This is a genomic window from Pseudomonas sp. Ost2 (assembly GCF_018326065.1).
Classification (GTDB): Bacteria; Pseudomonadota; Gammaproteobacteria; order Pseudomonadales; family Pseudomonadaceae; genus Aquipseudomonas; species Aquipseudomonas gingeri.
Map to the genome: position 1 here is coordinate 2,597,270 of NZ_AP021904.1, position 56,105 is coordinate 2,653,374.

At 64.2% G+C, this 56,105-nt stretch carries 54 protein-coding genes (2 of these 54 running past the window's edge); 16 read left to right on the plus strand and 38 right to left on the minus strand.

Annotation, left to right across the window (positions count from 1 at the left end; all coding sequences use genetic code 11):
* A protein-coding gene (locus KI243_RS11320; RefSeq protein ID WP_212810827.1) for an FAD-dependent oxidoreductase crosses the window boundary here: on the plus strand, positions 1–183 show its final stretch. The gene continues 1,311 nt to the left of window position 1, outside the view; only the last 183 of its 1,494 coding nucleotides appear in the window; its start codon lies off the left edge, out of view; it ends in the stop codon at positions 181–183.
* Here the strand turns inward: KI243_RS11320 and KI243_RS11325 are convergent.
* From KI243_RS11325 to KI243_RS11395, 15 genes are all read right to left on the minus strand, one after another.
* Positions 156–1,628, minus strand: a complete 1,473-nt coding sequence (locus KI243_RS11325) for an aldehyde dehydrogenase family protein (protein ID WP_177146780.1) — start codon at positions 1,626–1,628, stop codon at positions 156–158. The two genes, KI243_RS11320 and KI243_RS11325, sit on opposite strands and share 28 nt — an antisense overlap.
* The gene (locus KI243_RS11330; RefSeq protein WP_212810828.1) at positions 1,621–2,448 is read right to left on the minus strand and encodes an ABC transporter permease; all 828 of its coding nucleotides are present in this window, start codon (positions 2,446–2,448) and stop codon (positions 1,621–1,623) included. The genes KI243_RS11325 and KI243_RS11330 overlap by 8 nt, the downstream gene beginning before the upstream one ends.
* A 1-nt stretch (position 2,449) precedes the next feature.
* Positions 2,450–3,367: an ABC transporter permease gene (locus KI243_RS11335; RefSeq protein ID WP_177106933.1), complete on the minus strand. Its 918-nt coding sequence runs from the start codon at positions 3,365–3,367 to the stop codon at positions 2,450–2,452.
* Positions 3,368–3,398: 31 nt separating this feature from the next.
* The gene (locus KI243_RS11340) at positions 3,399–4,541 is read right to left on the minus strand and encodes a spermidine/putrescine ABC transporter substrate-binding protein (protein ID WP_017128281.1); all 1,143 of its coding nucleotides are present in this window, start codon (positions 4,539–4,541) and stop codon (positions 3,399–3,401) included.
* A gap of 39 nt (positions 4,542–4,580) precedes the next feature.
* Positions 4,581–5,708 carry an ABC transporter ATP-binding protein gene (locus KI243_RS11345; protein WP_244861840.1) on the minus strand — a complete coding sequence of 376 codons (1,128 nt, stop codon included), beginning with the start codon at positions 5,706–5,708 and terminating at the stop codon, positions 4,581–4,583.
* Between the two features lie 105 nt (positions 5,709–5,813).
* Positions 5,814–6,623, minus strand: coding sequence for a LuxR family transcriptional regulator (locus KI243_RS11350; protein WP_017128283.1), 810 nt, complete (start codon positions 6,621–6,623; stop codon positions 5,814–5,816).
* Positions 6,624–6,874: 251 nt separating this feature from the next.
* Positions 6,875–7,168: a type II toxin-antitoxin system RelE/ParE family toxin gene (locus KI243_RS11355; protein ID WP_017128284.1), complete on the minus strand. Its 294-nt coding sequence runs from the start codon at positions 7,166–7,168 to the stop codon at positions 6,875–6,877.
* Positions 7,161–7,406 carry a type II toxin-antitoxin system ParD family antitoxin gene (locus KI243_RS11360; protein ID WP_017128285.1) on the minus strand — a complete coding sequence of 82 codons (246 nt, stop codon included), beginning with the start codon at positions 7,404–7,406 and terminating at the stop codon, positions 7,161–7,163. The genes KI243_RS11355 and KI243_RS11360 overlap by 8 nt, the downstream gene beginning before the upstream one ends.
* Before the next feature lie 126 nt (positions 7,407–7,532).
* A complete protein-coding gene (locus KI243_RS11365; protein WP_212810829.1) occupies positions 7,533–8,504 on the minus strand; it encodes an ABC transporter ATP-binding protein in 972 nt (323 codons plus the stop codon).
* The gene (locus KI243_RS11370) at positions 8,504–9,493 is read right to left on the minus strand and encodes an ABC transporter ATP-binding protein (protein ID WP_042936357.1); all 990 of its coding nucleotides are present in this window, start codon (positions 9,491–9,493) and stop codon (positions 8,504–8,506) included. Before KI243_RS11370 ends, KI243_RS11365 begins: the two co-directional genes overlap by 1 nt.
* Positions 9,494–9,495: 2 nt before the next feature.
* A complete protein-coding gene (gene ddpC / locus KI243_RS11375; protein ID WP_177088332.1) occupies positions 9,496–10,377 on the minus strand; it encodes a D,D-dipeptide ABC transporter permease in 882 nt (293 codons plus the stop codon).
* A 1-nt stretch (position 10,378) separates the two neighbouring features.
* Positions 10,379–11,395 carry an ABC transporter permease gene (locus KI243_RS11380; RefSeq protein WP_177119468.1) on the minus strand — a complete coding sequence of 339 codons (1,017 nt, stop codon included), beginning with the start codon at positions 11,393–11,395 and terminating at the stop codon, positions 10,379–10,381.
* A 74-nt stretch (positions 11,396–11,469) separates the two neighbouring features.
* Positions 11,470–13,050: an ABC transporter substrate-binding protein gene (locus tag KI243_RS11385; protein WP_177088331.1), complete on the minus strand. Its 1,581-nt coding sequence runs from the start codon at positions 13,048–13,050 to the stop codon at positions 11,470–11,472.
* Positions 13,051–13,256: 206 nt separating this feature from the next.
* Complete coding sequence (ddpX, locus tag KI243_RS11390) at positions 13,257–13,796, minus strand: D-alanyl-D-alanine dipeptidase (protein ID WP_017128291.1); 540 nt, start codon at positions 13,794–13,796, stop codon at positions 13,257–13,259.
* A 35-nt stretch (positions 13,797–13,831) separates the two neighbouring features.
* On the minus strand, positions 13,832–14,692 hold the full coding sequence (locus KI243_RS11395; protein ID WP_017128292.1) for a MurR/RpiR family transcriptional regulator: 861 nt from the start codon (positions 14,690–14,692) through the stop codon (positions 13,832–13,834).
* A 301-nt stretch (positions 14,693–14,993) separates the two neighbouring features.
* Here KI243_RS11395 and KI243_RS11400 point away from each other — a divergent pair, with 301 nt between their 5' ends.
* Together KI243_RS11400 and KI243_RS11405 are read left to right on the plus strand one after the other, a co-directional pair.
* Complete coding sequence (locus KI243_RS11400; protein ID WP_212810830.1) at positions 14,994–15,545, plus strand: ester cyclase; 552 nt, start codon at positions 14,994–14,996, stop codon at positions 15,543–15,545.
* Positions 15,542–15,958 (plus strand): VOC family protein, encoded by a 417-nt coding sequence (locus KI243_RS11405; RefSeq protein WP_212810831.1) that lies wholly within the window; start codon positions 15,542–15,544, stop codon positions 15,956–15,958. The genes KI243_RS11400 and KI243_RS11405 overlap by 4 nt, the downstream gene beginning before the upstream one ends.
* 54 nt (positions 15,959–16,012) lie before the next feature.
* Here the strand turns inward: KI243_RS11405 and KI243_RS11410 are convergent, their stop codons facing one another.
* The 8 genes from KI243_RS11410 to KI243_RS11445 form a co-directional block, all read right to left on the minus strand.
* A complete protein-coding gene (locus tag KI243_RS11410) occupies positions 16,013–16,768 on the minus strand; it encodes an ABC transporter ATP-binding protein (RefSeq protein WP_212810832.1) in 756 nt (251 codons plus the stop codon).
* Positions 16,762–17,823: an iron ABC transporter permease gene (locus KI243_RS11415; protein WP_212810833.1), complete on the minus strand. Its 1,062-nt coding sequence runs from the start codon at positions 17,821–17,823 to the stop codon at positions 16,762–16,764. Before KI243_RS11415 ends, KI243_RS11410 begins: the two co-directional genes overlap by 7 nt.
* Positions 17,820–19,010 carry an ABC transporter substrate-binding protein gene (locus KI243_RS11420; RefSeq protein ID WP_212810834.1) on the minus strand — a complete coding sequence of 397 codons (1,191 nt, stop codon included), beginning with the start codon at positions 19,008–19,010 and terminating at the stop codon, positions 17,820–17,822. The genes KI243_RS11415 and KI243_RS11420 overlap by 4 nt, the downstream gene beginning before the upstream one ends.
* Positions 19,011–19,074: 64 nt before the next feature.
* Entirely contained in the window at positions 19,075–21,507 is a 2,433-nt protein-coding gene (locus KI243_RS11425) for a TonB-dependent receptor (protein WP_212810835.1), read from the minus strand.
* Between the two features lie 112 nt (positions 21,508–21,619).
* The gene (locus KI243_RS11430; protein WP_212810836.1) at positions 21,620–22,597 is read right to left on the minus strand and encodes a FecR domain-containing protein; all 978 of its coding nucleotides are present in this window, start codon (positions 22,595–22,597) and stop codon (positions 21,620–21,622) included.
* A complete protein-coding gene (locus KI243_RS11435) occupies positions 22,598–23,113 on the minus strand; it encodes a sigma-70 family RNA polymerase sigma factor (protein WP_212810837.1) in 516 nt (171 codons plus the stop codon).
* 110 nt (positions 23,114–23,223) lie between these two features.
* The gene (locus tag KI243_RS11440; protein WP_212810838.1) at positions 23,224–24,444 is read right to left on the minus strand and encodes an MFS transporter; all 1,221 of its coding nucleotides are present in this window, start codon (positions 24,442–24,444) and stop codon (positions 23,224–23,226) included.
* 37 nt (positions 24,445–24,481) lie between these two features.
* On the minus strand, positions 24,482–24,976 hold the full coding sequence (locus tag KI243_RS11445; RefSeq protein ID WP_177119479.1) for a helix-turn-helix domain-containing protein: 495 nt from the start codon (positions 24,974–24,976) through the stop codon (positions 24,482–24,484).
* A gap of 113 nt (positions 24,977–25,089) precedes the next feature.
* Here KI243_RS11445 and fabF point away from each other — a divergent pair, with 113 nt between their 5' ends.
* Complete coding sequence (gene fabF / locus KI243_RS11450) at positions 25,090–26,358, plus strand: beta-ketoacyl-ACP synthase II (RefSeq protein ID WP_177106939.1); 1,269 nt, start codon at positions 25,090–25,092, stop codon at positions 26,356–26,358.
* A 157-nt stretch (positions 26,359–26,515) separates the two neighbouring features.
* Positions 26,516–27,499, plus strand: a complete 984-nt coding sequence (locus KI243_RS11455) for a sugar-binding transcriptional regulator (protein ID WP_017128297.1) — start codon at positions 26,516–26,518, stop codon at positions 27,497–27,499.
* A 62-nt stretch (positions 27,500–27,561) separates the two neighbouring features.
* Here the strand turns inward: KI243_RS11455 and dhaL are convergent, their stop codons facing one another.
* From dhaL to KI243_RS11480, 5 genes are all read right to left on the minus strand, one after another.
* On the minus strand, positions 27,562–28,209 hold the full coding sequence (gene dhaL, locus KI243_RS11460; protein WP_017128298.1) for a dihydroxyacetone kinase subunit DhaL: 648 nt from the start codon (positions 28,207–28,209) through the stop codon (positions 27,562–27,564).
* 3 nt (positions 28,210–28,212) lie between these two features.
* Positions 28,213–29,214 (minus strand): dihydroxyacetone kinase subunit DhaK, encoded by a 1,002-nt coding sequence (locus KI243_RS11465; RefSeq protein WP_017128299.1) that lies wholly within the window; start codon positions 29,212–29,214, stop codon positions 28,213–28,215.
* Positions 29,215–29,249: 35 nt separating this feature from the next.
* Entirely contained in the window at positions 29,250–30,008 is a 759-nt protein-coding gene (locus tag KI243_RS11470; RefSeq protein ID WP_017128300.1) for an SDR family oxidoreductase, read from the minus strand.
* Positions 30,009–30,112: 104 nt separating this feature from the next.
* A complete protein-coding gene (locus tag KI243_RS11475; protein ID WP_017128301.1) occupies positions 30,113–31,108 on the minus strand; it encodes an ABC transporter permease in 996 nt (331 codons plus the stop codon).
* Entirely contained in the window at positions 31,105–32,592 is a 1,488-nt protein-coding gene (locus KI243_RS11480) for a sugar ABC transporter ATP-binding protein (protein WP_042936358.1), read from the minus strand. Before KI243_RS11480 ends, KI243_RS11475 begins: the two co-directional genes overlap by 4 nt.
* Positions 32,593–32,861: 269 nt before the next feature.
* Here KI243_RS11480 and rpiB point away from each other — a divergent pair, with 269 nt between their 5' ends.
* Both rpiB and tkt read left to right on the plus strand, forming a co-directional pair.
* On the plus strand, positions 32,862–33,341 hold the full coding sequence (rpiB, locus tag KI243_RS11485; RefSeq protein WP_177088317.1) for a ribose 5-phosphate isomerase B: 480 nt from the start codon (positions 32,862–32,864) through the stop codon (positions 33,339–33,341).
* 81 nt (positions 33,342–33,422) lie between these two features.
* Complete coding sequence (tkt, locus tag KI243_RS11490) at positions 33,423–35,444, plus strand: transketolase (RefSeq protein ID WP_017128304.1); 2,022 nt, start codon at positions 33,423–33,425, stop codon at positions 35,442–35,444.
* A 509-nt stretch (positions 35,445–35,953) separates the two neighbouring features.
* Here tkt and KI243_RS11495 read toward each other — a convergent pair.
* From KI243_RS11495 to KI243_RS11530, 8 genes are all read right to left on the minus strand, one after another.
* On the minus strand, positions 35,954–37,183 hold the full coding sequence (locus KI243_RS11495; RefSeq protein ID WP_212810839.1) for an MSMEG_0569 family flavin-dependent oxidoreductase: 1,230 nt from the start codon (positions 37,181–37,183) through the stop codon (positions 35,954–35,956).
* Between the two features lie 32 nt (positions 37,184–37,215).
* Positions 37,216–37,542 (minus strand): MSMEG_0570 family nitrogen starvation response protein, encoded by a 327-nt coding sequence (locus KI243_RS11500; RefSeq protein WP_177109714.1) that lies wholly within the window; start codon positions 37,540–37,542, stop codon positions 37,216–37,218.
* Between the two features lies 1 nt (position 37,543).
* The gene (locus tag KI243_RS11505) at positions 37,544–38,572 is read right to left on the minus strand and encodes a sll0787 family AIR synthase-like protein (RefSeq protein WP_212810840.1); all 1,029 of its coding nucleotides are present in this window, start codon (positions 38,570–38,572) and stop codon (positions 37,544–37,546) included.
* The gene (locus KI243_RS11510; protein ID WP_177109265.1) at positions 38,565–39,125 is read right to left on the minus strand and encodes an MSMEG_0567/Sll0786 family nitrogen starvation N-acetyltransferase; all 561 of its coding nucleotides are present in this window, start codon (positions 39,123–39,125) and stop codon (positions 38,565–38,567) included. Before KI243_RS11510 ends, KI243_RS11505 begins: the two co-directional genes overlap by 8 nt.
* A 15-nt stretch (positions 39,126–39,140) precedes the next feature.
* Positions 39,141–40,241 carry an MSMEG_0568 family radical SAM protein gene (locus KI243_RS11515; RefSeq protein WP_177109264.1) on the minus strand — a complete coding sequence of 367 codons (1,101 nt, stop codon included), beginning with the start codon at positions 40,239–40,241 and terminating at the stop codon, positions 39,141–39,143.
* A complete protein-coding gene (locus KI243_RS11520; protein ID WP_017128787.1) occupies positions 40,234–41,190 on the minus strand; it encodes a Nit6803 family nitrilase in 957 nt (318 codons plus the stop codon). The genes KI243_RS11515 and KI243_RS11520 overlap by 8 nt, the downstream gene beginning before the upstream one ends.
* 108 nt (positions 41,191–41,298) lie before the next feature.
* The gene (locus KI243_RS11525; protein ID WP_017128788.1) at positions 41,299–41,781 is read right to left on the minus strand and encodes an MSMEG_0572/Sll0783 family nitrogen starvation response protein; all 483 of its coding nucleotides are present in this window, start codon (positions 41,779–41,781) and stop codon (positions 41,299–41,301) included.
* 272 nt (positions 41,782–42,053) lie between these two features.
* Complete coding sequence (locus KI243_RS11530; protein WP_103032873.1) at positions 42,054–42,899, minus strand: helix-turn-helix domain-containing protein; 846 nt, start codon at positions 42,897–42,899, stop codon at positions 42,054–42,056.
* A 169-nt stretch (positions 42,900–43,068) separates the two neighbouring features.
* Between KI243_RS11530 and KI243_RS11535 the strand changes: the two genes are divergently transcribed.
* From KI243_RS11535 to KI243_RS11550, 4 genes are all read left to right on the plus strand, one after another.
* Positions 43,069–44,628 (plus strand): sugar ABC transporter ATP-binding protein, encoded by a 1,560-nt coding sequence (locus KI243_RS11535; RefSeq protein WP_212810841.1) that lies wholly within the window; start codon positions 43,069–43,071, stop codon positions 44,626–44,628.
* A gap of 9 nt (positions 44,629–44,637) precedes the next feature.
* The gene (locus tag KI243_RS11540) at positions 44,638–45,717 is read left to right on the plus strand and encodes an ABC transporter permease (RefSeq protein WP_017128791.1); all 1,080 of its coding nucleotides are present in this window, start codon (positions 44,638–44,640) and stop codon (positions 45,715–45,717) included.
* A gap of 51 nt (positions 45,718–45,768) precedes the next feature.
* Entirely contained in the window at positions 45,769–46,887 is a 1,119-nt protein-coding gene (locus KI243_RS11545) for a substrate-binding domain-containing protein (RefSeq protein ID WP_017128792.1), read from the plus strand.
* An 80-nt stretch (positions 46,888–46,967) separates the two neighbouring features.
* Positions 46,968–47,861, plus strand: a complete 894-nt coding sequence (locus KI243_RS11550) for a polysaccharide deacetylase family protein (protein WP_017128793.1) — start codon at positions 46,968–46,970, stop codon at positions 47,859–47,861.
* A gap of 33 nt (positions 47,862–47,894) precedes the next feature.
* Here the strand turns inward: KI243_RS11550 and KI243_RS11555 are convergent, their stop codons facing one another.
* On the minus strand, positions 47,895–48,527 hold the full coding sequence (locus tag KI243_RS11555) for an NAD-dependent epimerase/dehydratase family protein (protein WP_017128794.1): 633 nt from the start codon (positions 48,525–48,527) through the stop codon (positions 47,895–47,897).
* A gap of 17 nt (positions 48,528–48,544) precedes the next feature.
* Complete coding sequence (locus KI243_RS11560) at positions 48,545–48,994, minus strand: hypothetical protein (protein ID WP_017128795.1); 450 nt, start codon at positions 48,992–48,994, stop codon at positions 48,545–48,547.
* 375 nt (positions 48,995–49,369) lie between these two features.
* Here KI243_RS11560 and KI243_RS11565 point away from each other — a divergent pair, with 375 nt between their 5' ends.
* The 5 genes from KI243_RS11565 to pdxA all read left to right on the plus strand — a co-directional run.
* Positions 49,370–51,262: a sigma 54-interacting transcriptional regulator gene (locus KI243_RS11565; protein ID WP_103032872.1), complete on the plus strand. Its 1,893-nt coding sequence runs from the start codon at positions 49,370–49,372 to the stop codon at positions 51,260–51,262.
* Positions 51,263–51,397: 135 nt separating this feature from the next.
* Entirely contained in the window at positions 51,398–53,026 is a 1,629-nt protein-coding gene (locus KI243_RS11570) for an NAD(P)/FAD-dependent oxidoreductase (protein WP_212810842.1), read from the plus strand.
* A gap of 183 nt (positions 53,027–53,209) precedes the next feature.
* Positions 53,210–54,217 (plus strand): 2-keto-3-deoxygluconate permease, encoded by a 1,008-nt coding sequence (locus KI243_RS11575; RefSeq protein ID WP_017128798.1) that lies wholly within the window; start codon positions 53,210–53,212, stop codon positions 54,215–54,217.
* Entirely contained in the window at positions 54,214–55,494 is a 1,281-nt protein-coding gene (locus tag KI243_RS11580; RefSeq protein WP_212810843.1) for a four-carbon acid sugar kinase family protein, read from the plus strand. Before KI243_RS11575 ends, KI243_RS11580 begins: the two co-directional genes overlap by 4 nt.
* Positions 55,491–56,105, plus strand: partial view of a 4-hydroxythreonine-4-phosphate dehydrogenase PdxA gene (gene pdxA, locus KI243_RS11585; RefSeq protein ID WP_017128800.1) — the 5' portion only. The gene runs 384 nt beyond the window's last position; 615 of the gene's 999 nt are visible here — the first part of the coding sequence; its start codon is at positions 55,491–55,493; the stop codon falls past the right edge of the window. The genes KI243_RS11580 and pdxA overlap by 4 nt, the downstream gene beginning before the upstream one ends.

Here is a 56,105-nt window from a genome sequence, read left to right on the forward strand (position 1 = left end):
CACATTCATGCGTTCGGTGCGCACGGCGACCTGTCCGATGCGCACGGCCACTTCCGTGACGCCTACGCGCCCGCTGACGGCGACTGGATACTGGTACGCCCGGACGGCTACATCGCCGCCATTGTCGGCAGCGATGAGCTGGCGTTGCTGGAGGATTACTTCAGGTACCAGCCCCAGGGTTGATCGCTGACGTACTCGGTCACCTGCTTGACCTCCAGGTAGTTGTCCAGCCCCCATTGGCCGAGTTCCCGGCCAATGCCGCTGTGCTTCATGCCGCCCCACGGCGCCTCGACGAAGGTCGGTTGCGAGCAGTTGATCCAGATGATCCCGGCTCGCAACTGGTTGGCGACGCGGGCGGTGCGTTGCAGGTCGGCGCTCATGACCGCGGCGGCCAGGCCGAAGCGACTGGCGTTGGCCATCTGCACGGCCTGTTCCTCGGTCTTGAAGCGCTTGAGGCACAGCACCGGACCGAAGATTTCCTCGCGCCAGACAATGCTGTTGTGGTCGGGCTCGTCGAAGATCGCCGGTTCGATGAAATAGCCGTGTTCCAGATACGTCGGGCGTCGCCCGCCGGTGAGCAGGCGGGCGCCACCGGCCTGGCCCTGGTCGATGAACCCCAGGACCTTTTCGTGCTGGCCCTGGCTGACCAGCGGGCCCAGCAGGACGCCGGGTTCCAGGCCTGGCCCGATGGTGATCCTGCGGGTGGCTTCCACCAGCCGTTCGATCAGGCGCGGGGCAATCTGCTCCTGCACCAGCAGGCGCGAAGTGGCGCTGCACACCTGGCCCTGGTTCCAGAAAATCCCGAACAGGATCCACTCCACCGCGGCCTCGACATCGGCGTCGTCGAACACGATGAACGCGGACTTTCCGCCCAGCTCCAGGCTGATGTTCTTGATGTCGCGGGCGGCCGCCGACATGATCCGCGCCCCGGTCGGCACGCTGCCGGTAAAGGCCAGTTTGTCCACGCCGGGATGTTCGGTGAGCGGGCTGCCGGCATCGGCGCCCAGGCCCGTGACCACGTTCAGGACACCGGCCGGCAGGCCGATACGGTCGGCGGCGGCGGCCAGTTCCAGCGCCGTCAGCGACGTCAGTTCGGAGGGCTTGAGCACTGACGTGGCCCCGGCGGCCAAGGCCGGCGCGACCTTCCAGGCGGCCATCAGCAATGGGTAATTCCAGGGAATGATCTGCCCGGCGACACCGATCGGTTCATGGCGGATGCGGCAGCGAAAGCGCTCGTCGGCCAGGGCCAGCGGCTGGTCCTGGCGCTGGTCGAGTTCGCGGGCCAGGCCGGCGTAGTAGCGAAAGCAGCCGATGCTATCGCCGACGTCCCACAGGGCTTCGGGCAAGGGCTTGCCGTTGTCACGCACCTCCAGTTCGGCCAGCGCCTGCTGGCTGCCCTCCAGCTCATCGGCCAGCGCCTCCAGCCACTGCGCGCGCTCGGCCCCGGTGGTCTGGCTCCAGCCACTGTCGAACGCCCGCCGGGCCGCCCGCACCGCATGATCGACATCCTCCTCGGTGCCAGCGGCGATCTGCTGGAACACCTGCCCGGTGGCCGGGTCGATGACCGGCAGGTAGCCGCCCAGGTCCGGGCCGACCCATTCGCCGTTGATGTAGTGCTGGTCACGCATGGTGAGACTCCTGGGCGCCGGTGCGGCGGTTTTGCAGGTGGCGGGAAGTAAACAGCAGGGCCAGCGACGCGCAGATGATCACCGTCGAGACCGCATTGATCTCCGGAGTCACCCCCCGGCGAATGGAGGAAAAGATATAGATCGGCAAGGTCGTTTCCGAGCCGGCGACGAAGAACGCGATGATGAAATCGTCGAAGCTGAAGGTGAACGCCAGCAGGAACCCGGCCATGATCGCCGGGCTGATCTGCGGCAGGGTGACCCGCCAGAACGTCTGCATCGGCGGCGCATAGAGATCGGCGGAGGCTTCCAGCAAGGCCTTGTCCAGGGCGTCGACGCGGCTGCGCACGATGACCATGACCAGGGCCATGGTGAACAGCGAGTGGGCGGCGATCACCGTGAAGAAACCCATGTTCAGGCGCGGGACGTCGGGTATCCAGTGCGCCAGCAGCGGGTTGATCAGGTCGAACAGGCTGATGAAGGCAATCAGCGTCGAAATGCCGATGACAATGCCGGGCACGATGATCGCGCAGTAGGTCAGTGCATCGAACAGCAGGCGAATCCTCGGTCCGCAACGCAGCAGGCCGAACACCGCCAGGGTGCCGAACAGAGTGGCGATCAGCGCCGAAGTGAAGGCGATGAAGGCGCTGTGACCCAGTGCTTCCATGATGAACGGATTGCCGAAGGCGCGGCCGAACCACTGGGTCGAGCAGCACTCGAAGGCCAGGCCACTGCGTCCGGCGTTGAAGCTGAACAATACGATCAGGGCGATGGGCGCATAGAGAAACAGGTACAGCGACGTCGAATAGCTGCGCAGCCACATATCACACACCTCCATCGGCAGGCCGGCCGCCGTAGCGCGCCACCAGTTTCAGATACAGCCCGATGATCAGCAGCATCATGGCCACCAGGCTCATCGCCAGCGCACTGCCGAAGGGCCAGTTGCGCGATTGCAGGAACAGGTCGACCAGCGCGTTGCCGACAAAGAACACCTTGCCGCCGCCGAGGATGGCCGGGATCAGGAACTCGCCCATCAGCAGGATGAACACCAGCATCACCCCGGTGATGATGCCCGGCGCCGACAGCGGCAGGGTGATCCGCCGAAAACTTTCGAAGGCACTGGCCCCCAGGTCCGCCGACGCTTCGAGCAGGCGCTTGTCGAGTTTTTCCAGGCTGACGTAGATCGGGAAAACCATCAGCGGCAGGTAGCCGTAGACGATGCCGATCAGCACCGCCCAGGGCGTGTTGATCAGACGTACGTCTTCCAGGCCGAGGCTGGCCAGCAACGCCGGGATGCCCTTGCCGCTGAGGATGAAGATCCATGCATAGGTGCGGATCAGGAAGCTGGTCCAGAACGGCACGATCACCAGCGTCAGCAGCAGCGAACGGTTCTTGCGCACCTTCACCGCCAGGAAGTACGCCAGCGGGTAAGCCGCCACCAGGCACACCAGGGTGCCCAGTGGCGCCAGCATCAGCGTGTTGCCGAACGCCGCTCCCCGGGAACCGAGGTTCAGGTAGTTGGCCAGGGTGAAGCCGCCGGCGTAACCGCCCACAGTGCTGCGTTCGCCGAAGCTGAACACCAGGATGATCACCAATGGCATCAGTAACAGCAGCAGGAACCACAGGGTCGAAGGCAAGAGCATCAGCAGGCTGATCCGCCGGCCGAGGCTGCGCCGTTGGCGAACCTCGGCCGACAGGGTATTGCCCAGCGGCACCGTTTGCGGGTGGGCGGCGGCGTTCATGGGGGACTCCTCATTGGCCATGGCGGGGCGATCAGGCGGACTTGAAGCGGGCCATCAGTTCGGCGCGGGCCGGACTGGTCAGCGTCGCGGCGGCACCGAACTCCAGCGGACTGAGGGCCTCGGCGGCCGGGTACATGATCGGATCGTCGAGCATGGCCACGGGCAGCAAGGCATCGACGCGCTTGTCGCCACTCGGGTAGCCGTGGCTGAGTACTTCGAGCTTGTTGTGCTGGGGATCGAGCAGATAGTTGATAAAGGCGTAGGCGGCGTCCTTGTGTTCCGAGCTTTTCGGGATGGCGAAGAAATCGCTCCAGAGTTCGCCGCCTTCCTTGCCCAGGGTGAAATGCATCTGCTCGTTGTCGCGGTGCAGTTGCGAGGCGTCGCCGGTCCAGGACATCGCCAGCCAGGCATCGCCGCTGCGCATCGACGGCTGGATATCGGAGTTGATGGCGAACAGGTGTGGCTTGACCGCGATCAGCAGTTTTTCGGCGTCGGCGAGTTCTTTCGCATCGAGGGAATTGAAGCTGTAGCCAAAGCTTTTCAGGGCGTTGCCGATGGCTGTCAGCTGATAGTCGTGCACCATCGTCCGGCCGCTGGCGGGCCCCTGGGCGGCGGCCCAGAACTCTTTCCAACTGGTGGGGCCGTTCTTCAGTTTGCCGGTGTCGTAGAGCATGCCGGTGGTGCCCCAGTTCTTCGGCACCGCGTAGACCTTGCCGTCCACCGTGCCCTGGGCCATGAACTTCTGCTGGAAGGCCGAAGCCTGGAAGTTGGGAATGCGCGACAGGTCCAGCGGTTCGATCAGGCCCAGACCGACGTAGGTGCTGATGGTGTAGTTGGTCGGCACCAGCACGTCCCAGCCGCTGCCGCCGGCCTGCAACTTGGCGAGCATCTCTTCGTTGGAGCCGAACACGCTCATGGAGACGCGGGCGCCGGTGGTCTTGGCGAAGTTGTCGAGGTTTTCCTGGCTGTGGTAATTCGGCCAGGTGGCCAGTGACAGCCGGTCCCCCAGTTTGCCGGCTTCGGCGGCTTCGGCGCTGGCGGTCAGCAGGCCGGGCATGTTGCTGGCGACCACCGCCGCGGCGATACCCAGGCCGGTACGGCCGAGGAAATCGCGGCGGCTGATCGAGCCGTTCTGCCAGCTGCGCAGGGTCTTGATAAAGGTCTTCTGGTCCATGTCACGCTCCCCAATCGGTTGATGAAACGAATCGATGATTTACAACGCCATGGCCAGGCCATTGGCGTGATCCCAGCCGACGCTCACTGCCGCGCCGTGTTCGAATGTGTTGGCGCCGTGGTCCTGTTGGCGCGGTACGCGCACGCAGACCACGCCGAAGGCCTGGGTGCGCACGCGGTACTCGGTGGTGTTGCCGAGGTAGATGCGGTCCTCCACGCAGCCCTGGAGTTTCACTTCACGGATCAGTTCGGCCTGGGCGCCGGCGATGCCGATCAGCTCCGGGCGCACGGCGATGCACCCGCCGGCGTTCGCGCTCAAGGCCTTGCCGGTGGGCGTCAGCGGGCTGGTCAGTTCCAGGCCCTGTTCGGTGCGCAGGACCACCGAGTTGCCGTGCAGATGGCGAACCGTGCCGTTGAACAGATTGGATTCGCCGATAAAGTCGGCCACGTAGCGACTGGCCGGTGCTTCATAGAGCTGTTCCGGGGTGGCGGTCTGGATGATCGAACCGTTGTGCATCACGCTGATGCTGTCGCTCATCGACAGGGCTTCTTCCTGGTCGTGGGTGACCAGCACGAAGGTGATGCCGACTTCGCGTTGCAGGCGCAGCAGTTCCGATTGCATCTCCTTGCGCAACTTGCGGTCCAGCGCGGCCAGCGGCTCGTCGAGCAGCAGCACCGTGGGTTTGTTGACCAGCGCCCGGGCCAGGGCCACGCGCTGCTGCTGGCCGCCGGACAGTTCACTCGGCTTGCGCTGGCCGAAGCCGCTGAGCCGGACCATCTCCAGGGCTTCGTCGGCCATGCGCAGCTGGCTTTTCTTGTCCGGGCGCGGGGTGCGATAACGCAGGCCGTAGGCGATGTTCTGCGCCACGGTCAGGTGCGGGAAGAGGGCGTAGTGCTGGAACACCATGTTCACCGGGCGTTCGAACGCCGGGACCCCGGCAACGCTTTTCCCGGCCAGGCGCACTTCGCCGCTGGTGGGCTGTTCGAAGCCGGCGATCATGCGCAGGGTGGTGGTCTTGCCGCAGCCCGAGCCGCCGAGAAAGGAGTGGAACGCGCCACGCTGCACCGCGAAGTTCAGCCCGTTGACGGCCGGTACCTCGCCATAGCGTTTGACCACGTTGCAGAATTCGATATCGCTTGGCGGGCTGTCATTCACGCTGTTGTTCACGAGGCGGGCTCCCTTGCAGTGATGGATCAGTGCGTCGGGGGCCAAACTAGCAACGAGGGTTTTACGCTGTATATATCCCTTGGGGGATAGAGTCGTTTTCAGCCATCAGGCTTCGGCGGCCTGCTGGTGGCCGGTGAGGTCGCGGATGAACAGCCCGAGCAATTCGGCCTGGCTGCCGATGCCGAGCTTGGCGTAGATGTTCTTGCGATGGATCTTTACCGTCCCCGGACTGATGCTCAGTTGTTCGGCCACCGAGGCGCTGGAGTGCCCGCGCAGCAGCAACTGGACGATTTCCTGTTCGCGGCGGGTGAGGATATGGGCGCCGAACTGGTCGAAGGCTTCGCGGATCTTGAAGTCCAGGTCTCGCGCCGGGCGCGGTTGCTGGGCCTGGTGCAGGCGCCAGGCCTGGTTGACGACCTGTTCGACCACCGCCTGCGCGCACTCGATCAACTGCATCTCGTCGCGGCCGAAGGCGCAGTTGGCGGTGGAGCGCATCAGCGACAGCACGGCCATGGCGCCGTCGCCGAGGTCGACGAAAAACGCCACTTCCTCGGCCAGGCCGGTGAGCTGGTAATAGGTCAGGTAGTACTCGCCGAGGTAGAAGTGGTCCGGGGCGAACTGGCGCAGGCGCCAGAGTCCGGGCGCCTGTCCGCGGGTACAGGCGAGGTAGAACGGATCCAGCAGATAGGGCCCGCACTGATAGTCATCGACATACACCGCGCGCTTGTCGGCGGCGAAGGTGTCGAACAGCGCCAGCGGCCGGTGATTGCCCTCGTAGACGAACAAGACGAAGTGATCGACCGGGCACACCTGCCGCAACCAGTGGCTCAGGCCCATCAGCCGCGCCTGCCCGGGAGGCAGGTCGAGCAGATGGGCGACACCGGTGGTCCAGAGTTTCAGTTCCTTGGGGCGCATGACGGCTTCAAGCGAAGTGGGAGCGCATCCAGATGCACGATTTACGCCAGGGCCGTTGCAGCCTTGCAGGGCCGCGCTGCGTCCCGGCCCTTGCGGGAAAAGACGCACCGCAACAGGGCCGGGTGTTACCGAGCACCACAGGGCCGGTCATTCTCGCGGAGGAAACCCGCCCTGGTCGCCAGGCGCCGCTCGGTGGCTGCTGTTCCAGGGCCTGGACAGTCCGCGAGATCTTCGGCACGAACACTCATCGCTTACAGCAGATAGCGCGGTGCATCCATTCGATCGTGCAGAATGCGAACGATCACGATCCCGTAAGCGGTGATACGCAGGTAGATCATGTGCCGTCCGGCGCTGCTGCGGCGATAGCCGGGCCGAATGTGATCGCATGCCTGGGCGGTCTTGGGCGTCTGCGCCAATTCTGCAAAAGCGGCAGTCATGACATCGATATAGCGATTGGCCTGATCCATGCCCCATTGCCGAACGGTATAAATCCAGATCGCTTCAAGATCGCGTTCGGCAGCGGGCGTAAGGCGATATTCAGCCATGCGTGCTTATCATTCTGCGCTTGAATTCATCGGCGTCGAATGGGCGTGGTTCCCCGCTGGCCTCACCTTCCATCAGCGCGCTGCGGATCGCTTCAAGTTCGGCACTGCGCTCCTGCTCGCGTCTGATCAGGTCACGGATATATTCGCTGTCATTGGTATAGTGACCGGCGTCGATTTGCGCTTTGATCCAGCCGTCTTGCTGAGCGGTCACGGTAATGGTTTTACGCACGGTTCCCATGATTGGGCCTCAGAGACATTTCATCGGTAGGGTAAAGCGTATCATACTATTGGTGCGGTATTGTGCGTAACGATTATCGCCCGGAGCGACGGTTGCCCGCCGCCCCGGCGTTGTCGTTCGCCGGTTTCAGGCCTGTAAGTGGCACCTGGTCTGCTGTCGTTCATCCCCCCGCAAGACCTGCGGTTTTTCACAAGCGCTGGTACACAAATCGCACCGCTCACGGAAGAAGCAGCCCTGCGGCAGGATACGGTTGCCCGGCAACTCGGTCGGTGCCGCCACCTGCTCCGCGTGCAAGGGTACGCCCAGGCGTGGCACCGCCTCGAACAGCAGGCGGGTGTAGGGATGGCGCGGCTGTTCAAGCACCTGGGCAGCGCTGCCCAGTTCGACGATCTGCCCCAGGTACATCACCGCCACCCGGTCAGCCATGTGCCGCACGATGGAAACATTGTGGGAAATCAGGATGTAGGTCAGGTTGCGTGCCCGTTGCAGTTCCGCCAGCAGGTTGAGGATCTGCGCCTGGACCGAGATGTCCAGGGCGGAAGTCGGTTCGTCCAGGACGATGATGTCCGGGTCCGACGAGAGGGCGCGGGCAATCGCGATCCTCTGGCGCTGGCCGCCGGAAAACTGATGCGCGAAGCGGTCCAGGTATTCCGGACGGATGCCGACCTGCGACGCGACCCGGGCGGCGATGTCGCGCATCTGCTGGCGGGGCGCGTGACCACGGGCGTACAACGGCTCGGTGATGATCTTCCAGATCGGCAACCGTGGATCGAGCGAGGATTGCGGGTCCTGGAAGACGATCTGCACATTGCTCCTGGCCTTGCCGTCGGGGCGAGGAGGCCAGTTCAGTTCGCCGCTGCTCGGGGCCAGCAGCCCCATCAGCAACTGGGCCAGGGTGCTTTTGCCGCAGCCCGACTCGCCGACGATGCCCAGGGTTTCACCGGCCCTGACCTGCAGGTCGATACCGTTCAGTGCATGAGCGTAGCCCCGTGGCCGGCCCAGCCAGTCGTTGCTCACCGGAAAACGCACGCGAACATCCTCCAGCCGGAGAATGTCGGGGGCCCTTTGCGTAGGGGGGGAGATGACGGCACTGTTCATCACGAAAGCTCCTTGACCGGCAGCCAGCACGCACTGCGGCGTTGCTCATTGCCGTTGACGGGGTTGAGGCGCGGGCGCTGGGCGCAGATCGGCATGCTGTGGGGGCAGCGCTCCTCGAAGGTGCAGCCGACGGGCAGGGAAGCCAGGTTGGGCACCTGGCCGGGAATGGTCATCAGGGGCTGCCCCGGTTCGACCATTTCCGGCAGGCCGCTGAGCAGTCCCTGGGTGTAGGGATGCTGCGGATTGCCCATCACTTCGTCGGTGCGACCCTGTTCGACCACGGTACCGGTGTACATGACATAGACCCGGTCGCAGAACTGCGAAACCAGGGCCATGTCGTGGGTGATCAGCAGGATGGCCGTGCCTTTCTGCCGGGCCTTCTCCCTGAGCAGCAACAGCACCTGGCGTTGCACGGTCACATCGAGGGCGGTGGTCGGTTCGTCGGCAATCAGCAGTTGCGGTTCACAGGAGAACGCCAGGGCGATCATCACCCGCTGGCGCATGCCGCCGGACAGCTCGAACGGGTAGCTTTCCAGCACCTGCTCGGGGCTGGCGATATGCATGTCGCGCAGCAGCGCGATGGCCTTGAGACGGGCTTCGGCCGCGCTGAGCTTCTGGTGATGAATGATCACGTCGAGCATTTGCCGGCCGATGCGCCGGGTCGGGTTCAGGGCCGTCATCGGCTCCTGGAAGATCATCGCCGCATCGCGGCCGCGTATCTGCAGCAGTTCCTTTTCCGAGGCGGCGAGCATGTCGCGGTCGAGCATGCTCAGGCTGCCGGCGGTGATGCGATAACTGCGCTCGGGCAGCAGGCGCATGCTGAGCATCGCGGTGACCGACTTGCCCGAACCGGACTCGCCGACCACGCCGACGATCTCGCCGGGATCGACGTGCAGCGAGACGCCGTTGAGGGCCTTGACGTTGTTCTTGTACGCCGGGAATTCCAGGCTCAGGTTGTCGATGAGCAATACGGGAGTGGCGGTGTGCATGGTCATTTCCCCTGTTGCCGTGGATCGAGCAGATCGCGCACGCCATCGCCCAGCAGGTTGAAACCGGTGGCGGTGATCAGGATCGCCAGGCCGGGAAAGGTCGAGTACCACCAGTTGTCGAGGATGTAGTTGCGCCCGGTGGCGACCATGGCGCCCCATTCGGCGGTGGGCTGCTGTGCCCCCAGGCCGATAAAGCCCAGGGCCGAGGCCATGAGAATGGCGCTGCCGATATCCAGGCTCAGTTGCACCAGCAGCGGCGGCATGGCGTTGCGGGCGACGTGCCAGTGCACCATGTGCCAGCGTCCGGCCCCGAAGGTCTGGGCCGCCTTGACGTAGCCCATCTGGCGGATGCTCAGGGCCTGGCCGCGGGCCAGGCGCACATAGGACGGGATCCGCACGAGGGTGATCGCCAGCATGGCGTTGAACAGGCTGGCGCCCAGGGCTGCGGCCAGGGCCATGATCAGCACCAGGGAGGGCACCGACAGCATGATGTCCATCAGGCGCATGATCAGCGCGTCGAAACGCCCGCCGATGATCCCGGAGAAGCAGCCCAGCAGGCCACCGATCAGGCAGGAGGCAAAGGCCACGAACAGGCCGACGCCCACCGATTGCTGGCTGCCGAACAGGACACGGCTGAACAGGTCCCGACCGACTTCATCGGTGCCGAACCAGTGTTCGGCGGACGGCGGCATAAGCCGCGCGGTGAGGTCCAGTGCGTTGGGGTCGTGGCTGGCGAGCCAGGGGGCGAAGATCATGCACAGCAGGACGATGCTGGTGATCGCCAGGCCGGCCATGGTCAGCGGGCTGCGGCGGACCTGGTAGGCCAGGTAGGCGAGTTTCTCGCTCCAGCGCGGGCCGCGCGCCGCGGTCAGGGGGACGGACATTTCAATTCACCTCGCCGATGCGTGGGTCGATCACGCGGTACAGAAGATCGATGGCCATGTTCAACAGCACATAGATGAATGACACCAGGATCGCGAAGCCCATCACCGCCGGGAAATCCAGCGACTGGATCGACTTGACCACGTAGGCGCCCATGCCCGGCCAGGCGAATACGGTTTCGGTCAGCACGGCGCCATACAGCAGGTCGCCCAGGGTCAGGCCGAGCACGGTGACCGAGGGGATCAGCGCGTTGGGCAGGGCGTGGCGCAGGATCACCGTCCAGCGCGACAGGCCGTAGGCACGGGCGGTGCGGATATAGTCCTCGCCCAGTTGATCGAGCATGGCCGAACGGATCTGCCGGGCAACCACGCCGAGGGTGACGAAGCCCAGGGTCGCGGCGGGCAGAATCAGGTGTTGCAGGGCATCGAGAAACAGGCCGGCGTTACCGGCGAGCAACGCGTCGATCAGGTAGAAACCGGTAAAGGTCGGTGGCGGGACGAGTCCTTCGGACAGCCGTCCACCGCCGGGCAACCAGCCCAACTGGCCGTAGAACAGCACGATCGCGCCCAGGCCGAGCCAGAAGGCCGGGGTGGAAATACCGGTGACCGCCAGGGTGCGGGCGAACTGGTCGATGGCCCGGTTGTGATAGACCGCCGACAGCACGCCCAGCGGCACACCGACCAGGATTGCCAGCACCAGCGCCACCAGCGCCAGTTCCAGGGTGGCCGGGAAGAACGCCTGCAGGTCTTCCAGCACCGGACGGTTGGTACGTATCGACGTACCCAGGTCGCCGTGCAGCAGGTCCATCAGGTAACGACCGTATTGTTGATACAGCGGCAGGTCCAGGCCCAACTGGTGACGGATACCGGCCACCAGCGCGTCGCTGGCCCGGTCGCCGGCGATCAGTCGGGCAGGGTCCCCGGGAATCAGGTGCGAAATTGCAAAGGTAATCAGCGAAACGCCGAACACGACCAACACCAGGCCGAGCAGGCGCTTGCGCAACAGAGTCAGGAAGGCCATCGGGCACCTCAGTCACACGAACGACGAGAATCAGACACGCGCCGCCCCCGCAAGGCCGGCGCGCGCGAGCAGGTTTACTTGCTCATGCTGCCCAGGTTGAAGACCTGTTCGAGCATCGGGTTGAACACGTAGCCCTTGACCGAATCACGCATCGGCAAGGTATAGCTCTTCTGATAGAGGTAGGCGTAGACGCTGTCCTTGAGCACTTTTTTCTGTGCCGTCTGGTACAGCTCGACGCGCCTGGCGGTGTCGCTGGTGGAGGCCGCTTCGCGGATCAGCTGGTCGACTTCGGGATTGCTGTAGAACGAACGGTTGCCCTGCAGGCCCTGCATCTTGGAATCGAACCAGAAGTTCATGAACATGTAGGGGTCGGCAAAGTCCGGGCTCCAGGCCCCCGAGGCGATGTCGAAGTCGGCCTGGCCGACGCGCTCGCGCAAGGTCGCGTTGGCGAGTTTTTCCAGCTTGAGGTTGATGCCCAGGGGGGCCAGCGCCGCTTGCAGGGTCAGGCCGATCGGTTCCCAGTTGGGGTCCTTGTCCGAGTACATGTAGCTCAGGGTGGTGATCTTCTGCGGGACCTTGGCGAGGCTGTCCCTGGCGCCGGCGAGGTCCTGTTTCATCGGTGGCAGCGAGCTGTCATAGGCCCACATGCCGTCCGGGATCGGCCCGTTCATCAGCTTGGCCTTGTCCTTGAGGATACCTTTGACAATGCCGTTGTAGTCCACGGCCTCGGTGATCGCCCGGCGGGCATCGACGTTGGCCAGCGGGCCCTTCTTGTTGTTCAGGTAGAGGTAGGTCACCCGCAGCGACGGGAACTCCCGGACCACCACGCCGGACTTTTTGCCGAGCGCGCCGAGCTGGTCTTCGGGCATGTCTTCGATGATGTCCAGGTCACCGTGTTCGAGCTGCAGGCGACGCACGGAAGGCTCGGCGATGATCTTGATCACCACGCTTTTCAGCGCCGGTTTGGGGCCGGCGAAATAGCTGTTCGGTTCCAGGGTCAACGACTGGCCTTTCTGCCAGTTGCTCAGGCGGAAGGGCCCGGAGCCGGCGGTGTGGCTGGACAGCCAGGCATTGACGTCGGCGCCCTTGCTCATCACCGCCGGGTTGATGATCGAGGCACCGTTATGGGCCAGGGTGAAGAGGAATGGCGCGAACGGTGTCTTCAGGGTGAAACGGATGGTCTGCGGGTCGACCACGGTCACCACCATGTCTTCCGGAAAGGCCCCCGATGGTCCCTGCTTGAGGGTCATCAGGCGGTCGAAGGAAAACTTCACCGCGGCCGCATCCACCGGGGCGCCGTCATCGAACTTGTTGCCGGGCCTGATCTTGAATTCCCAGACCAGGTTGTCCGGGGATACGGTCCAGCTCTCGGCCAGGTCGCCCTGGACTTCGGTGCTGCTCTTGTCACCTTCGACCTTGTAGCCGACCAGGCGCTGGTACGACGGGTAGGTGATGGTCCAGTCGTTGTTGTCGAAGGTCACGGCCGGGTCCAGCGTCTGCGGATCGGCCGGTTTGCCGATGACCAGCGTGTCCTGGGGCACGGCCGCCGTGGCAGCCTGCCAGGCCCCCAGGCTCAAGGCGCTGCACAGGACGGTCAGCAGCAGTTTGCCAGTGCCGGAAGAGGGGTTGCGGGTCACGGTGTTCGTTGGGTTCATGCCGGTTTCCTTGATCATTCGATGTATGGAAGTTCGTCAGGTTTTTTATAAAAGCTATAACCGGGCAGTTGCAGGTGAAACGTAAGTCATGCGGGTTATTGTTGTTCTCAGCCACACCGGGGCGGGCTGTGCTGTGTTGCTTGCGAAACTCTGCGGTTTCGTCGGTGCTGGCGTTGCGCGTGGATCGGGTTTCTCGGGACGGTGGCTCAATCCTCCTCCAGCAATGGGTAGTCGTCGGCGTTCGGTAATTCGTAATGCCACCATTCGGTATCGATGGCCTGGAACCCGGCGCCGAGCATGATCCCCAGCAGCAGCAGGCGATTGCGTTGCACATCGGCGGGCAGGTCGGGGTAGAACTGATGGGAGCGTTCTTCCATGGCGTCGAAGGCGGTGCCCATGTCCAGCGGCTCGCCATCGCTGCCCACCAGGGTCAGGTCCACGGCCACGCCACGGCTGTGATGGGAGCCCAGGTGCGGGTCGCGCACGTAGTCGTTGTTCGGCAAGGCTTCCCACAACAGGTACTGAGCGTAGGGCGGGCGGTAGGCGTCATAGAGGCGCAGGGTCAATCCGGCCAGGCGTGCCAGCCGGCTGGCCTTGTCCAGGCACTCGGCGGCGCGGCGATGCAGCAGGCAGCGGGCCGTCGGGTAGATCACTTTTCCAGCCAGGTTGTCTGCACTGGCGTAGATCAGGTCGATTTGCACCTGATAGCGCTGGGCATCAATCTCTACAAGGGGGCTGTTGTTCACGCAAACACTCCAGTGGGATTCGGCGAGGCGGTGAGTCAGCCTTCGAACTGGCCGAAGGCTTTTTGCAGTTGACGGTTCCTGGCCAGGCGCTCGTCGAGGCGCTCGCCGTATTTCTCCGCGACCGCCGAAACCACCAGGTTCAACAGGCAGGCCAGTGGAGCAGGGGAGTCCCAGAACTGCCCGACATCGGTTTTCAGTTGCAGCAGATCCAGCGGGTAGTCTCGCGCCCAGGGGCATTGCAGGTCGGTGATCAGGGCCGTGGCCAACTCGTTGTCGATCGCTGCGTTGCAGAAGGCCTGGGTCACGCTGGAGTAGGCGCGGAAGTCGGCAATGATGGCGTAGGGATTGGCGAAGCCGGAGTTCAGCGTTTCGGCGTAGATCCCCGACAGGCCATCGACGTAGTAGACCTTGGGACGAATGTATTCGAGGTGGCTGTGGAACGCCGTGAGAATCCCGCGGGTGGATTGAATCCCGAGAATGAACACGGCATCGGCTTCATGGATGCGTTGCACGATCCTGGCGAAAGCCTCGCTGCGTGCCAGGCCATAGGCATGCTGGATGGCCTCGAGCTCGCGGCTCATGGACCTGTCGAGGGCATCTTCCTGGTTGGTCTCGGCACGAAAGGCGGCAATCCGGTCGGTGATCAGCCATGAGCTCGGTGCTTCGCCGCGCAGGCTCTTCTTGACCTCATCGATGTTCTGGTAACCCAGCGAGCGCAGGAAGCGCCCCACGGAAATCCCCGTGGTGGAAGCCTGCTGCGCGATGCTGTCGGCCGACTCGAACGGCAGTTGCTCGGGGTTGCCCAGCAGGTAGCTGGCGATGCGCTTGCCGGTGGGGGTCAGGCTGGAGAACTGCTGTTCCAGCACTTGAAGAAAGCTGTTCTTTTCCGTGGACATATCGGCGCGCCAGCATGGGGGTTGTTATATTTGTGTCATTTGTTCTTATCTTGTTATAAACATAACATCGGCTTTCGAGATAGCACAATGCCTTTTTTTGACGAGGTCGCAACGCGTAAAAACGACTCGCGCCATTCGGGCTGATTATTCGGAAATACCGAAATGGATTTTCGATCAAGGCTCGATTATCAAAGCAGGACCGAATGATTAACGTGGTGTCCAGCGATCGGGCGACGGGCTGCCAACTGGCGGCGCCCATGTCCGATTTCCCCGATCAGTCCCCTCAATGGAGCCCTGGACCATGCCACGTTCAACCCTGTCCCGCCGTCTCACCACCCGTATCACGGGTACGTTCATCGCCCTGGCACTTTCGGGCCTGGTCAGCGCCGCTACCCCCGAACTCGTGAGGCCGGGCGTGCTGGCAGCCGACAAGAGCCTGCCAGCCGCCCAACTGAAACTTGCGCAGACCGCGGCCCTGCGTTATGACACGTTCTGGCACACGGGTGACGAAGCCCTGGCCCGTGCGGCACTGGCGGACAACTTCGTCGATCACACCCTGCCTGCCGGGCGCCAGCAGGGGCCTGAGGGGCCGTTGCAGGCTTCCCGGACCTTTCGGGCCGCGGTCCCCGACCTGACGTGCGAAGTCGTGCAAATGATCGTCGCCGGTGATCGGGTCAGCGCGCAGCTGCGCTTTCGCGGGCATTTCACCGGGACCTTTGGCGAGCGCAAGGGCAGCGGCCAGGTGGTGGACTTCATCGCCTTCGATATCTACCAGATCGAAAACGGCAAGATTGCCGCCGACTGGCACCTTGAAGACAACCTGACCTTGATGAAGCAACTGGGGGCACTATGACGATCCAGCATCTCGATCACTTCACCCTGCGTACCTCGCGGGTCGACGAGACGGTGGCGTTCTTTCGCGATGCCATTGGCCTTGAGGTGGGCTGGCGCCCGGCGTTTCCGTTCCCGGGCCAATGGCTCTACGCGGGAGAACGGGCACTGTTGCATATCGCCGACCTGGACCGCGGCAACTCCGAGCTGGAGGCCTATCTGGGCGCCCGTGTCGGTGGAGGGGGAACAGGCGCGCTCGATCACATCGCCTTTCGCTGCAGCGACCTGCCGGGGATGCGCCAACGCCTGCGCGACCTCGGCCTGCCCTTTGACGAGCGGGTGGTCCCCGACCTGGCGGAACACCAACTGTTCGTCGAAGACCCGAACGGCATCGGGATCGAGCTGATCTTTGCCTGCCAGTCGCAAATACCCTGATGGGTGGTGGTCCCGGTAGACGGAGCTTCGCGCAAGCGCCGGGACCTTGTTGCCTCAGACAATATCGTCAATCAGGATGTAGCGACTGGCCTGGCTGCATTGCTCGATCCTGGCCTCGACCTTGTAGACCTCCCGCAGCATCTGCACGGTGATCACTTCCTCGCAAGGGCCGCTACCCTGGGCACCGCCATTGGCGATGACCAGGACCTGATCGGCAAAACGCAGGGCCTGGTTCAGGTCGTGGATCGCGATAAAGACGATGATTTCCCGCTGCCTGGCCAACGAGCGCATGAAGTTCAGCACCTGTACTTGCCGATGCATGTCCAGTGCACTGGTCGGCTCGTCCATCAGCAGGATCTCCGGTTCGCGCACCAGGGTCTGGGCGATCGACACCAACTGCTGCTGACCACCACTGAGTTCGCCGAGGTTGCGAAAGGACAAATCGCTGATGCCCAGCGAACTGAGCGTCTGGTCCACCAGCGCCAGTTCATCATCATGGACGCTCCAGCCAGGCGCGAGTTGTTTACGCGCCAGCAGCACCGATTCATAGACTGTCAGGCGGGCGCTGGCGTTCAGGCCCTGCGGCATGTAGCAGATCCCCGCCGGGCCTTTGGCAGAGTCCCGCAGGTTGATCTGTCCCGGCCCATCGATCAGCCCGGCCATGCGCTTGAACAGTGTGGATTTGCCGGCCGCATTGGGGCCGACCACGGCGACTACCTGGCCGCCCAGAAACGTCGAGGTGGTGACCCCCGAAATGATCTCGCGCTGGCCGTAACGGGCACCCAGGTTGTCCAGTTGCATCTTCACCATGAGTTTTTCTTCCCGTTGAGGATCAGAGAGATGAAGAACGGCACGCCGATCAGGGACGTGACCACGCCTATGGGAAATATCGCTCCCGGAATCAGGGTCTTGCTGACCACTGAACTGGCGGACAGGATCAGTGCGCCAGTGAGCAGAGAGGCCGGCAAAAAGAACCGTTGATCCTCGCCGATCAGCATCCGGGCAATATGCGGTCCCACCAGTCCGATAAAGCCGATGGTGCCGACAAAAGCCACCGGAAACGACGCCAGCAGGCTGACCATGATCAGTGTCTGCAAGCGCAGGCGCTTGACGTCGACGCCGAAACTGGCGGCCTTGTCATCCCCCAGGCGCAGCGCTGTCATGGCCCACGCACGTTTGGCGAAGACCGGGAGAGTGATCAGGATCACCAGGCAGACCACGCCCAGCTTTGGCCATGTGGCCTTGGTCAGGCTGCCCATGGTCCAGAACACCACGGCGGCGACGGCCTGCTCGGTGGCGAAGAACTGCACCAGCGCCAGCAGTGCATTGAACGTGAACACCAGCGCGATGCCCAGCAGCACGATGGTCTCGGCGCTTACGCCGCGACGCAGGCTCAGGAGGTGGATCAACAGGGCGCAAAGCATCGCCATGATGAAGGCGTTGAATGGCACCATGTATTGCGCTGCAAAGGGGAACAGGGCGACGCCGAATGCCAGACCCATGGCCGCGCCAAAACTGGCGGCCGCGGAAATCCCCAGGGTAAAGGGACTGGCCAGCGGATTGTTGAGGATGGTCTGCATCTGCGCGCCGGCCAGCGATAATGCCGCCCCGACCGCTACGGCCATCAGGGCTACCGGCAGGCGGATTTCCCAGATCACCACCCGCACCTGCGCCGACGCGGTTTCGGGTGAAAACAACGCCGCCGCGACTTCGCGCAGGCTATAGCTCGCAGGTCCGCAAGCCAGGTCGAGCAGTACGCTGAACACCAGCAACGCCGCCAGCCCGGCGAGAATCAGCCGTTTGTGTAACACCTTTTGCCGGTAGGTATCACGCTGCAGGACCTGTGTTTTATCCAGGGCGCTCATGGCGTGACCTGCGTCGGTTTCAGGCTGACAAAGTAGCCCGGCTCGTAAGGCACCGGCAGGAACCGTTCATGGAGTTCACGAAACGAAGCCTCGGGATCGAGATCGGCAAACAGCGTCGGGTGGAACCATTTGGCAAGCTGCTGGATGGCCACGAACTGATAGGGGCTGTTGTAGAACTGGTGCCAGATGGCATGGAAAGCCTGCCCCTCCTGCGCCTTGATCCCGACATAGGCCGGGCGTCGGGTGTACCAGGCCAGTTTGTCCCTGGCCTGCGCAAGATCGGCGCCGGGGCCGACGCCGACCCAGCGCCCGCCAGGGGCAAAGGCCTCCCAGTTGGCGCTGGTGACGACCACCTGGTCCGGATTGGCGACAATCACCTGTTCGGGGTTCAGTTGCCCGAATGTGCCGGGGATAAGGGCCTTGGCAATGTTGTCGCCCCCCGCCATTTCGACGAAACGGCCGAAATTTTCATTACCGAAACTCAGGCAGCAGTCCTCGGTATAGCCGCCAATGCGCTCGATAAATACCTTCGGCCGCGCTGGTCGGCGCGCCTCGATCACATCCGTGACGCGACGGATCTGCCGGTTACGAAAGTCGATGAACGCCTCGGCGCGACGTTCCAGGCCAAACAGCTTGCCGAACAGGCGCATGGTCGGCTCGGTGTTTTCCATCGGGTTATTGCGAAAATCGACATACACTACCGGAATGCCCAGCGCGTCGAGCTTTTCGATGTAGCGTGCATCCTCGGTGGCATGTCGGGCTTCGATATTGAGAATGATCACGTCCGGTTGCTGGACGATCGCCTGTTCAATATCGAACGTGCCGCTCTCGAAACCGCCGAAGGTCGGGATTCTGGCAATGTCGGGAAACTTGCGCAGGTAGGCCTTGTAGGTGTCCGGGTCCGACTGGATCAGGTCCTTGCGCCAACTGACGATACGCCTGATGGGGTTTTCGGTGTCCAGTGCCGCCACCAGGTACAGTTGGCGGCCCTCGCCCAGAATGACCCGCCTGACAGGGACATGGACCTTGACCTGGCGTCCCATCAGGTCCGTCACCGTGATGCTGGCCGGATCCTGCCCGGCCGCCACGGCGCGGGGTGACGCAATGGGGGAACACAGCCCCACGCCCAGCAGGCCGGCTAGCAGCAGGGCGGCGAGAGCGTGGCGATGTCGTTGAGCAGTGGTCATTGTTGAAGCCTTTGCAGGGGCGGCCCCGGGCAGCGGTTCAGGCCGCTGTCCAAGGCCGCAGGTTTCAGAAATCGACGCTGGCCGACAATTGCAGGGTGCGTGGCGATCCCTGGGAGAAAGCTCCATAGGAGGCGACGCCGGACCAGTATTCACGATCGAAGACGTTCTGCACCGTGGCCCGGAAAGTGGTCGGGTGCTCGGCGATCCGGGTGCTGTACCGCGCGCCGATATCGAAGCGGGTCCAGGGATCGAGTTCTTGGGTGTTGGCCTGGTTCACGTACTGGCTACCGGTGTAGATCGCACCGCTGGTCAGGGTCAGGCCCTCGATCCATGGCGTATCCCATTCGGCCCAGAGATTGGCCTGTACCTCGGGGACACCCACCGGTGTGTTGCCGCGATTGGCGGCGGTACCGGTCTTGGTCAGTTCGGCATCGAGGAGGGTGACCCCTCCGAGCAGGCGCGTGCCCTCGGCGATCTCGCCGAATACGTTCAACTCCACGCCCCGGTTGCGTTGTTCGCCTTGTACCGAAAACACCCCGGAGGCCAGTTCGCCGCTGGGTTTCTTGATCTGGAACAGGCTGAGGGTCGAGGTGAAGGTGCCGTAGTCGATCTTGACCCCGACTTCCTGCTGACGAGAAACATAGGGCGCGAAAATCTCACCCGAGTTCGACGCCGTGGCCGGTGCGACGTCGCCTTTGCTCAAGCCCTCGATGTAGTTGTAGTAGAACGAGACATGCTCCCAGGGCTTGACCACCACGCCGAACAACGGCGTGGTTTTGCTCTCGTCATAAGACGTGGTGACGGCACCGGCTGCGTTGTAGTTATCGGACTTGATGTTTTGCTTGCGCAGACCGAGGGTGACCTGCAAGCGCTCCTCCATCATCGACAGCGTATCGGCCAGGGCGGCGCCGGACAGCTCTGTCTCGGACACTTTCAGTGCATCGGGCTCGGCGATGAAGGGCTTCGGCCGGTCGATCGGATGATAGAGGTTAGACAGCACCCTGGGGCCGGAGATGATCCCACGCGACAACTCGTCCTGGTAACGGGTCACCTGCAGCGTGGCACTGTGGCTGACCGGGCCGGTGTCGAAGCGCAGCCGGGCGCCGGCATCCACGGTGTAGCGTTCGACCTCGAATTTGTAGTAGCCGGGGGTCGAAGACGTATCTCCGGCATCGTTGAGAATGGTCGGCGTCTGGTCGGACATGCGGGCCACGTTCGACTTGCCGCCGCCGGCATGGGCGAACACCGTGAGGGCATCGTTCAGGTCATATTCGGCGCCGAGCAACGCAGCCTTGTCTCGGGTTTCCGCCCAGCCCCAGTCCTGGCTGACGTTGATACGACCGTTGGCGGCGGAGGGCACCTTCACTGAGGGGTCGATCAGGAACGGGCGCGAAGGCGCATCGAACTGTTCTTTCTGGCTGATCAGGTCCAGGGTCGTGCGCAGGCGTTCACCCTGGTAATCCAGGGAGATGGCCCCGATGTCCACGTCCCTGGACTGATTGTCGATAGCGGTGTCGCCCTGCTGGGTACTGCCGTTGATGCGTACGCCGAACTGGCGCCCCTCGCCAAAGCGCCGACTGATATCGACATGCCCGCCAACCTGGGTATTCAGGCCGTAGCTGGCGGTGAAACGGGTCAGGTCCTCGTCGAGGGAGCGCTTGGGTACTACGTTGATCACACCGCCGACACCGCTGTTGGGTGACATGCCGTACAGCAGGGCGCCCGGTCCCTTGATCACCTCGATACGCTCGGCGTACTCGGTGAACACACGGTAGTTGGGCGCTACGCCGTAGACACCGTCGAACGCCAGTTCTCCCAGGTTGCCTTCACCCACTGGAAAACCACGAATGAAAAACGAGTCGACCACACCGCCGGTCTGGCCGGTGGAGCGTACCGAGGAATCGCGTTCCAGCACGTCGGCGACAGTGACAGCCTGTTGATCCTTGATCAGGGTCGAGGTGTAGTTGCTCACACTGAAGGGCGCATCCATCAGGTCCTTGTTGCCCATCAGCCCGAGTCGACCGCCACGGGCGACCTGGCCGCCGCTGTACACCGCCGGCAATGCGTCTGGTCTCGCCTCGGTGGCGCTGATGGTGGTTTGCGAAAGCGTCAGGCCGCCTGCGCTATCGGTTGGGCGCGGCGCCAGGGTGTAGCTGCCATCACTGCGTGCAACCATCTCCAGGCCGCTGCCGGACAACAGCCGGGCGGCGGCCTCCTGGGTCGAGTAGGAGCCTGACAGCCCGGGACTGGTCAGGCCCTCGGTGAGGGCCGGCTGAAACGACAGGGCGATGCCGGTCTCCACGGCGAATCGTGACAAGGTCGCTCCCAGCGGTCCGGGCACGATATTGAAGGTGCGAATCGCCGCGCCATCCAGCTGCGCAGGTGTGGCGGCCAGGGCGCTGGGGGTTGCGACGCTGCTCAGGGCAAGGCTGAGCAGCGCGCTGCGCACCGCCAGTTTCAATGAGCGATCCGAATGGGGAGAGCGTGCGACGAGCATGGAGTGGTGACCCTTTCGACGTGGTTGAGAAGTGCTTCTTTCCCAGGCCAGCCGAGATCGAAAAAAGTATCACCCGCGGCGCAATTTTTTTCAGGGTGCCGTGTTGCGCGGTTCAGGCGGGGGAGAGCGTCACCCAGTAACCGCTCAAATGCCGGGTGGCGGTAATCGGGTAGGTTTGCACCAGCATGCCCAGGGTCCGTTGGGTATCACTGATGGGGAAGGCGCCGGAAATACGCAGGTCGGCAATCCCCGGATCACAGCGTACGAAGCCTTTTCGATAGCGCGCCAATTCCGCCACGAAGTCGGCCAGGCGCAGGTTGTCGGCCATCAACATGCCTTGGGTCCAGGCGCTGGCGGAGCTGTCCGCCGGGATCAGTTGGCCAAAGGCCCGCGATGAAAAATCGGTACGTTGCCCGGCCTGGACGATGAGCGCCGCCACGCCGTTGTCATGGGGCAGTTCGACCCTGACGGCACCTTCCAGCACCGCGAGCTGGGTGCGGGGGTCCAATTCCCGAACGGTAAAGCGCGTCCCCAGTGCCTGCATCCGCCCCTGGCGCGTGCTGACCAGAAACGGTCGAGCCTGGGGCTGCACGTCCGGTGCGGTCTGCACCAGGATTTCGCCTTCACGCAGCCTGACCAGGCGCTGGTTGGCGTCAAACAGGACGTCAATGGCGGTGTCGGTGTTCAGGGTGATGTGCGAACCATCGGCCAGGATCAGCTCGCGTCGCTGACCCACGGCGGTCCGATAGTCGGCCGTCCATTGCTGCGACTCCAGCAGTTTCCAGCTGCCCCAGCCAGTGGGCAACACCGCCAGGATCGTCGCCAGCTTGACCAGCGTGGCGCGTCGGGCGGGATTGCTTGGGCGATCCAGTGCCGACATCGCCAACGAGCGTGGCAGGGTGCCGAGCTTGCCTTGCAGGACCTGCGCCCGCGCCCAGGCACGGTGACGCTCTGGGCTGCTGCTGCGCCAGCGCTCCAGTTCGGCGTGTTGCGTGCTGCTGAGGTCGCTTTCGCCCAGGCGCATCAGCCATTCGGCGGCTTCTTCCAGGGCCACGGGATCAAGTGGTGCGTCACTGCGTTGAGTCGACATTCAGTCCACCAGCATCAGGCATCGCACAAACGCTTGCTTCATGTAGCGCTTGACCGTGATCAGCGAGACTCCCAGTTGCCCGGCGATATCCTCGTACTTCAGGCCGCCGATCTGTGACAGCAGGAAGCAGCGTTTCACCAGGGGCGGCAGGGCATCGAGCATGGCGTCTATTTCATGCAGGGTTTCCAGCACCATCAAGCGCAGCTCGGGCGGCGGTACTTCGGGAGCCGGCAGCAGGGCCAGGGCATCCAGGTAGGCGCGTTCAAGCGCCTTGCGTTGATACCAGTTGACGAGAATGCCCTTGGCCACACAACGAAGGTACGCCCTGGGCTGCTCGATGACCGCCACTCTGGAGGCGAGGATCCTGGTGAAGGTGTCCTGGGCCAGATCGGCGGCATCCATGGCGTTGCCCAGTTTTTTGCGCAGCATGGCGTACAACCAGCCGTGATGCCCGCTGTACAAGGCCTCGATCGTGCGCAGGTGATTATCGTGGGGCGTGGGCAGGGTATCGCTCATGGTTTGATTATTTTTTGCGATTGAGAAGTATTCCCAATGCTAATTTACAGCCTGCCCGCGATGCAAGGACGAGTTGTCGGGTTGCTCCTTGCTGCCTGTCTGGTCGCGTTTCAATCGGCAGGTCGGTTTCGATTACGCAGGGCGACAATCGGTACCAGGGCCAACCCGTAGGCCAGACAGACGAACAGGTAGGTAGGCTGCAAACCGTAGGCCTGGCTCAACAAGCCTCCGGCGCAGATCCCGGCGATGGAGGCAAATTGCGCGGTACTTTGCGCAATCCCCAGGACATGACCCTGGCGGGAGCTGTCGACGGTTTTCGAGATCAGCGCCATGAGCACCGGTGTCGTCGCTCCCAGCAACACGCCCCAGATGAAGTAGGCGCCGGCAAACACCACCGGGTCTCGCGTGGCACCGGCCATGGCGGTCACGCCGCTGCAACCGATGACCACATAGGTGATGCGGTGCAGGGTTTGTTGCAGGGTACGGTGTTCGAAGTAGCGCGCCCAGCGTGTCGCCGACAGGATGAAGCCCATGGCCAGTAAGCCATAGCACAGGCCGACGACCGAATGGCTGACCGCGAATACCGAACCGACATACAGCGAAAACGAGGTCTGTGGCAGCATTCGCGCCAGTAGCAGAATCGCCATGACCGCCAACAGCGAAAGCAGCGGCGTGGATTGCCAGAGGTCCCGGGGCCGATGAGTGGTTGTGGGCGATCCTGCCGTGGAAATGGATATGGCTGGCGGCACATTGGGCAGGGTTACGGCCGCCACGACGGTGCAGACCGCACAGAGTGCCGATGCCACGATGTTGATCCAGAAGAAGGTGGCGTGGTCGAGAATCAACCCACCGACCACGGCGCCGAGCAACGAGCCGACATTCGTGGATATCTGCAGCAGAGCGAAGAGTCGTGCCCTTCGCGCCGGCGTCTCGATACTGACCCCGTAGGCCTGGGCCGGGGCAATGTAGCCGGCGAAGGCGCCCTGCAGAAAACGCAGGACCACGATTGCCCAGATGTCATTGGACAGCGCAAGCCCGAGTTGAGTCAGGGATAACCCGACCAAGGCGCGGATCATCATCAGCTTGTGGCCATGCCGGTCGCCGATACGGCCCCAGAAGACGCTGGTCAACATGATGCCGAGCATCGGTCCGACATAGACGGCGATGCTGGCGAAGTTGAACAGTGCTTCGGATGCAGTCAGCCCACGCAGGTGGACGGGCCAGAATGGCCCGCTCATTTCCATCGCGCCCATGGAGATCAACTGGATGGCGAACAGAAGATAGACCAGGATCCGTGTGGATGAACCCTGGAGGGACGCTGCGTGGGGCATGAGTCAGTCTCGTTCGCCAAAATCGCGGGTCAGCAGACTACTTGCTTTTGTCGTCGACGGAAAACAGCCGCCGGCGCATTCCTTCACTGGCCGCCGGTCCGGCCTGCACGGTGCTGCGCTCCAGCGGCACCGGACGGCCGTCGGCGCTATCCGCCATCATCAGGTGCAATGGCCGGCCGCTGTCGCGTTCGACGATCTGCACGCTTTCGCCCTCCGGTGCGTAATGGCGATTGCCCCATTCCACCAGGGCCAGGATCACCACGCGAAAATCCCTGCCCTTGGCGGTCGGCACATACTGGTAGCGCAGCGGGCGCTGGCTGTAGGCCTCGCGCTCGAGCAGGCCGTCTTCCACCAGCGCATTCAGGCGCCGGGTCAGCATGTTCGGGGCAATCTCCAGGCTGCGGGAGAATTCGTCGAAGCGTTTCAGGCCCTGCAAGGCGTCGCGCATGATCAGGATGCTCCACCACTCGCCAACCCGTTCAAGGCTGCGGGCGATGGGGCATTCGGCATGGATCAGGGTCTTGCGTTGCATGGTGGCTCCTGTCGGGCGAGCGGATTTTTGTCCGGTGAGTATGTTACTTTCATGATGATAGTAGCGTCCATAAGCCAATACCTCGCTCAATCACCTGAAGGAGTTGGATTGTCATGAACAAACGCATCGTTGTCACGGGCATGGGCGCATTGACCCCACTGGGCTGCGGCGTCGAACCGACCTGGCAGCGCCTGCTGGCCGGACAGTCCGGGATCCGGCCGCTGCCGCCGGAGCTGATCGGCGACCTGTCGATCAGCATCGGTGGCCAGGTGCCGGACCGCCTCCAGGACCCGCAGGCCGGCTTCGATCCCGACCAACTGCTGGCGGCCAAGGAGCAGCGCAAGATGGACCGCTTCATCCTGTTTGCCCTGGCGGCCGCCGATGAAGCCCTGGCCCAGGCCGGCTGGGCGCCAGATACCGACGAGGCGCGGGAACGCACGGCGACCATCATCGCCACTGGCGTTGGCGGCTTTCCGGCCATTGCCGAGGCGGTGCGCACCACCGACAGCAAGGGCCCGCGGCGCCTGTCGCCGTTCACCATCCCGTCGTTTCTCGGCAATATGGCCGCCGGGCATGTCTCGATCCGCTACGGTTTCAAGGGGCCGCTGGGTACACCGGTGACCGCTTGCGCGGCCGGCGTCCAGGCAATCGGCGACGCCGCGCGGATGATCCGTGCGGGAGAAGTCGATGTCGCGATCTGCGGTGGCGCCGAGGCCTGCATCCACCGCGTCAGCCTGGCCGGCTTCGCCGCGGCAAGGGCGCTGTCCAGTGATTTCAACGACACACCGGAGCGTGCCTCGCGGCCTTTCGATCAGGCCCGCGATGGTTTTGTCATGGGCGAGGGCGCCGGCCTGCTGGTGATCGAGGAACTCGAACATGCCCTGGCCCGTGGCGCCAAGCCCCTGGCCGAACTGGTGGGGTATGGCACCAGCTCCGATGCCTACCACATGACCGCCGGCCCCGAAGACGGCGACGGTGCTCGTCGTTCGATGCAGCAGGCCTTGCGCCAGGCCGGTGTCGAGCCGGCTCGGGTTCGCCACCTGAATGCCCACGCCACCTCGACCCCGGTGGGCGACAAGGGCGAGATGGCGGCGATCAAGGCGCTGTTCGGTACGCTGGACGGCCCGGCCATCAGCTCGACCAAATCCGCCACCGGCCACCTGTTGGGCGCCGCCGGCGGGATCGAGGCGATCTTCACGGTCCTGGCCTTGCGCGACCAGATCGCGCCGGCCACGCTCAACCTGGACAACCCCGACGAGGCCGCCGCAGGCCTTGACCTGATTCGCGGCGGGGCGCGGCCATTGACCATGGAGTACGCGTTGTCCAATGGCTTCGGTTTCGGCGGGGTCAATGCCAGCGTGCTGTTCAAACGCTGGGTGTAGAGGGCTCAGGCAACGATCCCGCGGGACAGGCCGGCCAGCCGTGGCCTGTCCCGCGGGGCCGGGTGGCGGGTCACGGCCGTTTTTCCCCCTCTCGCCACTGGACTTGACCCGCATCGAATGGGGACAATGTGTTTTTGATGCGGAAATGGAAGCTCTCATGAGTGACAGTGCACAGCGCGGCCCCAGTGACATCGATCTGATGACGGACGTTGCCATGCTTTATTACCTTGAGAACATCACGCAGGAGGCTATTGCCAAGCGTTTCGAGTTGTCCCGGGCAAAAGTCAGCCGGCTGCTCAAGCGCGCGCGCGACGAAGGGATCGTCGAAGTGCGGGTACTGCAGCACCCGGCGATGAACAGCGAGCTGGAGCAGACGCTGGTCGAGCGTTTCAAGCTGGATCGGGCACTGATCGCCGTCGATCACGGTGACCCGGATGCCCAGCGTTCCGCGGTCGCCAGCCTGGTGGCCCACTACCTGAACAAGACCCTGGACGACGGCATGATCGTCGCCGTCGGCATGGGCCGCAATGTCGGCGCCGTGGCTGAAAACGTGTTCCTGCCGGTGACGCGCAATTGCACGTTCGTCTGTGCCATTGGCGGTTCGCTCAAGGCCGGCGAATACATGAATCCCGACCACATCTGTCGTCGGCTTGCCCTGCGCTTCGGCGCGGAAAGCGAAACCCTCTACGCCCCGGCGCTGGTGGCAAACCACGAGTTGCGCAGCGCCCTGATCAACAACGACACGGTGCGCTCGACCCTGGATCGGGCGCGTCGTGCCGATATCGCGCTGATCGGCATCGGCGACATGAGCGAGAACAGCAACATGGTGCGCATGGGCTGGTTCTCTCCCCAGGAGATCGCCCAGGCGCGACTGTCCGGTACGGTGGGCGACATGATGGGGTACGACTTCATCGATATCCACGGCCAGCCGGCGGTCAACACCATGCAGGGGCGGGTGATCGGGTTGTCGGTCCAGGAGCTGGCGCGGATTCCCGATGTCGTGGCGATTGCCAGCGAGAATACCAAGGCGGCGGCGACGCTCGGCGCGTTGCGTTCCGGGGTGATCAATACCCTGGCGACAACCGTGTCCAACGCCTACACCATCCTCGCGCTGGACGATGCGACTCGCAAACTCGCGTGAAGGGCTCAAGAGTGCCCTGACCGGCGCTTCTCGACGAACGCCCGGTCAGGGGGGCTGGATGCTCAGTCGAGCAGTTGCGCCTCGACCGATTCGGCGAGGTTGGTGAGGATCAGGCAGCAGGACACCGCACCGGCATCCAGCACGCCCAGGGAGCGTTCGCCCAGGCGACTGGCCCGACCGATTTTCGCCACCAGGTCGCGGGTGGAGTCGCGGCCTCGGGACGCCGCGCTTTTCATCTGGCCCAGGGCATCCTGGAACGAAGCGCCGCTGGCATGGGCCTGTTCGAAGGCTTCCACGGAGGGGATCAGCGTGTCCATCAGGCACTTGTCGCCGACACCGGCATCGGTGATGTCCTGCAACGACGTGAGGCCGCCGCGCAGCAGCCGGGCGAAACTGGCCCCATCGATCTCGGCGCGGCCCCGTACTTCGTCGGCCATGCCGATGAACAGGCTGCCGTAGAGCGGTCCCATCGAGCCGCCGATACCCTCCATCAGGGCCAGGGTCAGCTCGTCGAGCGCGTCGGCTAGGGACAGCTGGCGACCTTCAAGGCTCTTGCCGCAGCGGGAGAAGCCCTTGGCCATGTTGATGCCGTGGTCGCCGTCGCCGATGGCACCGTCCACTTCGCTGAGGTATTCGCGGTTGGCGACGATCACCGAGACCAGGTTGGTAACGATGGCGCTGCCGGTGCTGCTGGAGAAATGCTGGCTCATGGTTTACTCCGACTGCGACAGGCCGATGGAGCGGCACGGTTGATCGATCAGGGTGGTCAGTTCGGCATCGAGTCCGAGCAGGGTCAGGGTGACGCCCATCATTTCCAGGGACGTGAAGTAATTGCCGACATAGCAGCGATGAACCCGCAGGCCCTTGGCCTTGAGCAGGCGTTCGACTTCGGCGTAGAAAATATACAACTCCATCACCGGCGTGGCGCCCAGGCCGGAGACCAGGACCACCACGCCGTCGTCCCGGCTGAAGTCGCGGTCGGCGAGAATAGGTGCGAGCATGCGCTCGGCCATGGCCGCGGCGGACTCGACGGGTATGACCTCGATCCCCGGTTCGCCGTGATGGCCGATCCCCAGTTCCATCATGCCATTGGCGATCTGGAAGTTCGGTTTGCCCACCGCCGGGATGACGCACGGAGTCAGGCCCACGCCAATGGAGCGGCAGTGGTCGACGGCCTTCTGCGCGACACGGATCACGCCGTCGAGGTCGTAGCCCCGGGCGGCGGCGGCGCCACCGACTTTCCACATGAAGATTTCCCCGGCGACCCCACGGCGCTTGGCGATATCGGCCGGCGGGGCGGAGGCCACGTCATCGTTGGCGACCACGGTACGAATGGTCATGTCCTTGCTGGCGGCCATTTTCATCGCCAGCTTGACGTTCATGTTGTCGCCGGCGTAGTTGCCGTACAGGCAGGCGACCCCGGCGCCCTGGTCGGCGGCGCGGAAGGCGTCGAAGAAGCTCTTGGCGGTGGGCGAGGAGAATATTTCGCCGACGGCCACGGCATCGACCAGTCCTGGACCGACATAACCCAGGAAGGCCGGTTCATGGCCGGAGCCGCCACCGGTGACGATCCCCACCCGACCCTCTGGCGAAGGAGTGCGCTTGCCGATGACCCGTGGGTTGGCTTCGTACTGGGCCAGCTCCGGATGGGCCACGAGGATGCCCTTGAGCATGTCCTCGACTACCTGGTCCGGATCGTTGATGACTCGATTCATGGCGTGTTTCCTTGTTCTTGTAAGGTCTGAGCCGATTACTGAATGCTGTAGCCGCCGTCGATCACGACGTTCTCGCCGGTGATCATCTTCGCTGCGTCGCTGAGCAGATAAAGCACCAGTCCGGCGATTTCTTCCGGCTGGGCGAAGCGTCCGACCGGGATCTGCGATTTGGCCCGTTCGCCGAGCTCGCCGGCCCAGGCCTTCTTGCCCAGGGCCGTCTCGACGATGGTCGGGGAGACCGCGTTGACGTTGATGCCATGGGACGCCCACTCCATGGCCAGCACCTTGGTCATGCCGACTACCGCCGCCTTGCTGGCACAGTAGGCCACATGCCGGTCCAGGCCAATCACGGCAGCCTGGGACGCGAGGTTGACGATGCGGCCGGTGCCTTGTCCGATCATGTGCCGGGCGCAGGCCTGGGCGACGAAGAAACTGGCCTTGAGGTTGATGTCCAGGGTGGTGTCCCAGGCGCTTTCGTCGACGTCCAGGGCCTTGTCCAGCAGGGCGACGCCCGCGCTGTTGACCAGGAAATCCAGTCGGCCGAGGTGCGCGGCGGCCTGGTCGACGGCGGTCTGCACCTGGTCGAGCTGACGCAGGTCGACGGCCAGGCCGATATGCCCGGCGCCGAGGCCGGCTGCCACCTCGACCACCGCCGGATCGCGATCCAGCAGGGCGACCCTGGCGCCACGCTCCACCAGCAGGCTGGCACAGGCCAGACCGATACCGGCGGCGCCACCGGTGATCACGGCGCAGCGGCCGTTGAGGTCGAACGCCTGGTTCCAGAAATTGGACATTGCATACACTCCATACGGGTCGGATCCGGCCCGGGTTTTCGATTGGGCAGACGCTTGCTTATAGGTTGTCGTTCGTTTGACGGGGGCGAAGAGCAACGCCTGGCTCAGCGTTTTTTCTTGCGCCAGACATCGATCAGTACGGCGAACACGATGATCAGCCCCTTGGCGACCTGTTGGTAATAAGAGGATACCCCGAGCAGGTTCAGGCCGTTGTTGATCACGCCGATCAGCAGGGCGCCGAACAGTGTGCCGACAATGCTCCCGGTGCCGCCGGAGAGGCTGGTGCCGCCGATCACCACGGCGGCGATGGCGTCCAGTTCATAGGACGTACCCGCCTGGGGCAGGGCGGAGGTGGTTCGTGCCGAGAGCACGACGCCGGCCAGACCGGCCAGCAGCCCCGAGACCACATAGACCGAGAACATCACCTTGCGCACGCCGATCCCCGAGGTGCGCGCGCTTTTTTCGTTGCCGCCCACCGCGTAGATATAGCGGCCGTAGGTGGTGTAGCGCAGGACCATCCAGAAGATCAGCGCGACCACCGCGAAGATGATGATCGGCACGCCGATCGGACCGATCTTGCCGATGCCCAGGGCCAGGTAGCTGTCGGGCAGGTCGGTGACCGGGCTGCCGTCATTGAGGATGAAGGTCATGCCGCGGGCGACGCTGAGCATGCCCAGCGTCGCGACAAAGGGCGGGATCGACAGGTTGGCGACCATGAAGCCGTTGACCACGCCAAGCATGGCGCCGGCGAACATGCCGGCGCTGACCGACGCCAGCAGGCCGTGGCCCTGGGTCGCCACCAGGGCGCTGCACAGGCCGGCGAAGGCGAGAATCGAGCCGACCGACAGGTCGATGCCCTTGGTCAGGATCACGTAGGTCATGCCCACGGCGAGAATGCCGTTGATGGAGGTCTGGCGCAGGATGTCCATCCAGTTGCGCCAGGTCATGAAGTATTCGCTGGCAAAGGCCATGGCGATGCACAGCAGGATGAATACCAGCGGCAGGCCGAAGCGGTCCATGGCCTGGCGCAGGCGCGCGCGCGGGCGGCCGGTCGCGGCTACGGGGAGGGGGGCAGGGGCGGCAAGGATTTTACTGTTCATGAGGCGAGACTCAACAGGGCTTCCTGGGAAAGAGCGGTATCGGTGCTGACGGTGACCAGTCGGCCGCCTTTGAATACCGCGATGCGATCACTCAGATGGAGCAGTTCCGGGGCTTCGGACGAGACCACGATGGCCGCGCCACCGGCGCGGACAAACTCGTCGAGCAGGTGGTAGATCTCCTGTTTGGCGCCTTCGTCGATGCCCCGGGTCGGTTCGTCGCAAAGCAGGCAGATCGGCTGGGTCGACAGGCATTTGGCGAGCACCACTTTCTGCTGGTTGCCGCCGCTCATGGACGCCACCGGCAGGTCGAGGGAGGAAATCTTGATCTGCAGGCGCTTGACCATGCTGCGGGCCAGTTCGTTTTCCTTGCGCGCGCTGATCACCGACCAGCTCGATAGCTGCTTGTAGGCCGAGAGGGCGATGTTGGCCATGATGCTGCCGCTGAGGACCAGGCCGCTGTCCTTGCGATCCTCGGTGACCAGCGACATGCCGGCGCGGATGGTGGCCGCCGGCACGCCGATCGGCAGGGGCCGGCCTTGCAGGGTGGCTGTCCCCGAGTCGGGCTCGGTGAGGCCGTAGAGGCAGTTGAGGAACTCGCTGCGGCCCGAGCCCATCAGGCCATAGATGCCGAGAATCTCGCCCTGGCGCAGTTGCAGGCTGATGTCCTGGAACTCGCCGTCGCGGCTCAGGCCTTCGACATCCAGGCAGTTCTGCGTGGTGCATTCGCGGCCGACCTTGTGATCGATGCGTTGCAGTTCCTGGCCGACGATGCCGCGTACCAGATGGGCGCGGTCGATATCGGCCATGCGTCCGCTTTCGACGAAGGCGCCGTCGCGGAAAATGCTGTAGTCGTCGGCGATCTGCGCCAGCTCGCTCAGGCGATGCGATACATAGATGATCCCGGCGCCGCGGGCGGTCAGGCGGCGGATGGCCTTGAACAATGTTTCAGTCTCGCGTTCGCCGATGGCCGAGGTCGGCTCGTCCATGATCATCACCTGGCAGTCGTGGCTGAAGGCCTTGGCGATTTCCACCAACTGGATCTGTGCCACGCTCAGGCGATGCATGGGGCTGGTGGCGTCCACCTCGAACTCCAGGCTGTGCAGCAATTCGCGGGTACGCCGGTTCAGCTCCCTGCTGTCGACGATACAGCCGGCGCGGCGGGGTTCGCGGCCCAGCCAGATGTTCTCGGCGACGGTCATGTAGGGGATCGGTTCCAGCTCCTGGGTGATCATCGCCACGCCGGCGGCCAGCGCCTCGCCGGGGCGCTGGAAATGCACCGGCTGGCCATTGAGCAGGATGCTGCCGGCGTCACGCTGGGTGATACCCATGAGAATGCTGAGAAAGGTCGATTTGCCCGCACCGTTGCCGCCGCACAAGGCGTGCACGCTACCTGCACGGAGAGAGAGGCGCCCGTCGCGCAGGGCCGGGATCCCTGCATAGGCTTTGGCGACATGTTCAGCCTGGAGCAGTAATGGCGTAGCCATCGGGGTGTCCTCTTGCTGATTTTCTTGTTAGATCAAGTCGATCAAATGATCGGCGAGTGATCATATGTTTAAAGCAAATCCCTGGCATGTGTCAACGAGGCTTTCTGTTATTTGGTGCTTTTCAACGGGTGATGGCTGTTATGGCAACGGATCATTCAAAAAACAGCTTGACACTCCTCTGTTTCTAGCGGGCTAATGCTTGTGCAAAATTTCATTGAGTGATCATTTGGTCGCTGTCTGTGCTTCTGTCGGGCAGCAGAGGAAAATTTATGGATGCAACCACATTGTTTTCGGTAGCCGTCGGCAGCGACGAGGCCGGCTACGAGCTCAAGGAGCTGCTCAAGCTCCATATCGAAAGCCTGGGCTACGGGCTCCAGGATTTCGGCTGTTACTCCTCCAGCCCCGTGCTTTACCCGGATATCGCCGCCGCGGTCGCGACGGCCGTGGGTGGCGGGGAGCATCGCCTGGGTATCCTGATTTGCGGCACCGGTATCGGCATGGCCATTTCCGCGAACAAGATCAAGGGTGTGCGTGCGGCCCAGGCCCACGACACCTATTCGGCCGAGCGTGCGCGCAAGAGCAACGATGCGCAGATCCTGTCCATTGGTGCACGGGTGATCGGTCCCGAGTTGGCCAAGAGCATTGTGAAAATCTTTCTCGAGTCCGACTTCGAAGCCGAGCGCTCCGGTCCGAAAGTCGAGCGGATCAGCGCCGTCGAGGCGGCGAACAGGGCACTGACCGGCCTCTAGGGCCAGGGCTGCCGCGCCTGCATGAAGTCTGGTCGGGATAAGCGCCAGGGACTGAAATAAAAATCAACAAGAGCCCAAGAAATGTCCAACCTGCAACCGATTCCGAAACCGAGCCAGCGTACCCTGGCCAACGCCATTCGTGCCCTCAGCATGGATGCCGTGCAAAAAGCCAACAGCGGCCATCCGGGTGCCCCGATGGGCATGGCGGATATCGCCGAGGTGCTTTGGCGCGATTATCTGAAGCACAACCCGAGCAACCCGTCCTTCGCCGACCGTGACCGCTTCGTCCTGTCCAACGGCCATGGCTCGATGCTGATCTACTCGTTGCTGCACCTGACCGGCTACGACCTGTCCATCGACGACCTGAAGAACTTCCGCCAGCTGCACAGCCGCACCCCGGGTCACCCGGAATACGGCTACACCCCGGGCGTGGAAACCACCACCGGTCCGCTCGGCCAGGGCTTGGCCAACGCCGTCGGCTTCGCATTGGCGGAAAAGGTGCTGGGCGCGCAGTTCAACCGTCCCGGCCACAACATCGTCGACCACCACACCTACGTGTTCCTCGGTGATGGCTGCATGATGGAAGGCATTTCCCATGAAGTCGCCTCCCTGGCCGGCACCCTGGGCCTGGGCAAGCTGATCGCCTTCTACGATGACAACGGCATCTCCATCGACGGCGAAGTCGAAGGCTGGTTCACCGACGATACGCCGAAGCGTTTCGAGTCCTACAACTGGCAGGTGATCCGCAACGTCGACGGTCACGATCCGGAAGAGATCAAGACCGCCATCGAGACGGCGCGCAAGAGCGAGCAGCCAACCCTGATCTGCTGCAAGACCACCATCGGCTTCGGCTCGCCGAACAAGCAAGGCAAGGAAGACTGCCACGGCGCCCCGCTGGGTGACGCGGAGATCGCCCTGACCCGTGCGGCGCTGAAGTGGAACCACGGCCCGTTCGAAATTCCCGCCGACATCTATGCCGAGTGGGATGCCCGGGAAGCCGGCCGCGCGGTCGAAGCCGAGTGGGACCAGCGTTTCGCGGCCTACTCCGCGGCCTTCCCGAGCGAAGCCAACGAACTGGTGCGTCGCCTGAGCGGTGAGCTGCCGGCCGACTTCTCGGAAAAAGCCTCGGCCTACATCGCCGAAGTCGCGGCCAAGGGCGAAACCATCGCCAGCCGCAAGGCCAGCCAGAACACCCTGAACGCCTTCGGCCCGCTGCTGCCGGAGTTCCTCGGCGGTTCGGCCGACCTGGCCGGTTCCAACCTGACCCTGTGGAAAGGTTGCAAGGGCGTCAGTGCCGAAGATGCCAGCGGCAACTACATGTACTACGGCGTGCGTGAGTTCGGCATGACCGCGATCATGAACGGCGTCACCCTGCATGGTGGCCTGCTGCCTTACGGCGCGACCTTCCTGATGTTCATGGAATACGCCCGCAACGCGGTGCGCATGTCGGCGCTGATGAAGAAGCGGGTGATCCATGTCTACACTCACGACTCCATCGGCCTGGGCGAAGACGGTCCGACCCACCAGCCGATCGAGCAACTGGCGAGCCTGCGTTGCACGCCGAACCTCGACACCTGGCGTCCGGCCGACGCGGTGGAATCCGCCGTGGCCTGGAAGCACGCGATCGAGCGCAAGGACGGTCCTTCGGCGCTGATCTTCTCGCGGCAGAACCTGCAGCACCAAGCGCGTGATGCGGCGCAGATCGACAACATCAGCCGTGGCGGTTACGTGCTGAAGGATTGCGCGGGCGAGCCGGAACTGATCCTGATCGCCACCGGTTCGGAAGTCGGCCTGGCGGTGCAGGCGTACGACAAGCTGAGCGAGCAGGGGCGCCAGGTTCGCGTGGTGTCGATGCCATGCACCAGCCTCTTTGATGCCCAGGACGCGAGCTACAAGCAGGCGGTGTTGCCGCTGCAGGTGGGCGCGCGTATCGCCATCGAGGCCGCGCATGCGGACTACTGGTACAAGTACGTGGGCCTGGAAGGCCGCGTGATCGGCATGACCACCTACGGTGAGTCGGCGCCTGCGTCCGCGTTGTTCGAAGAGTTCGGCTTCACCCTGGAGAACATCCTGGGTCAGGCTGAGGAACTGCTGGAAGACTGAGTTCGAGAGTGGCTGCGCTTGCTCCGGCCTCTTCGCGGGCAAGCCCGCTCCCACGGTTCTGATGTCGTGCCATGGATTCCTGGTCGGACACGGATATTGTAGGAGTGAGCAAGCCTGCTCCCACGGGTTCGATGTCGTGCCACGGATTCCTGGTCGGACACGGATATTGTAGGAGGGGGCAAGCCTGCTCCCACGGATTTGATGTCGTGCCACGGATTCCTGGCCGGACACGGATATTGTAGGAGTGGGCAAGCCCGCTCCCACGGATTTGATGTCATGCCACGGATTCCTGGCCGGACACGGATATTGTAGGAGTGGGCAAGCCCGCTCCCACGGGTTCGATGTCGTGCCATGGATTCCTGGCCGGACACGGATATTGTAGGAGTGGGCAAGCCCGCTCCCACGGGTTCGATGTCGTGCCACGGATTCCTGGCCAGGCACGGATACTGTGGGAGCGGGCTTGCCCGCGAAGGCGTCCGGTCGGGCGGCACAGTCATGGAAGGACGCAATCAGCCCCGTTGCGCCGCCGCCAGGTGTTCCACCAGGTATTGCGCATCCCGGGCGATTCCCGAGAACCGGCCGGAGCCCCAGGTATGCAGCCACGGCAGGCCGAGGAAATACAAACCGGGGTGGGCAGTGACACCACGATGGTGACCGGGATAGCTGCGGCCATTGAAGACCGGCACATCGACCCAACTGAAATCCGGCTGGAAACCGATGCACCAGATGATGCTGGTGATGCCACTGCCTGTCAGGTCCAGTTCGTTCCTCTCGATCTGCGGGACCCAGAGCGGGGTGTACGCGGTGCCCGCGGGCGCGTCGATGGCATTGTCTGCAATGTACTTGTCAATGCTGCTGTTGATGCGGTTGTACACTGCGTCGGCGGCATCCAGCTTGGCCCCCAGGTCGCCGGCGAATTTCAGGGTGCTGCCGTCCAGGCTGTCCAGCCGCCCGAACAGTTCCATGCCTTCGCTGGCGAAACGCCGCAAGTCGATATCGCGCCCGCCGTCACGCCCGGTGACGTAGTGGTTGGTGTTGTCGCGCACGCCTTCGCGCAGCGGGTGGGTGTCGACGCCGATATCGTAGTAGCCCATCTGTGCCAGCCAGTCGACCACATCTTTGCCGCGATAGAAGCGGGCGCAACGCGGCGCGTCGCCGACCGCGAGGAACACCTTGCGCCCGGCCAGGTGCAGGTCCTCGGCGATCTGCGCCCCGGACTGCCCGGAGCCGACCACCAGCACCGCACCGGCGGGCAGGGCCTGGGGGCTGCGGTACTGCTCGGAGTGAATCTGACTGATTGCGGCGGGCAGGCGTTCGGCCAGCCGCGGGATGATCGGCGTGTGATAACCGCCACTGGCGACAATCACCTGATCGGCGCTGAAATCGCCGGCCGAGGTATTGAGCAGGTAGCCGCCCTCGGCGCGTGCGCTCATGCGCTGCACGGCCACGCCTTCCCTGACCGGAGCGTTGACCTTGGCGATGAAACCGTCGAGGTAGTCGATGATCTGCTCTTTCTTCATGAAACCATGGGGATCGTCACCCTCGTACGGATGGCCCGGCAGCGCGCACTGCCAATTGGGTGTCACCAGGCAGAAGGCGTCCCAGCGCTGGTTGCGCCAGGTGTGGGTCAGGCTGTGCTTTTCCAGTACCAGATGGTCGATGTCCTGTTGTTGCAGGTAGTAACTGGCGGACAGTCCGGCCTGGCCGCCGCCGACGACGATGGCTTTGTAGTGGGTCATGTTGCAATCCTCCTGGGGGATGAGCAGGGTGCTCAGATATCGCCGAAGCCCGCGTAGTGAACCTTGCCGGCGCCCTGGTTGCTGATGTCCAGTACCTGCACCCGGGCATCCGGGTCGGGGAAGCGCCGGGCCATCAGGCGCAGCCCGCCGAGACTGTCCATGGCAGAACTGCAATAGAAGCCCTTGACCTGCCTGACCCGTTCCGAGGCAGCGTTCAGACCGGTTTCGGCCCGGCGCAGAAATTCGGCCATGGCATAGGAGCGACCGGCTTCGAAGTGCGCGTAGATGGTGGTCGAGGGTGAGTAGGCGTTGCTTTCCTGGCCATCGGGCCAGCGCAGGCGAATATTGACGGCGGGCATGTCAGTGCTCCTTTGAGACGGCTGAAAGTTGAAAGCCGGGGTGGCTGAAGCCGGTGAACGGTTGTTCGGCCAGGTTCCAGAATTCGTGGCAGGCATCACCCTGGCCGACCCGCAGCCGGGCGCTGTCATCGACCTCGCCGATGCAGGCACAGTGAATGCCTTCAAAGGCAAAGGCGGCCTCGACGGTGGGCAGGTCCTGGCGTTCCAGGGTGAGCAGGAAACCGTAGCTGGGGAAGGCCTGCAGCCAGCGCTCCAGCGGTGCATCGGCCGGCCGGGGCAGGGCGTCGAGGTCGATGCGCGCGCCGCGGGTCGTGGGCTCCAGCAGCATCAGCAGGGTGCCAAGAATGCCGGCGTTGCTGATGTCCTTGGCGGCATGCAGGAGACCGGCTTCGGCCAGGCGCGGGATGACTTCGAGTTTTTCCCGCAGGCGTTCGGCGGGTACGTTTTCAAAGGCTTTCCAGTAGGGCGCAGTGCCGTGCCAGCTGCCGTCGAGGTCCACGGCCATGGCGATGACCTGGCCGGGCGCGACGTGCAGGGTCGACAGCAGGCTGCGTGCCCAACCGCTGATCGCCACCGCCAGGGCCGCCGGATTGCCCGGCGCCTGACTGGTGTGGCCGCCGGCGAGGATCAGGCCGTAGGCCTGGCAGGCGTCACGAATGCCGGTCAGGACACTGTCGGCGGCTTGGCGGTCATGGTGCCAATAGGCGTTGACCACGGCGCTGGCCCGCCCGCCCATGGCGGTGATATCGCTGACATTGGCCATCACCGCCGACCAGCCGGCGAACCATGGCGCCTGCTCGACAAAGGCCGGGATCATGCCCTCGATGGCCAGCAGTTGGTACTGGTCGCCGCAGCGAATCGCCGCCGTATCGTCGCCCGGCAATGCATAGCAATCGTCGTGGCCAGCAGTGCGTGCCGGCAGTGCCCGCGCCGGATGCTGGATCGCCAGCTTGGCGCGCATCGCCGGGGTATCGCGCAGCCTGTGCAACATGGCCTGCAGCGCGGTCGAGGCCAGTATCGGGTCAGTCATGCCGGATTACCTTGCGGGGCACCAGCGCGACTTGCCGGGGCATGAACGGATAACACTCCAGCCGGGCCTGCATCAGGCAGTGCGGTTGGCCCAGCAGTTCCATGGGCTGCAGGGTCTGCCAGTGCAGGCTGTGGAAGTAGCTCTCGTTGGCCTGCTGCACGGTGGCGAGGAAGGTCCGGCAGCCGAGGTCGATGGCGCGCGACACGGCCTCGTTGACCAGGGCCTTGCCGATCATGCCGTGACGACGATAGGCCCGTTCGACACACAGGCGACCGCCGTACCAGGTTCCCGGCGTGCTCTCGTAGATGCGCACGGCGCCGACCACCTGCTCGGGCATGCCGCAGTGATGGGCCACGGCCACGATGGGAATGGCCTGGAAATCCTTGTCATCCTTGTCCTGGGCCAGCAGTTGCTGTTCGGCGCAGAACACCGCGCGGCGCAGCGCATAGTAATCCTGGCGCTCCCAGGTTTCGGCGGCGGGCTTGACCAGCAGATCATCGGCGAGAAAGTCTCTGAAGGTGCTGTCGATCAGGGCAAAGGCATGTTCGGCCATGGCGTGGGGCTCCGGTTACTCGTGATGTTTCAGGGCCGAGCAGGCACCGCACTTGGCACAGCCGGCGTTGATCTGGTCCGAGTGCAGGCCGTGCCTGCGCAGGCTGGCGCCGATGCGCGGGTAGAGCCGCTGCATGAAGGCGCTGTCGGGCTTGGGGTGATGGGCCAGCGGTGTGCCGTCGATGGGCACGAAAGGCACGACGAAGGGGTACACGCCGGCGCTCGCCAGGCGTTCGCTCATCTGCGCGATGGCGTCTTCGCTGTCGCCCAGGCCGGCGAGGATGTAGGTGCTGACCTGGCCGCGGCCGAACACCTGGACGGCGGCATCGAAGGCACTGAAATAACGTTCCAGCGGCACTTCGGCCTTGCCCGGCATGATGCGGCGGCGCACGACATCGGTGACCGCTTCCAGGTGCATGCCCAGCGAGACCACGCCGCTGTCCTTGAGGCGCTGGAACCAGGCATCGTCGTCCGGCGGTTCGCACTGGGCCTGGATCGGCAGGTCGACCGCGGCCCTGACGGCCGCTGCGGATTCGCAGAGAATGGCGGCGCCACGGTCGGCGGTCTGTGGCGTGCCGGTGGTCATCACCATGTGCTTGACGCCATCGAGTTCCACCGCGGCCCTGGCGACTTCGGCCAGTTGCGCCGGACGCTTGCGGGCAATGGTCTTGCCCGCGGCGAGGGACTGGCCGATGGCGCAGAACTGGCAGGCGGTCGCGGCTTCGTTCAGGCGGATGCAATGCTGCAGGATCGTGGTTGCCAGCACGTCTTTGCTGTGCAGCGTGGCAATCTTCCAGTAGGGCGTGCCGTCTGCGGTGCTCAGGGCGTAGAAGTTCGGCACACCCGGCAATTGCACCTGGCCGACCTGCAGGCCTTCGCGAAAGATCAGTGCCTGCTGGCCGGCCGCATCGGGGACGGCGGAGTAGGGCGAGTCCAGGGAGGCGCGGTTGAGCATCGGCACCATCGCGGTGTGGGCGCCCAGGCTCAGCGCCTTGTGGTCCGAAGGGCCGGCCCCGCCTTTGCGCGACAGGCCGTCGGCGCCTTGCCAGCGCACACCGTGGCATTGCAGTTCGGCCAGCAGGTCCGTGCCGGCCGAGGAGGCGAGCAGGCTATTCATGGGCCTGGCCCTCGAAGCTTTCGCGCCGCTCATGCAGGTGCGCGGCGGGGCGCCGGTCGATCAGCAAGCTCAGCAGCTCGGGGCGGCTGTAGTGACCCACCGCGTCCATCATCCGCTTGCGCTTGTCGATCAGGTTGAAGTCCAGATCGGCGATCACCACTCCTTCGCCGCTGCGCAGCGGCTCGCCCAGCAACTTGCCTTCCGGCGAGACGATGGCGGTGAAGCAGCCGCCGGAAATGGGCTCCAGGGCGCAGCCGGTGTCGGCCATGATCCGCGCCTGTTGTTCGGCATCCAGCCATGCGGTGGCATTGACCACGAAGCACCCGGACTCCAGGGCGTGGTGGCGGATGGTGACTTCGATCTGTTCGGCGAAGACCTGCCCGACCAGGGAGCCGGGGAACATCGCCGCGTGAATCTGCTCGCCATCGGCCATCAACGCATAGCGCGCCAGGGGGTTGTAATGCTCCCAGCAGGCCAGCGCGCCGATGCGGCCGACGGCGCTGTCGGTGGCGCGCAGGCCAGAGCCGTCGCCTTGGCCCCAGACCATGCGTTCGTGGTAGGTGGGGGTGATCTTGCGCCGATGCTGGATCAGTGTGCCGTCGGCATCGAACAGCAACTGCGCGTTGTAGATCGTGCCGCCATCGCGTTCGTTGATGCCGATGCAGGCGACGATCCCGGCCTCGCGGCAGGCTTCGCCCAGTTGCCGGGTCGCATCGGACGGCACGGTGACCGATTGTTCCAGCAGTTGCAGGTGTTCCCTGCCCATCGCGAAGGGCGGTTGGACAAAGGAGAAATAGGGGTAGTAAGGCACCACGGTTTCCGGGAACACCGCGAACCGGACGCCTTGGCGACCCAGGTCCAGGAGCGTGTTGCAGAGCTTGGCTACCGTGGCTTCACGGGAATACAGCACAGGGCTGAACTGGACGGCGGCAGCGCGGATAGTGGACATGTCAGGGGTTCCTGTCGGGGTGGTCGGCTGTCGGGCGGCGTTGAGCGTGGCGGTGCCGGCGATGGCGCTCACGGTCGCCATCGCACGCCCACCGGGTTCCAGGCGGCCTTATGCGGTCCAGGTATCGATGATCATGGCGCCCTCGCGGCGCATCAGCAGGCGCAGGTCCATCACGTCCAGCGGGTTGATCGGGCGGATGCCTTCGATCAGGGCTTTTTCGGTCTGGCCGTAGAGGGCTTGCAGGGCGAAGCGGCAGGCGTAGACCTCACCGCCTTCGGCCATGAAGGCCTTGATCTGGTTATTCACCGCCAGGTGACCGGGGAAGGCTTCGGCACCGAGGGTCGGGAAGCCGCGCTGCACCCCCAGTTGCACGCCCGGTCCGTAGAGCAGGATCTTGGTTTCGAAGCCCTTGCGCAGCAGGCGCTTGGCCTGCAACAGGTTGACCAGGCCGATGGACCCTTCGAAGGCGATGGTGTGGAACGTCAGCAGGGCCTTGGCACCCGGTTCGGCCTTGACGTCCTCGAAGACCTTTTCTTCGTAATTGACCAGGAAGTCGCCATCTTGGTAATGGGCAATGTCCACGTTTGGCATGGTGTCGTCTCCGTTATGGTTGCTGTTATCGATGGCCGGGGAGCGGCTGATCGTTGCAAGGCATGGAGCGAAGGACGTGCCAGTTTTGCGTGGTGCCGACGGTTTGTTTTTATCTGATTGAAAAATATGAATATTTTTCGGTCGTGGCGGGTTTGTGGAACACATTTTCAGGTCGAAACGGCTACGTAATTACGTAGAAATACGATTATTCGTAGTGGGGTTCGACGAGAGTTCGTACCCCTCGGGCGTGGGTCGGCAACGCCCCGGCAGTGTCAGGCCTGTTGAATGATGGAACCGTTGCTCAGGAACTCGCGCACATAGGCGCTCGGCGTCTTGCCGGTGAAGGCGGTAAACGCCAGGGTGAAGGCGGCACCGCTGTTGAAGCCGACTTCCAGGGCGGTCTGGGTCACCGACATCTGCTTGCGCGTGAGCAGTTCGATGGCGCGGGTCATGCGCAGTTCCTGGAGGAAGCGGCGCCAGCTCATGCCCAGTTCTTCCTGGAAATGCCGGCGCAGGGTGCGCGTCGAGGTCCCGGCCGCTTCGGCCGCCAGTTCGATGGTCGCGGTGTCCAGGCGTGTGCGGGTATAGGCGACGGCGCGCTTGATGATCGGCGACTCGCCATAGGGCACCCACATCATTCTCGAACATTCGAACCAGTCCTTGCAGAGCAGGCCCAGGGTGTTGAGGTAACCGTTGGCCACGGCATCGTCGGCGTCCCGCGTGCGTCCCCAGCGCAAGGCATAGCCGAACATCTCCCGGGCCAGGCTGCTGATCGAGGCGGCCCAGCAGCCTTCGTGCTGCCAGACGGTATGTTCCGCGCCCAGGTGGATGACCACCAGCACCGCATCGGCGCTGGCGTGGATCCGGTAGGGCCGGTCATGGGGAATGAACACCATGTGCGCCGGCAGGATCAGCCACTGGCCATGGGGACCTTCCAGTTTTACCCGGCCACGTTCCACGCAGAGGATCTTGTTCTTGCCGTCGCCCCGCGAGCCGACCGTCAGCCGGCCCGGCTCGATGCGCTCCACGCATTCGGGCGTGGGGGCGTCGCAGCGAAAAGGGTTGTGGACGTCATCCTCCGGTTCGATCCAGACCGATAACTGCGCCGCGTCACTCATGTCCTCACTCCAGTGGATGGGCCGCTGCACACCGAGCCGTGCCTGAGGGGTGGCCGATATTCGATGATTGATTGGCCGATTTCAGTCGGTGGCAATTCCTGTGGGGCGGATAATAGCCGAAAACAAAAATAACATGGCCATAAAACTAAAAACGGCCACGGAGGATGATATGCAAGCTGAGCTGCATCCGCAAAACCCCACGCCAGGGACTGCTGTCCCGGCCATCCTCACCGTCGAAGGGATCGGGAAAAAATTCAACGGCGTGCCCGCCCTGATGGACGTGAGTTTCGCCATCGCCCCCGGTGAGATCGTCGCCCTGCTGGGTGAGAACGGCGCGGGGAAATCGACCCTGATCAAGATTCTCGCCGGGGTCCACCTGCCGTCCAGCGGACGCCTGCTGTTTCGCGGCGAGCCGTTCGATCCTGCGGGCAACCACAAGCGCATTGCCTTCGTGCACCAGGACCTGGGGCTGGTCGACTGGATGACTGTCGCCGAAAACATCGCTCTCTCGACGTTCTATCCGAAAAAGTCCGGGCTCATCCATTGGTCGTCGGTCACCCGCCGGGCCCGTGAGGCGCTGGCGCTGGTCGGTGGCGAGATCGATCCGCGGCAGCGGGTCGGCGAGCTGAGCCGGGCGGAAAAATCCCTGGTGGCGATTGCCCGGGGACTGTCCAGCCAGGCCGACGTCATGGTCCTGGACGAGCCGAGCGCCAGTCTTCCCGAAAATGAAGTGCTGCGACTCCATGAGGTCCTCAAGGGCCTGCGGGCACGGGGTGTGGCGATGATCTACGTGTCGCACCGGCTCGATGAAGTCTTTGCGCTTTCGGATCGCATCGTCGTGCTGCGCGACGGGCGCAAGGTGGCCGAGCAGGCCACCCGGCAGACCCGCCCGGACGAACTGGTCCGGCACATCATCGGCCGCGAACCCGACTCGGTGTTTGTCCGGCCGCAGCTGGTCAGGGCGGCACCGACCGTGTTGACCGTCCGCGGGCTGGTGACGGAGGAGGCCGGACCACTGGATTTCGATGTGCGCCGGGGCGAGATCCTCGGCCTGGTGGGCTTGCGCGGGGCGGGGCACGATTCGTTGGGCAAGGCGCTGTTCGGCGCGGCTGCGATCGTCAGCGGCGAAGTCCTGCTCAACGGCGCCGGGGTGAATCTGTCGACGCCTGCCGCCGCCATCGCCAGTGGCGTCTGCCTGGTGGCCGGTGATCGCTACGGCGAGTCCGTCGCGCCCGGACTGAGTATCCGTGAAAACCTCTTCCTCAATCCCCTGGCCAGCGGCCGCACCGGGTTCAAGCCGCGCTCCCCGGCCAGCGAGGGCGGTGAAGCCCTTGAGCTGGGGCGTCGTGTGGCCCTGGCGCCGAATGATCCCTCGGCGCCGATCGAGACGCTGTCCGGCGGCAACCAGCAGAAGGTGGTGATCGCCCGCTGGCTGCGCATCGGTGCCCATGTGCTGATGCTCGAAGACCCCACTGCCGGCGTCGATATCGGCGCCAAGGTGGAGATCTATCGCCTGCTCGGTGACGCGGTCCGGACCGGCATGGCCGTGCTGCTGATCTCCTCGGACTTCGAGGAAACCGCGCAGATCTGCCACCGCGCCCTGATCTTTCGCGATGGCCGCATCGCCCGCGAGTTGCCGATGGCGCAACTGAGCGTCGATGCACTGCTGCGTTGCGCCTCCCTGGATGCCGCCGATCCCGCTCCCACAACAATAATCAAAACCGCGTGAGGTTCCACCATGCAATCGCTTAAATCCAACGCGCTCGAACCGACCCGCCGAGAGCTGGCCGAACTGTCGGGGGTCGCCCGCCTGTTGCGCCTGCTGCCGGTGTTCGGCCTGCCGATCCTGACCCTGCTGTTGATCGCGCTGTTCTCGATCCTGTTGCCGGATACCTTCCCGACGCTGCTCAACCTGCGTTCGATCATCGGCGACAAGGCGATCATCGCCATTCTCGCGCTGGCGGCGATGATCCCGATGTCCAGCGGCCGCATCGATCTCACGGTGGGCTACGGGATTGTCCTCTGGCATATCCTCGCCATCAGCCTGCAGACGGTCTACGGGCTCGACTGGATCACGGCCGTGGTCATCGTCCTGGTCCTGGGGGCGCTGTTGGGCTTGCTGAACGGCCTGCTGGTGGAGATCGCCCAGATCGACTCGTTCATCGCCACGCTGGGCACCGGCACCGTGCTGTACGCCATTGCCATGTGGCATACCCAGGGACGGCAGGTCATCGGCAGTTTGCCGGACGCGTTCACGGCGCTGTTCACCAGCCATTTGTGGGGCATGCCGATTGTCGCGGTGTACGTGCTGGTCATCAGTCTGGTGCTGTGGCTCGCGGCCGACTTCCTGCCGGTCGGACGCTACCTGTACGCCATCGGTGCCAACTCCCGGGCCGCCACCTTGAACGGTATTCCCACCCGCCGTTATGTGATTGGCGCGTTCGTGGCCTCCGGTGCATTGACGGCCTTCGCCGGGGTGATCCTGGCGGCCAAGCTGCGCATCGGCCAGGCCAGCGTCGGGCTCGACTTCCTGCTGCCGGCGCTGGTCGGCGCCTTCCTCGGGTCGACCACCATCAAGCCGGGGCGGGTGAATGTCTGGGGCACGGTGGTCGGGGTGGTGATCCTCGCTGTGGGCATCTCCGGTATCCAGCAACTGGGTGGCGAGTTCTATGTCGAGCCGCTGTTCAACGGCATGACCCTGCTGGTGGCCATCGGCATTGCCGGTTATGCCCAGCGTCGGCGCAGCGTGGCTCGCAAGCGTCCGGCCACCGCGGCCCGCGCAGCGGGCGATCCGCAGGGCAAGGCAGCCTCCACCTGAAACCCTCTTTCCGCGATGCACCTCAATCCAAAAACAACAAAAGGGGACACCATGAACATGCTCGACCTGAAGCGCCTACACCTCTGCGCGGCGATGGCCGTGTGCTTGCCACTGGCCGCGCCGGCCCATGCCGGGGATGCCTTTCTCGAACAGGCGCGCGCGTATACCCGCGACGTCACCCAACCCGGCCAACCCTGGACCGGACCCACCAGCGGAGCGCCCGCGCAGTCGGGCAAGAGCATCGTCTTCGTTTCCGCGGACCAGCGTGACAGCGGCCCGCGCGGTGTCGGCCAGGCGGTGCAGGAGGCGGCCAAGGCCATCGGCTGGAGCTTCCGCTCGATTGACGGCCAGGGCTCCATCTCGGGGCGCTCGGCCGCCTTGAACCAGGCCATTGCCCTCAAGCCCGACGGCATTGTGCTGGGCAGCGTGGATGCCAACGAGCAGGCGCAGTTGATCAAGGATGCCAGCAGCCGGGGCATCCGCGTGGTGGGCTGGCATTCGCTGTCCAGGCCGGGACCCGCACCGGCGGCGGGACTGTTCACCAACCTGGCGACCGACCCGCTCGACGTCGGCAAGGCGGCGGTGATGTACGCCGTCGCGCAGTCCGACGGCAAGGCCGGGGTGGTGATCTTCACCGACTCCACCTACGAGATCGCCATCAGCAAATCCAATGCCATGGCCGAGCTGGTCAAGCAGTGCTCGGGTTGCCAGTTGCTGAAAATCGAGGACGCGCCCCTGGCCGATTCGGCGACACGCATGCCGCAACTGACCACCACGCTGTTGCAGCGTTTCGGGGCGAAATGGACCTATGCCTTGTCGATCAACGACCTGACGTTCGACTTCATGGCGCCGGCGTTGCAGCAGGCCGGCTACGCCGCGGACGGGCCATTGCTCGGGGTCTCGGCCGGCAACGGCAGCGAAACCGCCTTCCAGCGCATCCGGACTGGGCAATACCAGAGCGCCACGGTCGCCGAGCCGGTGTCCCTGCACGGCTGGCAAGCGGTCGATGAGCTGAACCGGGCTTTTGCCGGGCAGTCGCCGAGCGGCTTCAGTGCGCCCGTGCACCTGGTCGTGGCGGGCAACATCGCCACCGATGGCGGTCCCCGCAACCTGTATGACCCGGACAACCATTATCGGGATGTCTACCGCGGCATCTGGGCCGGTCAATAACCTTATCCCTTCATGCAGACCCGGCCTGGTCCGCGTGGACCGGGCTTTCCATCCCGCATCACCCCGAAAGAGGCAAGACCATGACCAAGACGTTCTGGCCGGAAGGTGTCCGGCTCGTGATATCGGTTTCCATGCAGTTCGAAGCGGGCGGCGAAGCCCCCTTCGGCGCGATGGGACCGTTCAGCAACATGTTCGGCATGAAGGACGGCTATCCGGACTTCCCCACCCAGTCCTGGTACAAGTACGGCTACCGCGAGGGTATCCAGCGGATGCTCGACCTCTGGGACAAGTACGCCATCAAGGTCACCTCGCACATGGTCGGCAGTGCGGTGGACCGTTCTCCTGAGGTGGCGAAGGAAATCGTCCAGCGCGGCCACGAAGCGGCTGCCCACGGGCGTGACTGGATCCCGCAGTACGACCTGTCGCTGGAGGATGAGCGCAAGTTCATCGCCGACAATATCGACAGCATCATCAAGGCCACTGGCGTGCGTCCGGTCGGCTACAACGGCGCGGCCATGCGCGGCACGCCCAATACCCTCAACCTGTTGCAGGACCTGGGCTTCGAGTACCACATCGATGATGTCAGTCGCGACGAGCCGTTCCTGATTCCGGTGCGGGGCAAGGATTTTGTCGTGGTGCCCTATACGATGAACCTCAACGACATCATTCAGTTCGAGGGCTACCAGTACAGCGTCGACGCCTTCGAGCGCCAGTTGCATGACGAGTTCGACCAGCTTTACGAAGAGGCCGGCAGCCGTCGGCGGATGATGTCGATCAGCACCCATGACCGCATCGCGGGCCGGCCGGCGCGGGTGCGCTCGCTGGGACGGTTCCTCGAATACGCACTCAGGCAACCGGGCGTGGTGTTCATGCGCAAGGATGAAATCGCCCGCTTTGCGGCGTCGAGCGCGGACACCGTGCGCGATATCAACGAGTACGATGTCTGGGCCAGGAAGCTCGGGCTGAGCGCCTGACAGGGCAGGGGGCTGCCGGTACGCAGCCCCTTTTCACACCAGGTCCCGCGACGTCAGCAGGTGAACGCCCTGGAGCCCGGAGCACACGGCTTCGATCATCACCCGGGCAATATTGGCCGGCGGGTTGATCCACAGGCCGCGTGGCAGTATCGGCCGAAGCAGGGCCGCCAGGGGCATTATCAGGCGTTCGGCGGGGCGGAACTCTTCGCGGCTGCCGCCAATCATGCCCGGGCGAATGATCGTCAGCGAACGCAGGCCGATGCCCTGGATATCGCGTTCCAGCTCACCTTTGACCTGGCAATAGTAGAGCGGTATGGACAGCGAGGCGCCGGGCGAAGAGATGATCGCGCAGGCCTTCGCACCCAGTGCCAGGGACCATTCGGCAAACTTGATCGGCAGCACGTAGTCGACCTCTCGGAACGCTTCCTTCGAGCCGGCCTTGGCGATGGTCGTGCCCATCGTGCAGATCATCGCGTCGATCGACAGCCCGGCGATGTCGGCAAAGGTCTGGTGCAAATCGGCCGACACCGGGTTGAGGAGCCTGGGGTGCATCGCCAGCGCCCGGCGCGTCGGGGCGATCACCTGTTCGATCCGTTCATTGGCCAGCGCCTGCTCCAGCACGTGGCGGCCGACCTGGCCCGTTGCCCCGAGAATCAGTACCTTCATCGTGATTGCCTCTGTGTTCAGCGCGCGACGGGGCGTGATGCCGGGACGTTGTCGTGAAAGATCGAGCCGTAGTAGGCATGACCGCTGCCGAGGTGGGGGCCGAAGGCGAAGCCTTTCTCCAGCATCACCTGCATGTCGGCCTCGGTGATGCGCATCACATAGCTGTGTTCGGTGGTGCTCAGGACGCAGTCGGCGCCCTGGGCTTCGCGCAGATTGAACCACTTGCCGGGGGCGGCGTGCCCGCTGGGAAACGAATGGCCGGCGTACTCCACCCGCCATCCACCATCGAGCAGGATCCAGTAGTCGGCTGCCGGTGCGTTGGCCTGAGCGCTGCTGGCAATGACCGAACCTTCTTCGGCTTCCCATTCTCGCGAATGATCGATCACCCACTGCAACTGGTCGCTCGACAGCGCCGTGAAGAACGGCGTGTGCCGCAGCAGATGCAAATACGTGATGGAAGGTTTCATGCTTATTTCCTGCGTGGCGTCGGGTTTCGATGGGGTTGCGCACGCCGTGAGGGTGATCGCCGCGAACAGCCCGAAGGTGGCGATCCCCAGGCACCTGCGCAGGGCTGCGGGGATGGTTGACGGTCGAGGGCGCATGGCGTGTTTCCTGGCGCGGTGGGCGAACGGAGGCCATGGTGGATTGTTTTTTCGCAGAGATAATTACCGCGAAACCGACAACATAATTCCATTTTCCTCAACTATCGGGCTCAAGGGGGACGACGGGGCGATCGGCTTTTCTGATGCGTGTTTTTCAACGCCAACTGATCCTATCGGGGCGCTACGAAATTCCGTATAACTGGCTTTGTCCGACACTGGCAGTCACGGGATTTCGTAGGCATGAGCGACACTGACTTCCTGGCTGGCTGGGCCGACCTGGCCTATTCCTCCCGACACATGGTGTTCGAGCACTGCGCCGAAGCCATTGCCCTGCTCAATCCCTATGGCGACCGTTTCGGCGACCTGAACATCGCCACCTGCCAATTGCTCGGCTATCCCCGCCAGGAACTGCTGGAACTGCCGGTCAGCAAGCTGTTCGGCCATCAACTGGCGGACCTGATCGTCTTTACCCAGGCGGTGATGGACAAGGGCCGGGGCTGGACCGACGGGCTCAGTTGCAACTGCAAGAGCGGCGAGCGCATCGAACTGGAAGTCTCCGCCACCGTTCTCCAGGTCAAGGGCCAGCCGCAACTGATCCTGGTGCTGCGCGAGCAAAGCCGGCAGCGCTACCATCGCGACCAGGCCGATACCGAACGCACCATGCGCGGCGGCCTGATCGAATGGCGCAATATCATGAACCTGTTCCAGGAAACCGAGCGTGACAAGCAACTGCTGCTCAGTTCGGTGGGGGACGGTATCTACAGCATCGACAGCGAAGGGCTCGCCACCTTCGTCAATCCGGCCGGCGCGCGCATGCTGGGGTGGGCCCCGGAGGAGATGATCGGCAAGAACATCCACCGCATCCACCACCACACCCACGCCGATGGCAGTCACTACCCGGTCGAAGACTGCCCGATCTACAAGGCGGTGCACGACGGCCTGGTGCACGAGGGGCGTCAGGAGGTGTTCTGGCGGCGCGACGGCACCTCCTTCGCGGTGGAGTTCACCAGCACGCCGGTGATCAGCGACAGTCGGATCGTCGGCGCGGTGGTGGTGTTTCGCGATATCACCGAGCGTCGTACCACCGAATTGCAACTGCAGAACGCCCTGGCCGAACTGCAGGCATTGAAGCAGCGACTCGAGGAACAGAACGCCTACCTGCAGGAAGAAATCCATATCGAGCACAACTACCGGGATATCGTCGGCCAGAGCGAGCCGATCCTGAAGATCGTCCGGCAGATCGATGTGGTCGGCCCCACCGATGCCAACGTGCTGATCCACGGCGAGTCCGGCACCGGCAAGGAGCTGATCGCCCGCGCCATTCACCAGGCCAGCCGGCGCCGCGAGCAGCCGCTGATCCGGGTCAACTGCGCGGCGATTCCGGCCGAACTGTTCGAGAGCGAGTTCTTCGGCCACCTGCGCGGCGCCTTCACCGGGGCGGTGCGCGACCGGGTCGGACGCTTCGAGCTGGCCGATGGCGGCACCCTGTTTCTCGACGAAATCGGCGAGATTCCCCTGGAGCTGCAGAGCAAGCTGCTGCGCGTGCTGCAGGAAGGGCAATTCGAGCGGGTAGGGGAAGAGCGCACCCGTAGTGTGGATGTGCGCATCATTGCCGCGACCAATCGCGATCTGCGGGTTGAAGTGCAGGCCCGGCGTTTTCGCGAAGACCTGTTTTTCCGGCTGAACGTGTTTCCCGTCCATTCGCCAAGCCTGCGGGAGCGCCGTTCCGATATTCCCTTGCTGGCCTCGCATTTTCTCCAGCTGATCGGGACGCGGCTGAACATGTCCGGGCGACGCCTGAGCAAGGGCGACATGGCCCGCCTGCAGGCCTATGACTGGCCAGGCAATATCCGCGAGCTGCAGAACGTGATCGAGCGGGCGCTGATCACCGCCACCGGCGCCGAGTTGAATATCGACCTGCCCGGCGCGGCGGTGTCCGGTCAGGCACCGGCGTCAGAACACCTGCGGCCCATCATGACCGAGCAGCAGTTGCGTACCCTGGAGCGCGACAACCTGTGCGCGGCGCTGGCCGCCTGCGGTGGCAAGCTGTTCGGCAAGGATGGTGCGGCCGAGCTGCTGGGGATCAAGCCAACCACGCTGGCCTCGCGCCTGAAGAAGCTGGGCATTGCCTAGGCCTGGTCCGGTGACAGGCTCCGGACCACCGGTATTCCCTGCTCCGGGTGTGAAGTGAATTTCGTCACCGGCCTCTAATGGCTCCGGGGGATTGTCGCTAGTGTCACAGCGAAATCGCGATCCCAGGAGCAGGACATGCCGCCAATCGTTCGTCGAGACTTCCTCAAAGCTGCGGCGGCCATGCCGGTGCTGGCCGCCGGACTCATGCACGGCGCCGCCGCCATCGCCGGCGACACCCCGTCGGCACCCAGGCACTTTGACTATGTGGTAGCCGGCGCGGGTCATAACGGCCTGATCTGCGCCGCCTATCTCGCCAAGGCAGGCTACCGGGTCCTGGTACTCGAAGGAGACGCGCTCATCGGCGGCGGCTGCAAGACCACTGAACCGCTGCTGCCGGGGTTCAGGGAAGACCTGTGCTCCAGCGCCCATGGCGCGATCCTCGGCAACCCGCTGATCCGCGACCGGGAACTGGACCTGGCGCAATACGGCTATGAACTGCTGTATCCGGATGTGGTGCTGCACTATCCGTTTCTCGATGGCGCGTCCTTCACCGTGTTTCGCAATGACGTCGAGCGCACCGCCGCGACCATCGAGCAGGTGTCCCGCAAGGATGCCCGGACCTTCCGGCGCGCGGCAGCGGTACGGGCGGGACTGGCCGCGATGCCGGCGGAAGCGGCGGCGGCTTCCCGTGACGGTCTGTACCTGCGCCGGCTCGGCGAAATGACCGGGTTCGCGGCCGCCCGGGCCGTCTGGGAAAGTCCCCATATGCAGGCGGCGGCCCTGTCCGGCGGTCGTTTCTTCGGGCCGATGGGCAGCGACTACGGCACCGGCAGGCAGGCGTTCTCGATGCTCGATCATCTCAGGGGCCGGCCGATCCCCAAGGGTGGTTCGGGAATGTTGAGCGTGGCGCTGGGCCGCTTTATCGAAGCCCACGGCGGGGTCATTCTCACCCGCAAGTCGATTGTCCAACTGGTCATCGAGCAGGGCGCGTGCAAGGGCGTCGAGTGCGCCGACGGCACGCAGTACCGGGCCGACAAGGGGGTGGTGTCCAGTATCCACGTCAAGCACCTGATCGACATGGCTCCGCGCGAACTGTTTGGCGATGCCGTGCTCGACGGCATCGACCTCATGCAACCGGAACTGGCCATGTTCCAGTTTCACTTCGCCTTCACCGAGGAGCCTGCCTATGCGCTGGCCTCCGGCGGGACCATTGCCAGCTGTGAAGCCGCGCTGATGGAAGACCCCGCGAGTATCTTCACACTGACTCCGGACGACGCCCATGGCGAGCTGAACATTGCCGATTATCCGCTGCAGGTCTGTCATCCCTCGGTCTTCGATCCGACGCGGGTGCCGGCCGGGCGGGGGTTGCTGAAAATCGAAGGGTGCATGCCCTACGCCCTCAAGGGCGGGGCGCAGCACTGGGACGATATCAAGGATCAGGTCGCCGATACGCTGCTGACGCGCTACCTGCGCTACACGACCAACCTGAGCAAGGACAAACTGCTCGGCAGCTTCCTGCTCAGCCCCCTGGACATCGAGCGGATCAACCCTGCCATGTGGCGTGGCGGCGCGCATCATTTCGACAATCGCGGGGGCAACTTCGCCCCCTGTCGCCTGGGTATCCCCGGTCTCTATCAGACCGGTGCCTGCACGGCACCCGGCGGATCGATCAGTGGTCTGCCGGGACGCAACACGGCGCAAGCGGTCTTGCAGGACCAGGGCCGCAGCCTGAAGGAGGTCGTCGGCACGCCCGCGGTCTCCTGAGCGGCCGTTGCTGAGCAGTTTTTCGAATATGAAGCCCTGGAAATGATTGAAGTGATCATAAAAATGATTTCTTGCGCATATCGGGGCTTTGTCATACCGTGATTGTGACTGAATTAATCACGATGATGACTGATTCGGTCAGGCTTGCTCAGCAGCGCCCCTATAAAAATAAGGAGTACCCGCATGGCCCAGTTTCCCATCAAGCGGTCGATCGAACGCGTTCCGGGCGGCATGATGATTGTCCCCCTGCTCATCGGCTCCCTTGTCGCCACGTTCCTGCCCGACATGCCGAAGTTCTTCGGTTCCTTTACCAATGCGATGTTTACCGGGGCCCTGCCGATCCTGGCGGTGTTCTATGTCTGCATGGGCGCGAGCATCGACGTCAAGGCCACGCCCTACCTGCTGAAAAAAGGCGGCGTGCTGTTCGGCACCAAGGTCGGCACCGCCATGCTCATCGGCATCGTGATGGGGCATTTCCTCGGTGAGCAGCCGATCACCTCCGGATTGTTTGCCGGACTCTCGACCCTGGCGGTCGTGGCGGCCATGAACGATACCAACGGTGGCTTGTACATGGCCCTGATGGGGCAGTATGGGCGCTCCGAAGACGTCGGTGCGTACTCGGTGATGTCGCTGGAGTCCGGTCCGTTCCTGACCATGGTGACGCTCGGTGTCGCCGGCTTGTCGGCCTTCCCCTGGCCCACCCTGGTGGGCGCGATCCTGCCGCTGCTGCTGGGCATGTTGCTGGGCAACCTTGACCGCGAAATGCGCGACTTTCTCGCCAGGGCCGTGCCGGTGATGATTCCGTTCTTCGCCCTGGCCCTGGGCGCGACCCTGGACCTGCATAAAGTCTGGCAAGCCGGGTTGCTCGGTATCGCCCTGGGCATCGCGGTGGTCGTGGTCACCGGCATCCCGCTGTACTTCGCCGATCGTCTGTCGGGCGGCACCGGCGTGGCAGGGGCGGCGGCGGCGAACACGGCCGGCAATGCCGCGGCGGTGCCGGCGCTGATCGCCGCGGCGAATCCGGTCTACGAACAGGCGGCCGCCAGCGCGACCTTGCTGGTGGCGTCCTGTGTCGTGGTGACGGCGATCGTCTCGCCGGTGCTGGTCTCCGCCATCGCCAAGCGGGTCAAGGGCCGAACGGCCGATGAAACCCGGCCCCAGGCAACGGACGGGCAGGGAGCCCCACGATGAGCATGCTGATCATCGCCGACGACCTGTCGGGGGCCGCCGACTGTGCCATCGGCTTTGTCTGCGCGGGCCTGCGAACGGTGGTGGCGCTGAATCCGGCACAAGTCACGGGCGATGCCCAGGTCATCGCGGTGGACACCGACTCGCGTCGCCTGCCGGCCGGGGAGGCGGCCGAGTGCGCCAGCGCCGCGTACCAGGCGCTGATCCGACCGGGGCAACGGCTGTACAAGAAAATCGATTCGACCTTGCGCGGCAACTGGGCGGCCGAGGTCGCGGCGCTGCAGCGACGGGCCGGCCTGGCAATCGTCGCCCCGGCATTTCCGGCCACGGGGCGCACGCTGCGCGATGGCCGCGTACTGGTCAACGGTGTTCCCCTGGAAAACACGGACACCTGGCAACTGGAAAATGCCGGTCGCCCGGCGGATGTCGACGGCATGCTCGTGGCCGCCGGGCTGAGTACCGCCCGGGTGGGAATCGAGCGGTTGCGTGGCCAGCCGGCACAGCTCGTCCGGCATCTGCATGAACTCAGGCGCCAGGGCATCCAGGCGCTGATCGTCGATGCCGAAACCAGCGACGACCTGCGCATCCTTGCCGACGTGACCCTGCACCTGGAACCACCATTTTTCTGGGTCGGCTCCGGAGGCCTGGCCCGTGAGATCACCCATCTGCCCGAGCTGCTGCAAGCCTCGACGCCAGCCGCGGCGACCTTGCGCAACGGCACGGGGCCGGTGCTGGTCATGGTCGGCAGCCTGTCGGCTGTTTCCGAGCGCCAATGCGCGGTGCTCAAGGCCCGCAGCGCGATAGCCGAGCTGATCGTGCCGTCCGCCGTACTGCGCCCGGGCCCGGCGTCCGACGCGTGGTCCACATGGGCCACGCGTATCGCCCGGCACCTTGGCGGTGGCGAGGACCTGCTGCTGCGCATCGGACGCGACGAAGCGTTCGACCCGGCCGAAGGCGCGCACTTGTCGAACATGCTGGCGGCCATGGTCAAACCCGGCTTTGCCCAGGTCTCCGGGCTGGTGGCGACGGGCGGGGAAACCGCCCGCGCGATGCTCATGGCCGTCGGCATCGAGAGCCTCGAACTGGTCACGGAAATCGAAGCCGGGGTCGCCGTGGGCCGCCCCCTTGGCATGGAACACGGCCATCGCCCGGGCATCGTCACCAAGGCCGGGGCCTTCGGCAGCGAACAGGCGCTGTATGCCGCCTGGCTTCATTTGAGCGCGGACAGCGGGTCCGGCGCTCCACTTCATGCATTGAAAGGATCAAGGTCAGTCTTATGAGCAACTATCTTCCCGTTATCGGTCTTACCATGGGCGACGCCGCGGGCGTCGGGCCGGAAATCATCGTCAAGAGCCTGACCCATGACATCGTCTACCAGCAATGCCGACCGCTGGTGATCGGTGATGCCCGCCGCCTGGAACAGGCCAATCGGATCGTCAACGGCAGTGCCAGGGTCCGACGTATCAAGGACGCCAGCGAAGCCCTGTACCAGCCGGGCACCATTGATTGCATCGACCTGGACCTGATTCCCGAAGACCTGCCGTTCGGGCAGTTGTCGGCGGTCGCCGGCGATGCGGCCTATCAATACATCGCCCGTGCCGTCGAACTGGCGCAGGCCAGGCAGATCGACGCCATCTGCACCGCGCCGTTGAACAAGGAAGCGCTGCATGCCGGCGGTCACAAATACCCCGGCCATACCGAATTGCTCGCCCACCTGACCCACGTCGACGAGGTGTCGATGATGCTGGTCGCGCCGCAACTGCGGGTGATCCACGTGACCACCCATATCGGCATCATCGATGCGATCCGCAAGATCGAGCCGGGCCTGGTGCAACGGACCATCGAGCGCGGCAACGCAACGCTGATCAAGGCCGGCATCGCCAGGCCACGT

Bases quoted from the DNA above. Each gene is read 5' to 3' on its own strand.
- KI243_RS11580 (WP_212810843.1), top strand. From the start codon at position 54,214: ATGAGCATGCTGATCATCGCCGACGACCTGTCGGGGGCCGCCGACTGT.
- KI243_RS11475 (WP_017128301.1), bottom strand. From the start codon at position 31,108: ATGAACAGTAAAATCCTTGCCGCCCCTGCCCCCCTCCCCGTAGCCGCG.
- KI243_RS11350 (WP_017128283.1), bottom strand. From the start codon at position 6,623: ATGCGCCCCAAGGAACTGAAACTCTGGACCACCGGTGTCGCCCATCTG.
- KI243_RS11535 (WP_212810841.1), top strand. From the start codon at position 43,069: ATGCAAGCTGAGCTGCATCCGCAAAACCCCACGCCAGGGACTGCTGTC.
- KI243_RS11365 (WP_212810829.1), bottom strand. From the start codon at position 8,504: ATGAACAGTGCCGTCATCTCCCCCCCTACGCAAAGGGCCCCCGACATT.
- KI243_RS11340 (WP_017128281.1), bottom strand. From the start codon at position 4,541: ATGGACCAGAAGACCTTTATCAAGACCCTGCGCAGCTGGCAGAACGGC.
- KI243_RS11380 (WP_177119468.1), bottom strand. From the start codon at position 11,395: ATGGCCTTCCTGACTCTGTTGCGCAAGCGCCTGCTCGGCCTGGTGTTG.
- KI243_RS11410 (WP_212810832.1), bottom strand. From the start codon at position 16,768: ATGGTGAAGATGCAACTGGACAACCTGGGTGCCCGTTACGGCCAGCGC.
- KI243_RS11415 (WP_212810833.1), bottom strand. From the start codon at position 17,823: ATGAGCGCCCTGGATAAAACACAGGTCCTGCAGCGTGATACCTACCGG.
- KI243_RS11500 (WP_177109714.1), bottom strand. From the start codon at position 37,542: ATGCCCGCCGTCAATATTCGCCTGCGCTGGCCCGATGGCCAGGAAAGC.
- KI243_RS11465 (WP_017128299.1), bottom strand. From the start codon at position 29,214: ATGAATCGAGTCATCAACGATCCGGACCAGGTAGTCGAGGACATGCTC.
- KI243_RS11575 (WP_017128798.1), top strand. From the start codon at position 53,210: ATGGCCCAGTTTCCCATCAAGCGGTCGATCGAACGCGTTCCGGGCGGC.
- KI243_RS11525 (WP_017128788.1), bottom strand. From the start codon at position 41,781: ATGCCAAACGTGGACATTGCCCATTACCAAGATGGCGACTTCCTGGTC.
- KI243_RS11440 (WP_212810838.1), bottom strand. From the start codon at position 24,444: ATGCCCCACGCAGCGTCCCTCCAGGGTTCATCCACACGGATCCTGGTC.
- KI243_RS11565 (WP_103032872.1), top strand. From the start codon at position 49,370: ATGAGCGACACTGACTTCCTGGCTGGCTGGGCCGACCTGGCCTATTCC.
- KI243_RS11470 (WP_017128300.1), bottom strand. From the start codon at position 30,008: ATGTCCAATTTCTGGAACCAGGCGTTCGACCTCAACGGCCGCTGCGCC.
- KI243_RS11560 (WP_017128795.1), bottom strand. From the start codon at position 48,994: ATGAAACCTTCCATCACGTATTTGCATCTGCTGCGGCACACGCCGTTC.
- KI243_RS11420 (WP_212810834.1), bottom strand. From the start codon at position 19,010: ATGACCACTGCTCAACGACATCGCCACGCTCTCGCCGCCCTGCTGCTA.
- KI243_RS11425 (WP_212810835.1), bottom strand. From the start codon at position 21,507: ATGCTCGTCGCACGCTCTCCCCATTCGGATCGCTCATTGAAACTGGCG.
- KI243_RS11330 (WP_212810828.1), bottom strand. From the start codon at position 2,448: ATGTGGCTGCGCAGCTATTCGACGTCGCTGTACCTGTTTCTCTATGCG.
- KI243_RS11370 (WP_042936357.1), bottom strand. From the start codon at position 9,493: ATGCACACCGCCACTCCCGTATTGCTCATCGACAACCTGAGCCTGGAA.
- KI243_RS11570 (WP_212810842.1), top strand. From the start codon at position 51,398: ATGCCGCCAATCGTTCGTCGAGACTTCCTCAAAGCTGCGGCGGCCATG.
- KI243_RS11400 (WP_212810830.1), top strand. From the start codon at position 14,994: ATGCCACGTTCAACCCTGTCCCGCCGTCTCACCACCCGTATCACGGGT.
- KI243_RS11430 (WP_212810836.1), bottom strand. From the start codon at position 22,597: ATGTCGACTCAACGCAGTGACGCACCACTTGATCCCGTGGCCCTGGAA.
- KI243_RS11335 (WP_177106933.1), bottom strand. From the start codon at position 3,367: ATGAACGCCGCCGCCCACCCGCAAACGGTGCCGCTGGGCAATACCCTG.
- KI243_RS11455 (WP_017128297.1), top strand. From the start codon at position 26,516: ATGAGTGACAGTGCACAGCGCGGCCCCAGTGACATCGATCTGATGACG.
- KI243_RS11325 (WP_177146780.1), bottom strand. From the start codon at position 1,628: ATGCGTGACCAGCACTACATCAACGGCGAATGGGTCGGCCCGGACCTG.
- KI243_RS11540 (WP_017128791.1), top strand. From the start codon at position 44,638: ATGCAATCGCTTAAATCCAACGCGCTCGAACCGACCCGCCGAGAGCTG.
- KI243_RS11550 (WP_017128793.1), top strand. From the start codon at position 46,968: ATGACCAAGACGTTCTGGCCGGAAGGTGTCCGGCTCGTGATATCGGTT.
- KI243_RS11495 (WP_212810839.1), bottom strand. From the start codon at position 37,183: ATGACCCACTACAAAGCCATCGTCGTCGGCGGCGGCCAGGCCGGACTG.
- KI243_RS11405 (WP_212810831.1), top strand. From the start codon at position 15,542: ATGACGATCCAGCATCTCGATCACTTCACCCTGCGTACCTCGCGGGTC.
- KI243_RS11480 (WP_042936358.1), bottom strand. From the start codon at position 32,592: ATGGCTACGCCATTACTGCTCCAGGCTGAACATGTCGCCAAAGCCTAT.
- tkt (WP_017128304.1), top strand. From the start codon at position 33,423: ATGTCCAACCTGCAACCGATTCCGAAACCGAGCCAGCGTACCCTGGCC.
- KI243_RS11530 (WP_103032873.1), bottom strand. From the start codon at position 42,899: ATGAGTGACGCGGCGCAGTTATCGGTCTGGATCGAACCGGAGGATGAC.
- KI243_RS11555 (WP_017128794.1), bottom strand. From the start codon at position 48,527: ATGAAGGTACTGATTCTCGGGGCAACGGGCCAGGTCGGCCGCCACGTG.
- dhaL (WP_017128298.1), bottom strand. From the start codon at position 28,209: ATGAGCCAGCATTTCTCCAGCAGCACCGGCAGCGCCATCGTTACCAAC.
- ddpC (WP_177088332.1), bottom strand. From the start codon at position 10,377: ATGTCCGTCCCCCTGACCGCGGCGCGCGGCCCGCGCTGGAGCGAGAAA.
- KI243_RS11360 (WP_017128285.1), bottom strand. From the start codon at position 7,406: ATGGGAACCGTGCGTAAAACCATTACCGTGACCGCTCAGCAAGACGGC.
- rpiB (WP_177088317.1), top strand. From the start codon at position 32,862: ATGGATGCAACCACATTGTTTTCGGTAGCCGTCGGCAGCGACGAGGCC.
- KI243_RS11445 (WP_177119479.1), bottom strand. From the start codon at position 24,976: ATGCAACGCAAGACCCTGATCCATGCCGAATGCCCCATCGCCCGCAGC.
- KI243_RS11510 (WP_177109265.1), bottom strand. From the start codon at position 39,125: ATGGCCGAACATGCCTTTGCCCTGATCGACAGCACCTTCAGAGACTTT.
- KI243_RS11515 (WP_177109264.1), bottom strand. From the start codon at position 40,241: ATGAATAGCCTGCTCGCCTCCTCGGCCGGCACGGACCTGCTGGCCGAA.
- KI243_RS11385 (WP_177088331.1), bottom strand. From the start codon at position 13,050: ATGAACCCAACGAACACCGTGACCCGCAACCCCTCTTCCGGCACTGGC.
- fabF (WP_177106939.1), top strand. From the start codon at position 25,090: ATGAACAAACGCATCGTTGTCACGGGCATGGGCGCATTGACCCCACTG.
- KI243_RS11545 (WP_017128792.1), top strand. From the start codon at position 45,769: ATGAACATGCTCGACCTGAAGCGCCTACACCTCTGCGCGGCGATGGCC.
- KI243_RS11505 (WP_212810840.1), bottom strand. From the start codon at position 38,572: ATGACTGACCCGATACTGGCCTCGACCGCGCTGCAGGCCATGTTGCAC.
- KI243_RS11520 (WP_017128787.1), bottom strand. From the start codon at position 41,190: ATGTCCACTATCCGCGCTGCCGCCGTCCAGTTCAGCCCTGTGCTGTAT.
- KI243_RS11435 (WP_212810837.1), bottom strand. From the start codon at position 23,113: ATGAGCGATACCCTGCCCACGCCCCACGATAATCACCTGCGCACGATC.
- KI243_RS11395 (WP_017128292.1), bottom strand. From the start codon at position 14,692: ATGTCCACGGAAAAGAACAGCTTTCTTCAAGTGCTGGAACAGCAGTTC.
- KI243_RS11355 (WP_017128284.1), bottom strand. From the start codon at position 7,168: ATGGCTGAATATCGCCTTACGCCCGCTGCCGAACGCGATCTTGAAGCG.